The sequence below is a fragment of the Pseudomonas sp. NFACC41-3 genome (assembly GCF_900109505.1).
Taxonomy (GTDB): domain Bacteria; phylum Pseudomonadota; class Gammaproteobacteria; order Pseudomonadales; family Pseudomonadaceae; genus Aquipseudomonas; species Aquipseudomonas chlororaphis.
Map to the genome: position 1 here is coordinate 217632 of NZ_FOAE01000006.1, position 55851 is coordinate 273482.

General features: G+C 62.6%; 51 protein-coding genes (2 of these 51 running past the window's edge). 27 read left to right on the forward strand and 24 right to left on the reverse strand.

Annotation, left to right across the window (positions count from 1 at the left end; all coding sequences use genetic code 11):
• Positions 1-1926, reverse strand: partial view of a Tex family protein gene (locus BMY68_RS25550; protein ID WP_085533382.1) — the 5' portion only. The gene continues 399 nt to the left of window position 1, outside the view; 1926 of the gene's 2325 nt are visible here — the first part of the coding sequence; the start codon lies at positions 1924-1926; the stop codon falls past the left edge of the window.
• 360 nt (positions 1927-2286) lie between these two features.
• Between BMY68_RS25550 and ompR the strand changes: the two genes are divergently transcribed.
• Both ompR and BMY68_RS25560 read left to right on the forward strand, forming a co-directional pair.
• Positions 2287-3027: an osmolarity response regulator transcription factor OmpR gene (gene ompR / locus BMY68_RS25555; RefSeq protein ID WP_007925257.1), complete on the forward strand. Its 741-nt coding sequence runs from the start codon at positions 2287-2289 to the stop codon at positions 3025-3027.
• Between the two features lie 107 nt (positions 3028-3134).
• On the forward strand, positions 3135-4448 hold the full coding sequence (locus BMY68_RS25560) for an ATP-binding protein (RefSeq protein ID WP_009041700.1): 1314 nt from the start codon (positions 3135-3137) through the stop codon (positions 4446-4448).
• A 92-nt stretch (positions 4449-4540) separates the two neighbouring features.
• Here the strand turns inward: BMY68_RS25560 and rimK are convergent, their stop codons facing one another.
• On the reverse strand, positions 4541-5446 hold the full coding sequence (gene rimK, locus BMY68_RS25565) for a 30S ribosomal protein S6--L-glutamate ligase (RefSeq protein WP_007931744.1): 906 nt from the start codon (positions 5444-5446) through the stop codon (positions 4541-4543).
• Complete coding sequence (locus BMY68_RS25570; RefSeq protein WP_007931742.1) at positions 5443-5925, reverse strand: retropepsin-like aspartic endopeptidase RimB; 483 nt, start codon at positions 5923-5925, stop codon at positions 5443-5445. The genes rimK and BMY68_RS25570 overlap by 4 nt, the downstream gene beginning before the upstream one ends.
• Before the next feature lie 219 nt (positions 5926-6144).
• Between BMY68_RS25570 and BMY68_RS25575 the strand changes: the two genes are divergently transcribed.
• Positions 6145-6543 (forward strand): RNA-binding S4 domain-containing protein, encoded by a 399-nt coding sequence (locus BMY68_RS25575; protein WP_085533384.1) that lies wholly within the window; start codon positions 6145-6147, stop codon positions 6541-6543.
• Between the two features lie 139 nt (positions 6544-6682).
• Here the strand turns inward: BMY68_RS25575 and BMY68_RS25580 are convergent, their stop codons facing one another.
• Positions 6683-7483, reverse strand: a complete 801-nt coding sequence (locus BMY68_RS25580) for a phosphatase PAP2 family protein (RefSeq protein WP_085533386.1) — start codon at positions 7481-7483, stop codon at positions 6683-6685.
• Positions 7484-7584: 101 nt separating this feature from the next.
• Here BMY68_RS25580 and hslO point away from each other — a divergent pair, with 101 nt between their 5' ends.
• The 9 genes from hslO to BMY68_RS25625 all read left to right on the forward strand — a co-directional run bounded on the left by hslO (position 7585) and on the right by BMY68_RS25625 (position 18639).
• Positions 7585-8487, forward strand: a complete 903-nt coding sequence (gene hslO / locus BMY68_RS25585) for an Hsp33 family molecular chaperone HslO (protein WP_085533388.1) — start codon at positions 7585-7587, stop codon at positions 8485-8487.
• A 179-nt stretch (positions 8488-8666) separates the two neighbouring features.
• A complete protein-coding gene (locus tag BMY68_RS25590; protein WP_009041703.1) occupies positions 8667-10208 on the forward strand; it encodes a phosphoenolpyruvate carboxykinase in 1542 nt (513 codons plus the stop codon).
• A 302-nt stretch (positions 10209-10510) separates the two neighbouring features.
• A complete protein-coding gene (locus BMY68_RS25595; RefSeq protein ID WP_085533781.1) occupies positions 10511-11851 on the forward strand; it encodes an S-type pyocin domain-containing protein in 1341 nt (446 codons plus the stop codon).
• A 5-nt stretch (positions 11852-11856) separates the two neighbouring features.
• Entirely contained in the window at positions 11857-12117 is a 261-nt protein-coding gene (locus tag BMY68_RS25600) for a bacteriocin immunity protein (protein ID WP_085533390.1), read from the forward strand.
• A gap of 164 nt (positions 12118-12281) precedes the next feature.
• Positions 12282-13457, forward strand: a complete 1176-nt coding sequence (locus BMY68_RS25605; protein WP_085533392.1) for a tetratricopeptide repeat protein — start codon at positions 12282-12284, stop codon at positions 13455-13457.
• Positions 13458-13526: 69 nt separating this feature from the next.
• Positions 13527-14651, forward strand: a complete 1125-nt coding sequence (locus BMY68_RS25610; RefSeq protein ID WP_062823991.1) for a polysaccharide deacetylase family protein — start codon at positions 13527-13529, stop codon at positions 14649-14651.
• A 209-nt stretch (positions 14652-14860) separates the two neighbouring features.
• A complete protein-coding gene (locus BMY68_RS25615; RefSeq protein ID WP_085533394.1) occupies positions 14861-16795 on the forward strand; it encodes a RecQ family ATP-dependent DNA helicase in 1935 nt (644 codons plus the stop codon).
• A 112-nt stretch (positions 16796-16907) separates the two neighbouring features.
• On the forward strand, positions 16908-18140 hold the full coding sequence (locus BMY68_RS25620; protein WP_085533396.1) for a 3-hydroxyacyl-CoA dehydrogenase: 1233 nt from the start codon (positions 16908-16910) through the stop codon (positions 18138-18140).
• A 67-nt stretch (positions 18141-18207) separates the two neighbouring features.
• Positions 18208-18639, forward strand: coding sequence for an acyl-CoA thioesterase (locus BMY68_RS25625; protein WP_009041711.1), 432 nt, complete (start codon positions 18208-18210; stop codon positions 18637-18639).
• Positions 18640-18769: 130 nt separating this feature from the next.
• Here the strand turns inward: BMY68_RS25625 and BMY68_RS25630 are convergent, their stop codons facing one another.
• The 4 genes from BMY68_RS25630 to BMY68_RS25645 all read right to left on the reverse strand — a co-directional run bounded on the left by BMY68_RS25630 (position 18770) and on the right by BMY68_RS25645 (position 23765).
• Positions 18770-19252, reverse strand: coding sequence for a glycine zipper domain-containing protein (locus BMY68_RS25630; RefSeq protein ID WP_007931726.1), 483 nt, complete (start codon positions 19250-19252; stop codon positions 18770-18772).
• A 346-nt stretch (positions 19253-19598) separates the two neighbouring features.
• Positions 19599-21947, reverse strand: a complete 2349-nt coding sequence (locus tag BMY68_RS25635) for an FdhF/YdeP family oxidoreductase (protein WP_085533398.1) — start codon at positions 21945-21947, stop codon at positions 19599-19601.
• Complete coding sequence (gene fdhD, locus BMY68_RS25640; protein ID WP_085533400.1) at positions 21944-22783, reverse strand: formate dehydrogenase accessory sulfurtransferase FdhD; 840 nt, start codon at positions 22781-22783, stop codon at positions 21944-21946. The genes BMY68_RS25635 and fdhD overlap by 4 nt, the downstream gene beginning before the upstream one ends.
• 94 nt (positions 22784-22877) lie before the next feature.
• Complete coding sequence (locus BMY68_RS25645) at positions 22878-23765, reverse strand: LysR family transcriptional regulator (protein ID WP_062823986.1); 888 nt, start codon at positions 23763-23765, stop codon at positions 22878-22880.
• A 138-nt stretch (positions 23766-23903) separates the two neighbouring features.
• Between BMY68_RS25645 and lysM the strand changes: the two genes are divergently transcribed.
• Positions 23904-24344, forward strand: a complete 441-nt coding sequence (lysM, locus tag BMY68_RS25650) for a peptidoglycan-binding protein LysM (protein ID WP_009041716.1) — start codon at positions 23904-23906, stop codon at positions 24342-24344.
• Between the two features lie 119 nt (positions 24345-24463).
• Here lysM and yrfG read toward each other — a convergent pair whose 3' ends face one another.
• Positions 24464-25126 (reverse strand): GMP/IMP nucleotidase, encoded by a 663-nt coding sequence (gene yrfG / locus BMY68_RS25655; RefSeq protein WP_085533402.1) that lies wholly within the window; start codon positions 25124-25126, stop codon positions 24464-24466.
• 89 nt (positions 25127-25215) lie between these two features.
• On the opposite strand from yrfG, the gene nudE reads away from it, so the two are divergent.
• The gene (gene nudE / locus BMY68_RS25660; protein ID WP_007931715.1) at positions 25216-25782 is read left to right on the forward strand and encodes an ADP compounds hydrolase NudE; all 567 of its coding nucleotides are present in this window, start codon (positions 25216-25218) and stop codon (positions 25780-25782) included.
• Positions 25783-25793: 11 nt separating this feature from the next.
• Positions 25794-26621, forward strand: a complete 828-nt coding sequence (cysQ, locus tag BMY68_RS25665; protein WP_085533404.1) for a 3'(2'),5'-bisphosphate nucleotidase CysQ — start codon at positions 25794-25796, stop codon at positions 26619-26621.
• 132 nt (positions 26622-26753) lie between these two features.
• On the opposite strand, the gene BMY68_RS25670 is transcribed toward cysQ, so the two are convergent.
• Genes BMY68_RS25670 through rfbB form a run of 7 tightly spaced genes read right to left on the reverse strand, consistent with a single transcriptional unit; the run spans position 26754 to position 33876 of the window.
• The gene (locus tag BMY68_RS25670) at positions 26754-27209 is read right to left on the reverse strand and encodes a YiiD C-terminal domain-containing protein (protein WP_062823983.1); all 456 of its coding nucleotides are present in this window, start codon (positions 27207-27209) and stop codon (positions 26754-26756) included.
• A 50-nt stretch (positions 27210-27259) separates the two neighbouring features.
• Positions 27260-28660, reverse strand: a complete 1401-nt coding sequence (locus tag BMY68_RS25675) for a sigma-54-dependent transcriptional regulator (protein WP_085533406.1) — start codon at positions 28658-28660, stop codon at positions 27260-27262.
• The gene (locus tag BMY68_RS25680; RefSeq protein WP_009041721.1) at positions 28657-30465 is read right to left on the reverse strand and encodes a sensor histidine kinase; all 1809 of its coding nucleotides are present in this window, start codon (positions 30463-30465) and stop codon (positions 28657-28659) included. Before BMY68_RS25680 ends, BMY68_RS25675 begins: the two co-directional genes overlap by 4 nt.
• A 36-nt stretch (positions 30466-30501) precedes the next feature.
• The gene (gene rfbD / locus BMY68_RS25685) at positions 30502-31383 is read right to left on the reverse strand and encodes a dTDP-4-dehydrorhamnose reductase (RefSeq protein ID WP_085533408.1); all 882 of its coding nucleotides are present in this window, start codon (positions 31381-31383) and stop codon (positions 30502-30504) included.
• Entirely contained in the window at positions 31380-31925 is a 546-nt protein-coding gene (gene rfbC / locus BMY68_RS25690) for a dTDP-4-dehydrorhamnose 3,5-epimerase (protein ID WP_009041723.1), read from the reverse strand. Before rfbC ends, rfbD begins: the two co-directional genes overlap by 4 nt.
• Positions 31922-32797 carry a glucose-1-phosphate thymidylyltransferase RfbA gene (gene rfbA / locus BMY68_RS25695; protein WP_085533410.1) on the reverse strand — a complete coding sequence of 292 codons (876 nt, stop codon included), beginning with the start codon at positions 32795-32797 and terminating at the stop codon, positions 31922-31924. The genes rfbC and rfbA overlap by 4 nt, the downstream gene beginning before the upstream one ends.
• Positions 32794-33876 carry a dTDP-glucose 4,6-dehydratase gene (gene rfbB, locus BMY68_RS25700; protein ID WP_085533412.1) on the reverse strand — a complete coding sequence of 361 codons (1083 nt, stop codon included), beginning with the start codon at positions 33874-33876 and terminating at the stop codon, positions 32794-32796. The genes rfbA and rfbB overlap by 4 nt, the downstream gene beginning before the upstream one ends.
• Positions 33877-34099: 223 nt before the next feature.
• Here rfbB and BMY68_RS25705 point away from each other — a divergent pair, with 223 nt between their 5' ends.
• The 4 genes from BMY68_RS25705 (at position 34100) to BMY68_RS25720 (ending at position 39749) form a co-directional block, all read left to right on the forward strand.
• Entirely contained in the window at positions 34100-37012 is a 2913-nt protein-coding gene (locus BMY68_RS25705) for an aminotransferase (protein ID WP_085533414.1), read from the forward strand.
• A 308-nt stretch (positions 37013-37320) separates the two neighbouring features.
• Positions 37321-38199 carry an N-carbamoylputrescine amidase gene (aguB, locus tag BMY68_RS25710; RefSeq protein ID WP_062823977.1) on the forward strand — a complete coding sequence of 293 codons (879 nt, stop codon included), beginning with the start codon at positions 37321-37323 and terminating at the stop codon, positions 38197-38199.
• A 4-nt stretch (positions 38200-38203) separates the two neighbouring features.
• On the forward strand, positions 38204-39310 hold the full coding sequence (aguA, locus tag BMY68_RS25715; RefSeq protein WP_009041728.1) for an agmatine deiminase: 1107 nt from the start codon (positions 38204-38206) through the stop codon (positions 39308-39310).
• A 247-nt stretch (positions 39311-39557) separates the two neighbouring features.
• On the forward strand, positions 39558-39749 hold the full coding sequence (locus tag BMY68_RS25720) for a hypothetical protein (protein ID WP_009041729.1): 192 nt from the start codon (positions 39558-39560) through the stop codon (positions 39747-39749).
• 316 nt (positions 39750-40065) lie between these two features.
• Here BMY68_RS25720 and BMY68_RS25725 read toward each other — a convergent pair whose 3' ends face one another.
• The gene (locus BMY68_RS25725) at positions 40066-42159 is read right to left on the reverse strand and encodes a TonB-dependent receptor (protein ID WP_085533416.1); all 2094 of its coding nucleotides are present in this window, start codon (positions 42157-42159) and stop codon (positions 40066-40068) included.
• 255 nt (positions 42160-42414) lie between these two features.
• Between BMY68_RS25725 and BMY68_RS25730 the strand changes: the two genes are divergently transcribed.
• From BMY68_RS25730 to BMY68_RS25740, 3 genes are all read left to right on the forward strand, one after another.
• Positions 42415-43110 (forward strand): DsbA family protein, encoded by a 696-nt coding sequence (locus BMY68_RS25730; protein WP_085533418.1) that lies wholly within the window; start codon positions 42415-42417, stop codon positions 43108-43110.
• Positions 43111-43137: 27 nt separating this feature from the next.
• Positions 43138-43533 (forward strand): nuclear transport factor 2 family protein, encoded by a 396-nt coding sequence (locus tag BMY68_RS25735; protein WP_009041732.1) that lies wholly within the window; start codon positions 43138-43140, stop codon positions 43531-43533.
• 236 nt (positions 43534-43769) lie between these two features.
• Positions 43770-45074, forward strand: coding sequence for an OprD family porin (locus tag BMY68_RS25740; protein WP_085533420.1), 1305 nt, complete (start codon positions 43770-43772; stop codon positions 45072-45074).
• Positions 45075-45273: 199 nt separating this feature from the next.
• On the opposite strand, the gene BMY68_RS25745 is transcribed toward BMY68_RS25740, so the two are convergent.
• On the reverse strand, positions 45274-45537 hold the full coding sequence (locus BMY68_RS25745; protein ID WP_085533422.1) for a DUF3077 domain-containing protein: 264 nt from the start codon (positions 45535-45537) through the stop codon (positions 45274-45276).
• Positions 45538-45884: 347 nt separating this feature from the next.
• On the reverse strand, positions 45885-46274 hold the full coding sequence (locus tag BMY68_RS25750; RefSeq protein ID WP_085533424.1) for a c-type cytochrome: 390 nt from the start codon (positions 46272-46274) through the stop codon (positions 45885-45887).
• A gap of 308 nt (positions 46275-46582) precedes the next feature.
• Between BMY68_RS25750 and BMY68_RS25755 the strand changes: the two genes are divergently transcribed.
• From BMY68_RS25755 to BMY68_RS25775, 5 genes are read left to right on the forward strand one after another with little or no spacing between them, the layout of a single operon-like run.
• A complete protein-coding gene (locus tag BMY68_RS25755) occupies positions 46583-48049 on the forward strand; it encodes a cytochrome c oxidase subunit II (protein WP_085533426.1) in 1467 nt (488 codons plus the stop codon).
• 40 nt (positions 48050-48089) lie between these two features.
• The gene (gene ctaD / locus BMY68_RS25760) at positions 48090-49865 is read left to right on the forward strand and encodes a cytochrome c oxidase subunit I (RefSeq protein ID WP_062823970.1); all 1776 of its coding nucleotides are present in this window, start codon (positions 48090-48092) and stop codon (positions 49863-49865) included.
• On the forward strand, positions 49862-50554 hold the full coding sequence (locus BMY68_RS25765) for a cytochrome c oxidase subunit 3 (RefSeq protein ID WP_085533428.1): 693 nt from the start codon (positions 49862-49864) through the stop codon (positions 50552-50554). Before ctaD ends, BMY68_RS25765 begins: the two co-directional genes overlap by 4 nt.
• A 4-nt stretch (positions 50555-50558) precedes the next feature.
• Positions 50559-51269, forward strand: a complete 711-nt coding sequence (locus tag BMY68_RS25770; RefSeq protein ID WP_085533429.1) for a heme-copper oxidase subunit III family protein — start codon at positions 50559-50561, stop codon at positions 51267-51269.
• A 21-nt stretch (positions 51270-51290) separates the two neighbouring features.
• On the forward strand, positions 51291-51608 hold the full coding sequence (locus tag BMY68_RS25775; RefSeq protein ID WP_007922565.1) for a cytochrome C oxidase subunit IV family protein: 318 nt from the start codon (positions 51291-51293) through the stop codon (positions 51606-51608).
• Positions 51609-51645: 37 nt separating this feature from the next.
• On the opposite strand, the gene BMY68_RS25780 is transcribed toward BMY68_RS25775, so the two are convergent.
• From BMY68_RS25780 to BMY68_RS25800, 5 genes are all read right to left on the reverse strand, one after another.
• A complete protein-coding gene (locus tag BMY68_RS25780) occupies positions 51646-52200 on the reverse strand; it encodes a hypothetical protein (protein ID WP_062823967.1) in 555 nt (184 codons plus the stop codon).
• Between the two features lie 351 nt (positions 52201-52551).
• A complete protein-coding gene (locus BMY68_RS25785) occupies positions 52552-53553 on the reverse strand; it encodes a fimbrial protein (protein ID WP_009041738.1) in 1002 nt (333 codons plus the stop codon).
• Positions 53554-53572: 19 nt separating this feature from the next.
• Positions 53573-54301, reverse strand: coding sequence for a fimbrial biogenesis chaperone (locus tag BMY68_RS25790; protein WP_085533431.1), 729 nt, complete (start codon positions 54299-54301; stop codon positions 53573-53575).
• A gap of 658 nt (positions 54302-54959) precedes the next feature.
• Positions 54960-55559 carry an NAD(P)H:quinone oxidoreductase gene (gene wrbA / locus BMY68_RS25795; RefSeq protein WP_085533433.1) on the reverse strand — a complete coding sequence of 200 codons (600 nt, stop codon included), beginning with the start codon at positions 55557-55559 and terminating at the stop codon, positions 54960-54962.
• Between the two features lie 263 nt (positions 55560-55822).
• On the reverse strand, positions 55823-55851 hold the 3' portion of the coding sequence (locus BMY68_RS25800) for a hypothetical protein (RefSeq protein ID WP_085533435.1). It continues 766 nt past the right edge of the window; the window shows 29 of its 795 coding nt (coding positions 767-795); the start codon falls outside the window, past its right edge; the stop codon is at positions 55823-55825.

The following is a 55851-nucleotide window of genomic DNA, read 5'->3' on the forward strand; positions in this document are numbered from 1 at the left end:
GTCCTCGACGCCTTCCTGGAACTCGGCGGTCTTGAACTCGGGACGCGGGTCGCGGCCTGGTTTGTCCAGTTCCTGGAGGATGTCGGTGACGGTCGGCAGGCCGAAGGTCTCGTCGGTGAACTTCTTCGGATCCAGGCGCTTGAGGAAGCCGCTGTCGCCGATCAGCGAGCGGATGTCGCGGTCGGTCTCGGCGGCGATGCGCTGCACCAGCGGGTAGGCTTCCGGGTGCACCGCGGACGCGTCCAGCGGGTTGTCGCCGTTCATCACACGGAGGAAGCCGGCGGCCTGTTCGAAGGTCTTTTCACCCAGGCGGGCAACCTTCTTCAGCGCGGCGCGGGTCTTGAACGCACCGTTTTCATCGCGGTGGCTGACGATGTTCTGCGCCAGGGTGGTGTTGAGGCCGGAGATCCGCGCCAGCAGGGCCACGGACGCGGTGTTGACGTCCACGCCGACGGCGTTCACACAGTCCTCGACCACCGCATCCAGGCCACGGGCCAGCTTCAGCTGCGACACGTCGTGCTGGTACTGGCCGACGCCGATGGATTTCGGATCGATCTTCACCAGCTCGGCCAGCGGGTCCTGCAGGCGCCGGGCGATGGACACCGCGCCACGGATCGACACATCGAGGTCGGGGAATTCCTTGGCGGCCAGTTCCGACGCCGAATACACCGAAGCGCCGGCCTCGGAGACCATGACCTTGGTCATGCGCATGGCCGGGTATTTCTTGATCAGCTCGGCGGCCAGCTTGTCGGTTTCCCGGCTGGCGGTGCCGTTGCCGATGGCGATCAGGTCCACCGAGTGCTTGGCGCACAGCGCGGCCAGCACGGCGATGGTCTGGTCCCACTTGTTGTGCGGTACGTGGGGGTAAACGGTGGCGTGGTCCAGCAGCTTGCCGGTGGCATCCACCACCGCCACCTTGCAGCCGGTGCGCAGACCCGGGTCGAGGCCCAGGGTCGCGCGCGGGCCGGCCGGAGCGGCCAGCAGCAGGTCGTGCAGGTTGTGGGCGAAGACGTTGATCGCCTCGGTTTCGGCGTTGTCGCGCAGCTCGCCCAGCAGGTCGGTTTCCAGGTGGGTGTAGAGCTTGACCTTCCAGGTCCAGCGCACCACTTCGCCGAGCCATTTGTCGGCCGGGCGGTTCTGGTTCTGGATGCCGACGTGCTGGCCGATCATGCCTTCGCACGGGTGCATGGTGCCAGGCAGTTCGTCGCCGACTTTCAGCGCGGAGCTGAGGATGCCTTCGTTGCGGCCACGGAAAATCGCCAGGGCGCGGTGCGACGGCATGCTCTTGAGTGGTTCGTCGTGTTCGAAGTAATCGCGGAACTTGGCGCCTTCCTCTTCCTTGCCGGCGATCACGCGGGCACTGAGGGTGGCTTCCTGCTTGAGGTAGTTGCGCAGCTTGTCCAGCAGGCTGGCGTCTTCGGCGAAGCGCTCCATGAGGATGTACTTGGCGCCTTCGAGGGCGGCCTTCACATCGGCCACGCCTTTTTCCGCGTCGACGAAGCGCACGGCTTCGCTTTCCGGGGTCAGGCTCGGGTCGTTGAACAGGCCGTCGGCCAGTTCGCCGAGGCCGGCTTCCAGGGCAATCTGGCCCTTGGTGCGGCGCTTCTGCTTGTACGGCAGGTAGAGGTCTTCTAGGCGGGTCTTGGTATCGGCGAGCTTGATGTCGCGGGCCAGTTCCGGGGTCAGTTTGCCTTGCTCCTCAATGCTGGCGAGGATGCTGATGCGCCGTTCGTCGAGTTCTCGCAGGTAGCGCAGGCGCTCTTCCAGATGACGCAACTGGGTGTCATCGAGGCTGCCGGTCACTTCCTTACGGTAGCGGGCGATGAAGGGCACGGTGGAGCCTTCATCCAATAGAGCGACGGCCGCTTCGACCTGTTGTGGGCGTACGCCGAGTTCCTCGGCAATGCGGCTGTTGATGCTGTCCATAAAACCACCTGACAAATTGTGAAGCAGGCTCGCCGGCACGGAAAATTGGCCTCGGCGAGTCTGGTTGAGCGGCCTGGCGTGCGCCGCTGCCTGGATCAAAAGGCTGCCTGTTGACCCGTGAAATCGAACAATTACTGCCTGGCCGGGAAAAATAAAAAGTGGCCACGGGCGGTAACGATCAGACGTTGCCTGACACAAAAGGCGGCGCATTATAACCAGCGTTCCAGTCTTCGGGGGTATCGGCCCACTGGCGGCCGACGGCGGGTTTTCTGGCGGTAGAGGAAAAATCTGCTAACAATGCACACGGTGCGTATAACGGCAGCTACGCCATAATGCGCACCGAGATAAAAGGAGCATCTGATGAGCAGCACTGCACAAACTGCCGAAGGCGAAAAAATTCTTATCGTTGACGACGACCCCGGGCTGAGCAGCCTGCTGGAGCGCTTCTTCGTCAGCAAGGGCTATCGTGCCCGCGCGGTTCCCAACACCGAGCAGATGGACCGTCTGCTGGGTCGCGAGGTCTTCAACCTGGTCGTCCTCGACCTGATGCTGCCTGGCGAAGACGGCCTGACCGCGTGCCGCCGCCTGCGCAGTGCGAACAACCAGATCCCGATCATCATGCTCACCGCCAAGGGCGACGAACTGAGCCGCATCAAGGGCCTGGAACTGGGCGCCGACGATTACCTGGCCAAGCCGTTCAACCCCGACGAGCTGATGGCGCGGGTCAAGGCCGTGCTGCGTCGCCAGTCGGCCCCGGTGCCGGGCGCGCCGGGCAGCGAAGACGAAAACGTCACCTTCGGCGACTACGAACTGTCCCTGGCCACCCGCGAACTCAAGCGCGGCGCCGAAGTGCACATGCTCACCACCGGTGAGTTCGCGGTGCTCAAGGCCCTGGTGATGAACGCTCGCCAGCCGCTGACCCGCGACAAACTGATGAACCTGGCCCGTGGCCGCGAGTGGGATGCCCTGGAGCGTTCCATCGACGTGCAGATCTCCCGCCTGCGCCGGATGATCGAACCCGATCCGTCCAAGCCGCGTTATATCCAGACGGTCTGGGGCGTGGGTTATGTGTTCGTGCCGGATGGCACCACCACCAAGTGACCGATGATTTGTAGGAGCGAGCGCCCGGGCCGGCAAACGACCCGGGCGCTCGCATTCCGCAACTCTGCGAGCGCGACTCGCTCCTGCAAAGCGTGTAATGGCTGTTTATGAAAACCCCGCTGTGGTTCCCGCAAAGCTTCTTCTCCCGCACCCTCTGGCTGGTGCTGATCGTGGTGCTGTTCTCCAAGGCGCTGACCCTGGTTTATCTGCTGATGAACGAGGACGTGCTAGTAGACCGCCAGTACAGCCACGGCGTGGCCCTGACCCTGCGCGCCTATTGGGCCGCCGACGAATCCAACCGCGACCAGATCGCCGAGGCCGCCGGGCTGATCAAGGTGGTCGGCAGCGGTGTGCCGGCGGGCGAGCAGCATTGGCCCTACAGCGAGATCTATCAGCGGCAGATGCAGGCCGAGCTGGGCGCCGACACTGAAGTGCGCCTGCGCATGCATGCGCCGCCTGCGCTCTGGGTGCGCGCGCCGAGCCTGGGCGACGGCTGGCTGAAAGTGCCGCTGTATCCGCACCCGCTGCGGGGGCAGAAGATCTGGAGCGTGCTCGGCTGGTTCCTGGCCATCGGCCTGTTGTCCACGGCGTCGGCGTGGATCTTCGTCAGCCAGCTCAACCAGCCGCTCAAGCGCCTGGTCTATGCCGCCCGGCAACTGGGGCAGGGGCGCAGCGTGCGCCTGCCGATCAGCGATACGCCGAGCGAGATGACCGAGGTGTACCGCGCCTTCAACCAGATGGCCGAGGACGTGGAACAGGCCGGGCGCGAACGCGAGCTGATGCTGGCGGGGGTGTCCCACGACCTGCGCACGCCGCTGACCCGCCTGCGCCTGTCGCTGGAGTTGATGGGCAGCCACAACGACCTGACCGACGACATGGTCCGCGACATCGAGGACATGGACGCGATTCTCGACCAGTTCCTGGCCTTTATCCGCGACGGCCGCGACGAATCGGTGGAGGAGGTCGATCTCAGCGACCTGGTGCGCGAAGTGGCGGCGCCCTACAACCAGAACGATGAAAAGGTGCGTTTGCGCCTGGAGCCGATCCCGCCGTTCCCGCTGCGTCGGGTGTCGATGAAGCGCCTGCTGAACAACCTGATCGGCAACGCGTTGAACCACGCCGGCACCGAGGTCGAAGTGGCGGCCTATGTGTCGGGCGACACCAGCGCGCCTTATGTGGTGCTGAGTGTGATGGACCGTGGCGCGGGCATCGACCCGTCGGAGCTGGAGGCAATCTTCAACCCCTTCACCCGCGGTGACCGTGCCCGGGGTGGCAAGGGCACCGGCCTGGGCCTGGCCATCGTCAAGCGGATCGCCTCGATGCATGGCGGCAATGTCGAATTGCGCAACCGCGCCGATGGTGGCCTGGAAGCGCGGGTGCGCTTGCCGTTGGGATTGTTGCTGCCCAGGGATGCGGTCTGAAGGCAGCTACAAGCGGCAAGCTACAAGTTATAAGCGGCAAGTGAGGAGTCGCTTTTCTCTTGCAGCTTGCCGCTAAAAGCTTGCCGCTGCCTTTATCCCTTGCCCTTGGTCCGGGTCATGTTCGGGCCACCGTTTTTCTCGATGTGCTCGATGATGATCCCCGCCACGTTCTTGCCCGTGGTGGTCTCGATGCCTTCCAGGCCCGGCGAGGAATTCACTTCCATCACCAGCGGCCCGTGGTTCGAGCGCAGGATATCCACGCCCGCCACGCTCAGGCCCATGACCTTGGCCGCGCGCAGGGCGGTCATGCGTTCTTCCGGGGTGATCTTGATCAGGCTGGCGCTGCCGCCACGGTGCAGGTTGGAGCGGAACTCGCCGGGCTTGGCCTGGCGCTTCATCGCGGCAATCACCTTGTCGCCGACCACAAAGCAGCGGATGTCGGCGCCGCCGGCTTCCTTGATGTACTCCTGGACCATGATGTTCTGCTTCAGGCCCATGAAGGCCTCGATCACCGACTCGGCCGCGGTGGCGGTTTCGCACAGCACCACGCCTATGCCCTGGGTGCCTTCCAGCACCTTGATCACCAGGGGTGCGCCGTTGACCATCTCGATCAGGTCGGGAATATCGTCCGGCGAGTGGGCGAAGCCGGTCACCGGCAGGCCGATGCCGCGCCGGGACAGCAGTTGCAACGAACGCAGCTTGTCCCGCGAGCGGGCGATGGCCACCGACTCGTTGAGCGGGAACACACCCATCATTTCAAACTGGCGCAGCACCGCGCAGCCGTAGAAGGTCACCGAGGCGCCGATCCGTGGAATCACCGCATCGAAACCTTCCAGCGGCTTGCCGCGGTAATGGATCTGCGGTTTGTGACTGGCAATGTTCATATAGGCGCGCAGGGTGTCGACCACCACCATTTCATGGCCACGCTCGGTGCCGGCTTCGACCAGGCGACGAGTGGAATACAGACGCGGGTTACGCGACAGCACAGCGATCTTCATGCAACACCTGTGGCAGAGGTAGTGGACACCGGGAACACCGGTTTGTCTTGAACGTATTTGATCCCTGGATTGACCACCAACTGGCCATCGATCAGGGCTTTGGAACCGAGCAACAGGCGATAGCGCATGGCCTTGCGGCAGGCGAGGGTGAACTCCACCCGCCAGACCCGATCGCCGAGCGCCAGGGTGGTGCTGATCACGTAGCGCACCTGTGCCTGGCCGTTGGAGCTCTTGATGGTTTTCATCGCCACCAGTGGTGCTTCGCAACGCCGGTGACGCAACTGCACCACGCTGCCCAGGTGCGCGTTGAAGCGCACCCACTGCTCACCGTCGCGCTCGAACGGCTCGATCTCGGTGGCATGCAGGCTGGAGGTGCTGGCGCCGGTATCGATCTTGGCGCGCAGGCCGGCGACTCCCAAATCCGGAAGCGCCACCCACTCGCGCAGACCCACGACGGTCAAATGGTCAAATGTCTTCAAATGTGCTCAACCGCTGAGGAACCCGCTCGTACCGTCAAGCGGCCGAATTCGCGGTATTCACGCAGAATAATGGGTAAAAGGCGACAGATATCTAGGCCCGGATCCACAGCGCCCGGACGGGCCGCTGCAGAGCCTCGCATTCTAAACCGAGCCATCGCAATTCATGGCACGGGAGAAACGGTAGTACAGTTCGAAAATATTTCAGAATGAGGACATGCCATGGCACAAAAAGCCGAAGACGACGACAAGGTCCGTCTGGATAAATGGCTGTGGGCGGCGCGTTTCTACAAGACCCGTGCGCTGGCCAAGGCCGCCATCGAAAGCGGCAAGGTGCACCACCGTGGCGAGCGCTGCAAACCGGGCAAGGAGCCGAGGATCGGCGACGAGTATGAGATACGCACCGGCTTCGACGAGCGCACCGTGGTGGTCCAGGCCCTGTCGATCGTGCGCCGTGGGGCGCCGGAGGCGCAGGCTCTCTATACGGAAACCGCAGCCAGCATCGCCAAGCGGGAAAACGCCGCGGCCCTGCGCAAGGCCGGCGCCCTGGGTGTGAGCACCGATGGCAAGCCGACCAAGAAACAGCGGCGCGACCTGTTCAAATTCCGCACCAGCGAATAGACCCTTGGCCTTCTGAACCCTGCGGGTTCAATCGCCGGCAAGCTGGCTCCTACACAGCCGGCGCACCGTTCAATCCCCTGTAGGAGCGAGCTTGCTCGCGATCCGCGGCAAAGCCGCGACAAGCAGCAAATCCGAAGAGTCAGGCCGCCCGCATCACGCTCAGGCGCGACAGCAACGGCAGCTTGCCCAGCAGGTTGAACAGCGGATTGGTCGCCCGCAGCAGGAAGTCCGAGGCCTTGGCCGCGTACGGGGTGTAGTAGCCCCAGCCGAGTGCCCAGACCGCCAGCAGCACGCCACCGATATAGTCGTCCTGGCCCCAGTGCGCGCCGGCCACCAGGCGCGGCATCATGAACAGCAGGGTCAGGCCCCAGATCACCAGGAATTGGCCGACGCCACGGCTGAATACACTCATGAACAGCGCCCAGATCAGCAGCACCGAGGCGTGGTCACCGGGGAAGCTCTGGCTGGAACGGTCCTTTAGCTCCCAGGTTTTTTCCCAGTGCGGGAAATAGTCGCTCATGTGCACGGCATCCTGGAGCATCATCGACGGGCTGTCGTGCTGCCAGCCCATGGCGTCGGCGAGCCTGGAGAACAACAAGCGGATAATCAGCATCAAGACCAGGATCGACAGGAAGCCGAAAAAGGCCCGGCGCACGTCCACGGCCTTGAACACCCAGTCACCGCGGATCAAAAGGGTCAGCAGGATCAGCCCGACTATCGCGTCGAAAGGCCGCAGGCTGGCCACGGCCCAGATATGCAGCCAGGTGGAGTTGCTCGCAAGGGGAGCATTCAGCAGGCGGAACAGCCATTCGTCGAACATCACACAAAGCATGTGCCCGCTTGGCCATAACCAGAAACCCAGCAGTGCCAGAGGGAGCAAATTGCACAACACCAGCTTGCCGAGGTTCCACCTTGCTTGGAACAAACCCGGATTGTTCATAAAATGCCTCCAATGGCAGAAAATCGCGCACCGTAACAGTGCAAAAAACGCAATTTTCATATCTTGTAACCATTTTGTCATCACCTCAGATACCCAAACCTATGACTCATTTGCCGGATACCGACTTCACCCAACGCTTCATCTTCGATGACAGCGACGCCCGCGGCGAGCTGGTGGCGTTGGAGCGCAGCTATGCCGAAGTCCTCGCCAAACACGCTTACCCGGAGCCGGTCGCGCAACTGCTCGGCGAGCTGATGGCGGCGGCCGCGCTGCTGGTCGGCACGCTGAAGTTCGATGGCTTGCTGATCCTCCAGGCCCGTTCCGAAGGCCCGGTGCCATTGCTGATGATCGAGTGCTCCAGCGAGCGCGAGATCCGTGGTCTGGCCCGCTACGACGCGGAGCAGATCGCCCCGGATGCGACCCTGGCCGACTTGATGCCCAATGGCGTGCTGGCCCTGACCGTCGACCCGACCCACGGCCAGCGCTACCAGGGCATCGTCGACCTGGATGGCGCCACCCTGTCGGAATGCTTCACCAACTATTTCGTCATGTCCCAGCAGGTTGGCACCCGTTTCTGGCTGCACGCCGACGGTCGTCGCGCCCGTGGCCTGCTGCTGCAGCAACTGCCGGCCGACCGCCTCAAGGATGAAGAAGAGCGCGCCGCCAGCTGGCAGCACATCACCGCGCTGGGCGGCACCCTGACCGCCGACGAACTGCTGAGCCTGGACAACGAAACCGTGCTCCATCGCCTCTACCATGAAGAAGCCGTGCGCCTGTTCGATGTGCAGCCGTTGCGCTTCCGTTGCAGCTGCTCGCGGGAACGCTCGGGCAATGCGCTGGTCAGTCTGGGTCTGGAAGATGCGCAGAAGCTGGTGGTCGAACACGGCGGCAGCATCGAGATCGATTGCCAGTTCTGCAACGAGCGCTACCTGTTCGATGCGGCCGATATCAGCCAATTGTTCGCCGGAGCAGGTGTCGAGTCGCCGTCAGATACTCGTCACTAAAACGGTTCAGCGCAGGTAAATCACCTGGCAAGCGCCGGATTAACGCCGTTCTGACGGGAGGGCCCTACTCTTTTTGGGCTTTTCTGGCATAATCCGGCGCACTTTTTTCGCGGTAGTAGTGCACGACTTTCTACTACAAAACGTTTGGAGCACTCGGCCACTGGCCGACGGGGAACCTCATGACGCAAGCCAATAACGCCGTGTACACCGATCTGAGTGTTGATGATCTGGTCAAAGAAGCCCTGAAGCGCGGTGAAGGCGAGCTTGCCGATACCGGCGCGCTGGTTGTTCGTACCGGTCACCGTACCGGCCGTTCGCCAGTCGATCGTTTCATCGTTGAAGAGCCGAGCACCCAGGACGCTATCGCCTGGGGCCCGATCAACCGCAAGTTCCCGGCCGACAAGTTCGATGCCCTGTGGGCTCGCGTCGAGGCATTCAACAACGCGCAAGAGCATTTTGTTTCCCATGTACATGTAGGTGCTTCCGACGAGCACTACCTGGCCGTGAAGATGACCACCCAGACTGCCTGGCAGAACCTGTTCGGTCGTTGCCTGTTCATCAATCCGGCCCAGTACAACCCGGCTGGCCGTGACGAGTGGCAGGTGCTCAACGTTGCCAACTTCGAATGCGTTCCAGAGCGTGACGGCACCAACTCCGACGGTTGCGTGATCCTCAACTTCGCTCAGAAAAAAGTGCTGATCGCCGGCATGCGCTACGCCGGTGAAATGAAGAAAGCCATGTTCTCGGTACAGAACTTCCTGCTGCCGGCCGCCGACGTGCTGCCGATGCACTGCGCCGCCAACATCGGCGAAGAAGGCGATGTGACCCTGTTCTTCGGCTTGTCCGGTACCGGCAAGACCACCCTGTCCGCCGATGAAAGCCGTTACCTGATCGGTGACGACGAACACGGCTGGGGCGAGGGCGTGGTGTTCAACATCGAAGGCGGTTGCTATGCCAAGTGCATCGACCTGTCCGAGAAGAACGAGCCGGTCATCTGGAAAGCCATCAAGCATGGCGCCGTGCTGGAAAACGTTGTGCTGGACGACGCCAAGAAGGCTGACTACGCCGACGGCAGCCTGACCCAGAACAGCCGCGCCGCCTACCCGCTGGAGCACGTCGAGAAGCGTTCCGAGAAAAACCTCGGTGGCGAGCCGAACGCCGTGATCTTCCTGACCTGCGACCTGACCGGCGTACTGCCGCCAGTCTCGATCCTCAGCGAAGAACAAGCTGCCTACCACTTCCTGTCCGGCTACACCGCTCTGGTGGGCTCGACCGAAATGGGCTCGGGCGCTGGCATCAAGTCCACATTCTCCACCTGCTTCGGCGCACCGTTCTTCCCGCGTCCGGCAGGCGTTTACGCAGAGCTGCTGATCAAGCGCATCCGCGGCTTCGGCTCCAAGGTCTACCTGGTCAACACCGGCTGGACCGGCGGTGGCTACGGCGTTGGCAAGCGCTTCAACATCCCGACCACCCGTGGCGTGATCGCCGCCATCCAGAGCGGCGCTCTGGTCGGTGCCGAGACCGAGCACCTGGACACCATCAACCTGGACGTGCCGCTGGCCGTTCCAGGCGTCGAAACCGGCCTGCTCAACCCACGCAACACCTGGGCTGACAAAGCCGCCTACGACGAAGCCGCCAAGGCCCTGGCCGGCCTGTTCATCGAGAACTTCAAGAAGTTCGACGTGAGCGACGCCATCAAGGCTGCTGGTCCGAAGCTGTAAGCATCGGGCAAGTGGTTCAAGAAGCCGCCCTTCGGGGCGGCTTTTTTGTGAGCGTCATTCAGTCCTGTTCAAACACTAGGCGGCTTGTCCGCGCGACTCAATAAGCCGGATTCGACGTGACTTGTAAGGTAAATCCTTGTGTCCTGTCGTAGACCGTTTAGGGCCAATCGCAGGGCATGAACGAAAAAGAAAAGTCGCTCGACCAGCTCGGATTTGCCTGACAGCCAAGGTCCCCTCGCACTGGTTAACGTGAGATCCCCCGGTTGAAGGCCGGGGTTTCCCAGGCGACCGAGCAAAGGACTATGGCCCGCAACAAGGATGTGCCCCAGGTATGGCAGCACTACGACGCTGACGGCGGTGGTTATCGTCGCCTGCGCGATATGACTGCGAGCGAATTGGCCGAGCGTGATGAGGCGCAGCAGGGTTACGAGCAGATGCTCGCTCGTCAGCAGGCCTATGAAGAGCGGCTGCCGACCACACAGGTGGAATCGCAACCAACGCCCGTCGGTTGCGTATTTGCCAAGTCTTGCAAGCTGCCGAACGCAATCATCGACTACGTCACCCCGACGGGCTTCATACCCACTGATTCGGTGGCGAATTACGGCGCGTTGACGCTGCTGGGCGGTCGCGAGGTCGAGGCGGGTGGACGCGTGCCCCTCAAGCGCATCAGCGGCGTGCTGCCGGCCAATCTCGGTGCCTTGACCCTGGGTGGTGTCTGCGTGGGCTCTGGCACCACCGGCAGTGGCTTGGGGCTGATCTCCTCGGGCGTGGCGGCCGGTGCATTGCTGGGACTGGTGGCCTTGCTTGCTCCATCGAGTTTGGGTGACGGCGCGCTGTACAGCGAAGAGCAACTACGCAACCTCAAGCAAGCCCGCACCCGCTTGCGCCTGCGGGTTGAACAGCAGGCCGACGGCAGCCTCAAGGGCTACGGTTTCAACACCCAGGGGCGCCGCGAGTGGGAAATGATTCCGGTGGCTGAATTCGAGGCTCGTGATGAGCAGCAAGTGGCCGACCTGGGGGATGGCATCACTCTCACCTGGACCCCGTCTGTGGACCCCTCGAACACTACAGGGATACCACCGCTGGAAGCGGCGCCACAGACACCACCGATCTGGATTTTTCCGCCGACAGAAGCGGCGGAGCGGATCATCGTCAGCCCGATTTATCCGCCGAAGTATCGGGATTTTATTCTGGTGTTTCCGCCGGGGTCAGGTGTGCGGCCGCTGTATGTGGTGTTAAGTGTGCGGCGCGGGTCGGGTGTGGTAACTGGGCAGGGGGAGGATGTCCTGGGGGCATGGCTTGCCGGTGCTGCTAGGGATCAAGGTGCTCCTATACCCCAAAGTGTTGCTGACCAGCTCCGAGGCAAAAAATTCAGCAGCTTCGATGTTTTCAGAAAGGCATTTTGGACCGCAGTGGGAAATACCCCTGAGTTAAGCCGCCAATTTGGCAGGATCAATCAGGCCAACATGAAAAATGGTTATTCCCCCTATCCAACTCCTTCGGAGCAAGCCGGTGGCCGTAAAGTGTACGAGTTGCATCACGTTGAGCACTTGGCAAAGGGCGGTGAGCTTTACGATATAGATAACCTTCGAGTAACTACCCCAAAAAGACACATTCAAATTCATGCTGAAGATAGGAGATAGCAGCGATGAAGCTCAAAAGCCGGCTGGAAGACTATACCGAGGATGAGTTCATGACTTTGCTGAATACTCTGTTCAATGGGGAAAGTGACACGGAAGCTGACTACCAGAGCCTCGTCGATCACATCGATAAGATGATTCAGCACCCGCGTGGAAATGGGATTCTCTTCTACCCCGACGAGGGTGTGGACGATAGTCCTGAAGGTGTAATCGGTGTCGTTAAAGCGTGGCGAGCGGCTAATGGTTTGCCCGGTTTCAAATCTGTCTGAAAAGGTTTTGCCATCCCGGCCCCTCAGCAAACTTCAGGAGTTCCCGCAGCCCCCATCTTTCCCAATGGATTAGCAAGCACATCCCGAAAAAACTGTGTATCGTGCGCGCGAAATCTGCCAGGTACCTTTGGGTGCCGACTTCATACACTTAAAGGGAATTAGGTATGCGATTGTTTCGCGTGACTTCGATTTTTTCGTTGTGGGCATTGGCGTTTTCGGTGACGGCGCAGCAGCTGCCGGTCGAGGTGCTGAGTGCGGTGGTCAAGGACCAGAAGATCGCCGACGCCGAAGTGCTGGTGCAGCGCAATGGCGCACAGAGCGTGGTTGGTCGTACCAATGCTCAAGGCCAGGTGACCCTGACCACCGACTTTGCCGATGACCCCAGCAACCTGCTGATCATCAAGAAACCCGGCTATTCCAACCTGGTGGTCAAGTGCCCGTGCAGCGGCATGACCTATGCCATCAGCCCGGTGATGCAGAACCTCGACGGTCTGCGCGTGGTGCTGACCTGGGGCGCGAACCCCAGCGATCTCGATTCGCACATGATCTTCCCGGGCAACAACATCTACTTCCGCAACCAGCAAGGCGATGATGCCCACCTGGACGTCGACGATATCGACAGCTACGGCCCGGAAACCATCACCCTGGAAAAGAAACACTACGGCGAAAGCTATGTGTACGCGGTGCATGACTACAGCAACCAGGGCCGCCCGGCGTCCCGCCAGCTCTCTGCCAGCCAGGCTAAGGTGTTCGTGTACATGGGCCAGTCGCTGGTGCGCACCTACTACGTGCCGCAGGACCGCAGCGGTAACCTGTGGACCGTGTTCCGCATGACCGGCAATGGCGACTTCCAGGACATCAACACCCTCAGCGGCGTGACCGTCGATGCGCAGGATGTGCTGAACGAAGTATCGCCGCTGCTCGACGACAAAGTGGAAGTGGCCGCTGTCGCCGTCAGCAGCAGCGCGCAAGCCGATGCGAAAACCCTGAACCGCAAGGGCGAAGAGGCTTACCACGCCGGTAACCTGCAGCAAGCCATCGACTTCTACCGTCAGGCCATCGAGCTGAACAACGGCTACGGTCAGGCCTACAGCAACCTCGGCCTGGCCTATCAGAAAGCCGGCAACACTGCCGAGTCGATCTGGGCCAACCGCAAGGCCATCGCCCTGGCCAGCGGCAACTCGGCGGTCACCGTGCGCGCCAGTTCTTACTACAACATCGCGCGGATCTACGAAGCGGCCGGCCAGTTCGCCGATGCCCTGCGTCACTATCAGTTGGCCAAGCAGCAGAAGGCCAACCCGGTGTATGACAAAGCCATCGAGCGTGTGCAAAACCGTTGATTCACGGGTGTTGATCTGACCCCCATAACGCGCCGTCCCACGGCGCGTTATGCATTTATGGAGGTTGTTATGCGGGTTCTGGTTGTTGCATTGATGTTGTCCCTGTGGACGGCCGTTTCCCAGGCTGCCGGCCCGATGGTGTTCGCCACTATCGACCGCAGCACCTGGCCGGGTTCGCTGGCCACGCAAGCGGGTTTCGATACCGCCTCGCGCGCGGAAATCCTGATGTTCGGCAAGGTCCTGCTGGCCAGCGAGGCGCTGGACGATGCGAGCCTCAAGCAGCGCCTGGGCGTCAAGGCGCTGGACCATCATTCGGTCGAGCAAGTGCGCGATCGCTTCTGGATACGCCTGCTCAGCAGTTACCACAGCGCCAGCCAGGACTGTGAAGGTGCCGCCTTCTGCCCGCCGGTGCGTAACCTGGATGACTTGCGGCAACTGGCCCAGGGCTTCACCGGGACGGTCAGCCCGGCCTATGACGCCTGGGCCCAGGCGAGCCGCCAGTTTCATGAGCAGTATCTGAACGAACAGCTGCGCCTGGCGGCCTTGTTTCCGAAGATCAGCAGTGAGATCGAGCGTTTCGACAGCGCCGAGCTGATGGGCGACGAATTGGCGGACCGGCAGTTTCTACTGACCTTTGACGACGGCCCGACGGCCGCGGGTGGCCACACCGATACGCTGGCCAACGTGCTGCGGGCCAATGACCTGCACGGATTGTTCTTCGTCCTGGGCGAGCCGTTCCAGGCACGTCTGCGCAAGTCTTCGCCGGCGCAAATGCGCGAGTTGTACAGCGGTCAGTGCGTTGCCCTGCATGGCTGGGCGCACAAGTCCCACAGCGCCTGGAGCGAATGGCAGCAGTCCATCACCCGTTCCGCGACCCTGGTGCGTGGCACCTTGCCGGATGACTACCAGCCGCTGTTCCGTCCGCCTTATGGCCAGCGTTCGAGCGACAGCCCGGCGTTCTTCAAGGCCCAGGGCATCAAGGTAATGCTCTGGGGCGTCGACTCCCAGGACTGGAGCAAGAGCATCAGCGCCAGCGCGGCGAGCCAGCGGGTGCAGACGCTGATGCTGCTGTGGCGCCGGGGGATCATTCTGTTCCACGACATTCACAACAAGGCGCCTGCCGCAGTGCCGGCGCTGATCGCCGCGAACAAGAGCAATGGCGTGAAGTGGGTGGATTGCCGCGCGACGCGCTAAGAGCACGATTTCTATTGCGAGCCATCGCGCATCGACCGGTGCCCGATGGCTTGCGATACACCCTGAAAAACTTCGCGTCATCCCCAGCCGAACGCCGTTCTCCGTCCCCCTGTATCATCCCGTATCCTTTTCCTCCCGACCTTTTCTCGACCCGCTGACTGGCCGCGCTAGGCTTCAAGGCACGTCAGCGGTCAAAGGAGTGACAGCTCATGCACAACACCCTCGAACAGGTCTTCGGTTATCCACAGTTCCGTCCCGGCCAGGAGGCGGCGGTCAGCGCCGTGCTGGCCGGGCGCTCGGCGGCGGCGATCTTTCCCACAGGCTCCGGCAAGTCGCTGTGCTACCAGCTGCCGGCCTTGCTGCTGCCGCACCTGACCCTGGTGGTCTCGCCGTTGCTGGCGCTGATGCAGGACCAGTTGGCGTTCCTGCAGCGCCACGGCATCGCCGCGGCGAGCATCGATTCGGCGCAGAGCCGCGACGACGCCAACGAGGTCATGGCGCGGGCGCGCTCCGGTGAGCTGAAGATCCTGATGATCTCGGTGGAGCGCCTGAAGAACGAGCGCTTTCGCAACTTCCTGCAGCAGGTGCGGATCTCCCTGCTGGTGGTGGACGAGGCGCACTGCATCTCCGAATGGGGCCATAACTTTCGCCCCGACTACCTCAAGCTGCCGGACTACCAGCGCCAGTTCAATATTCCCCAGGCACTGCTGCTGACCGCTACCGCCACGCCCAAGGTGATCGCTGACATGCAGGCGAAATTCGCCATCGCCGGGCAGGATGTGGTGACTACCGGTTTCTACCGGCCCAACCTCAACCTGCTGGTGGAACCGGTGCGCGGCCAGGACAAGCGCCGGCGCCTGGTGCAGTGGATGAGCGAGCGTCCCGGGCAGCCGAGCATCGTCTATGTCACCTTGCAGAAAACCGCCGAGCACATCGCCGAGCATCTGAGTCGCAACGGCATTCAGGCCCAGGCTTATCACGCCGGTCTGCCCCATGAGCAGCGCGAAGCCATCCAGCGTCAGTTCATGGCGGGCCAGTCCAATTGCATCGTCGCCACCATCGCTTTCGGCATGGGCATCGACAAGAGCGACATCCGCAATGTGGTGCATTTCGACCTGCCCAAATCCATCGAGAACTACAGCCAGGAAATTGGCCGCGCCGGGCGTGATGGCCAACCTTCGGACTGCCTGGTGCTGGCCAACCGCGACAGCCTCAACGTGCTGGAAAACTTCGTCTACGGCGACACGCCGGAGCTGGAAGGCATTCGTTGTGTGCTGGACGAGTTGCAGGGCGCCGCGCCTGACGGGCAATGGGAATTCCTGCTGGGGCCGCTGGCGGACCAGAGCAACATTCGCCAGCTGCCGCTCAAGACCTTGCTGGTGCAGCTGGAACTGCGCGGCCTGATCGCGCCGCGTTACGCCTACTTCGCCGAATACCGCTTCAAGTTCCTTGAGGAACCGCAGGCGCTGCTGGCGCGTTTCGAAGGTGAACGCCGCGACTTCGTGGCGGCGATCATCGAGACCTCCAGCCGTGCCCGAACCTGGGCCACGGTGAATTTCGACGCGCTGTATCAGCAGCATCAGGCCGAGCGTAACCGGGTGGTGAAGGCCCTGGACTACTTCCAGGAAAAGGGCTGGGTCGAGCTGGAAAGCAAGCAGATGACCGAGGTCTACAACCTGCTGGAGACGGGCTTCGATGCCGCGACCCTGAGCCAGCAACTGCATGCCTACTTCAAACAGCACGAAAGCAGCGAGATCGCGCGGATCCACGCGATGCTCGCACTGTTCGCCACCGAGCAGTGCCTGGGGTATCGCCTGGCGCAGTATTTCGGCGACGACCAGGCACCGCGGCGGTGCGGGCATTGCTCGGTATGCCATGGCCAGGTGGCCCGCCTGCCGGAGCCGCCAGCCTTGCCCGCGCTTGTGGATAAAAACTTCGAAGCGCTGTGTGGCGAATTTATCCACAGGCACCACCAATACAGCGGCACGGTTCCAGGGGCGGAACGGCTGACGCGCTTTCTCTGTGGAATCAGCGTGCCGCTGTTCACCAAACTCAAGGCGCGGTCGATCCCGGGTTTCGCGGTGCTCGAGGATTATCCCTACGCCGAAGTGCGCGATTGGGCCGAACATCACCTTCAGGATTGATACCTGCCCGATCCATCTGCTGAATGCCGCCCATCACAGGAATAAATTTCAAAAATGCCCTGGGCCTGATTATGGTGGTTTGCGTCTTTGAGCCACCTACAGGGGAGCCACTATGAGCCAGATCGATATTCAGCGCGCCGCGGTGATCGGTGCCGGGACCATGGGCCGCGGGATCGTGATGTGCCTGGCCAATGCCGGGGTCGCGGTGCAGTGGGTGGACAACAATCCGCAGATGCTCGAACAGGCGCTGACAGCGGTGACCGAGACTTATGCACACAACGTGCGTCAGGGGCGGATCGATCAGGCAGAGGCCGGTGCGCGCCGGGCCCGGATAAGCGCGGCGGCGGACTATCCGGCGATCCGCGATGTGGATCTGGTGATCGAGGCGATCTACGAGAACCTCGAGCTGAAGCAGCAAATCTTCCGCGAACTCGATGGCCTGCTCCAGCCGCGGGCGATCCTCGCCAGTAATACCTCGGCGCTGGATATCGACGCCATCGCCGCGGTCACCCGGCGCCCAAGACAGGTGCTGGGCCTGCACTTCTTCAGCCCGGCCCACATCATGAAGCTGCTGGAAATCGTGCGGGGCGCCGCGACTGCGCCGCAGGTGCTCGAGGCCGCGCTGGCGCTGGGCGAGCGTATGGGCAAGGTCAGTGTGGTGTCCGGCAACTGCCCTGGATTCATCGGCAACCGCATGTTGCGCACCTATGTGCTGGAGGCGCGCAAGATGTTGCTGGAAGGGGCTTTCCCTTATCAGGTGGATGCCGCATTGCAGGGTTTCGGTTTTGCCATGGGCCCGTTCCGCATGTACGACGTGGTCGGCATCGACCTGGAATGGCGCGCCCGGCAGCTGGCCGGCAAAGGCCAGGAGGCGCACGAAGTGCAGGTGGATAATCGCCTGTGCGAGGCGGGTCGTTTTGGCCAGAAGAGTGGCAAGGGTTATTACCACTACGAGCCCGGCAGTCGTCAGGCCGAGCACGATGTGCAGGTCGATGCCCTGGTTCAGGAAGTCAGCGAAGGCCTGGGCTACCGTCGTCGCGACATCGGTCCCGAGGAAATCCTCGAGCGCTGCCTGCTGGCGCTGGTCAACGAAGGCGCGAAGATTCTCGAGGAAGGCATTGCCGGCTCGGCCCACGACATCGACCTGGTGTACCTCAACGGTTATGGCTTTCCGGCGGACAAGGGCGGGCCGATGAGCTGGGCGGATCGGCAGGGGTTGGTATCCATCCAGCAGGGGCTGCTGCGGCTGCAAGCCGAGTCGGGCGCGCACTGGAAGCCGGCGCGGTTGATTGACGAGCTGGTGCAGGCTGGCAAAGGGTTTGCCGATCACCGGGCCATCGGTTGAAATAGGCGTCGCCTGATCGACCCCATCATGGTCGCCTTCCAGATACCTCGCCTTCGAGAACCCGCCAATGACCGACCGTATGCCGCAACGCACCGACTACCGCCACTTCCAGCCCATCATCACGCGCTGGCACGACAACGATGTGTACGGTCATGTGAATAACGTCACCTACTACAGCTTCTTCGACACGGCGGTGAACACCTACCTGATCGAGGAGGGCGGCCTGGATATCCATGACGGCGAGGTGGTGGGCTTCGTGGTGAGTTCGGCCTGCGATTACTTTGCCTCGATCGCTTTCCCCGAGCGCATCGAGATCGGCCTGCGCGTCGGCAAGCTGGGCAACAGTTCGGTGCAGTACGAGCTGGCGGTGTTCAAGGCGGGGGAAACCGATGCCTGCGCGGCGGGGCGCTTCGTGCATGTGTTCGTCGATCGGGCATCGAATCAGCCGGTAGGGATTCCCGCCGGGCTGCGTGCAGCGCTGGAACGCTTGCTGGTGTAAGGTACAAAAAAGACCGCAGCCTGCTTCGGGCGGCTCCTTGGGGTTCATCCCGGGGGTGATGAACCCTGTCTGGCAGGAGCTGCCGTCAGGCTGCGGTCTTTGTGTCAGCGGGGTGCGACCGTTTCAGGTCTTAGTCGCGCCAGTGACGTTTGTGCTTGCGATGCCCGTAGGCATGGCCACGACCCGGATGGCCGTCGCGGTAGTAGCGACGGTCGTCGTAGTCGCGATCGCGGTAGCGGCGATCGTCACGATCGCTGGAGTTGCCCATGTGGTTACCCAGTGCGCCGCCGACGCCACCGCCCGCGGCTGCGCCGATCAGGCTGCCAGTGGTGCCCCCCACGCTGCGACCGACCACGTTACCGCCGGCTGCGCCCAGCGCGCCACCGATAGCGGCTTCGCCACGGCTGCGTCTGTCGGCACCCACGGCACTGCCGCCCGCGCCGCCCAATGCGGCACCGATGGTGGAACCGGTGTTGCCACCAATCGACTGACCGACGACTGAGCCTAGAACCCCGCCCAATGCGCCGCCCACACCTGCTTCTGTGGTGCCGCCGGCAGAGGCGACGCCGCTGACCAGGCCAAGGGACAACAAGAGAATCGAGGAGAACTTCATAGAGGAGCCTCAAAGGGATGACGGCGCGATCCTGAGGCTGTGTTGAGGCGCTTACAATCGAAATCCGACGAATAGCACGAGTTGTACACAATCTCGTAACTTATTGTTTTTAGTAGGGAACTTATCCCGTTTTCGCGAGTCTGTAGCTACTTGGAAAAGGCCGCTTCTGGATGGAAGCGGCCTTTTTTGTGCCTGCGATTTCGCCGCCGCTGGAACCTCCTGACTGTAGCCGCTGCCGCAGGCTGCGATCGGCTCCGTAGGAGACGTTGCTCTTGAGGGCCCTGGAAGGCGCTGCGCGCCTTATCGCAGCCTGCGGCAGCGGCTACAGGGCCAGCGATTTCGTCGATCAGGCCGACCGGGCCATGATCAAGCCGCTGTCGCTGGCCGCTTCCAGGCGGATCGCGACGAACTTCGAGGTCGGGGTGTAGCTGCCGTCCCCGATGCTTTCCAGCGGCACCAGCGGGTTCACCTCTGGGTAATAGGCCGCGGCCTGCCCAGCCGGAATATCGAAGGCCAGCAGGGTGAAACCCTTGACCCGACGCTCGCGGCCGTCATCCCACAACGAGACGATGTCGGCTTTCTGCCCTGGCTTGAAGCCCAGGCGGATGATGTCGGCTTCGTTGACGAACAGCACGTCGCGCTGGCCCTTCACGCCACGGTAGCGGTCGTCCAGGCCGTAGATGGTGGTGTTGTACTGATCGTGGGAGCGCATCGACTGCATGATCAGGTCCGGCAACTGCCCGGTGGCGCGGGTGCGTTCGTGCACCAGATCCCTGGGCAGCAGGTTCGGGCGGAAATTGGCGCGGCCCGACGGGGTGTTCCAGCGCCGCGCGCCGGCCGAGTTGCCGAGGTAGAAACCACCAGGGTTCTTCACTCGCTGGTTGAAGTCCTTGAAGCCGGGAATGGTATCGGCGATCAGGTCGCGGATACGGCTGTAGTCGGCCACCAGCCAGTTCCAGTCCACCGGATGGCTGCCCAGGGTAGCGGCGGCGATGCCGGCGAGGATCGACGGCTCCGAACGCATCTGTGGCGATAGCGGCTGCAACTGGCCGTTGGAGGCGTGGACCATGCTGAAGGAGTCTTCCACGGTCACCGCTTGCGCGCCTTCGCTCTGCAGGTCGATGTCGGTGCGGCCCAGGCACGGCAGGATCAGTGCTTCCTTGCCATGGGCCAGGTGGCTGCGATTGAGCTTGGTGCTGATCTGCACGGTCAGGTCGCAGTTGCGCAGGGCCTGGAAGGTTCGCGGGCTGTCCGGGGTAGCCTGAGCGAAGTTGCCGCCCAGGCCGATGAAGACTGTCGAACGGCCTTCGAGCATGGCGTGGATCGCCTCGACCACGTTATGGCCGTTCTCGCGCGGCACCTTGAACTGGAAGCGCCGCTCCAGGGCGTCGAGGAAGGCCACTGGCGGCTGTTCGTTGATGCCCATGGTGCGGTCGCCCTGCACGTTGCTGTGGCCGCGCACCGGGCACAGGCCGGCGCCCGGACGGCCGATATTGCCGCGCAGCAGCATCAGGTTGGCGATTTCCTGGATGGTCGGCACCGAGTGGCGATGCTGGGTGATACCCATGGCCCAGCACATGATCACGTTCTTGCCCTTGGCGTACATGCGCGCCGCGCGCTCGATCTCCACCAGGGTCAGGCCGGACTGCTCGACGATGTCGTCCCATGGGGTGTCGTCGATGACGCTCAGGTAATCCAGCACGGCGGCGGTGTGTTCGTTGAGGAAGTCGTGATCGAACACCGCCGGCGCGCCAGTCTTCTGGGCGTCGCGTTCCCATTGCAGGAGGAACTTGGCCATGCCGCGCACCACCGCCATGTCGCCGCCCAGGGCCGGGCGGAAGTAGGCGGTGTTGGTCGGCTTGTTGCCGTTGGTGAGCATTTCGATCGGGTGCTGCGGATGCTGGAAGCGTTCCAGGCCGCGTTCTTTCAGCGGGTTGATGCACACCACCTGGGCCCCGCGTTTCACCGCTTCGCGCAGCGGTTCGAGCATCCGAGGGTGGTTGGTGCCGGGGTTCTGGCCCCAGACGAAAATCGCATCGGCATGCTCGAAGTCGTCGAAGGTCACGGTGCCTTTGCCGACGCCGACGCTTTGCGCCAGGGCCACGCCGCTGGCTTCGTGGCACATGTTCGAGCAGTCGGGGAAGTTGTTGGTGCCATAGGCGCGCACGAACAACTGGTACAGATACGCCGCTTCATTGCTGGCGCGACCCGAGGTGTAGAACTCGGCCATGTTTGGGTTGGGCAGTGCCCGCAGGTGCTTGCCGATCAGGGCGAAGGCGGCTTCCCAACTGATGGGCTTGTAGCGGTCGGTTTCGGCGTCGTAGCTCAGGGGCTCGGTCAGGCGGCCCTGGTATTCGAGCCAGTAGTCGCTCTGCTCCAGCAGCGAGCTGACGCTGTGTTTGGCGAAGAACTTGCCATCCACGCGGCGTTTGGTGGCCTCCCAGTTCACCGCCTTGGCGCCGTTCTCGCAGAACTTGACCATGCCGCTTTCCGGCGAGTCGCCCCAGGCACAGCCCGGGCAGTCGAAACCGCCGTTCTGGTTGGTCTTGAGCATCATGCGCAGGTTTTTCAGGGCGTTGTCACTCGTCAGCCAGGCCTGGGCGACGCTGATGAGCGCGCCCCAGCCGCCGGCCGGGCCCTTGTAGGGCTTGTAGCGCGGGGTAGGTGTCTGGTCGGCTTGGTGATGAGTGGTCACGCTGGTTTCTCCATCGCAGGGCTATAGACCCGTGGCGCACTTTTTTGCGGCAGGTGAATGAGGTTGAGGTTGTGCCGGCGTGCCCATTGCAGGGCCAGGCCGGTGGGCGCCGACAGACTGACCAGGGTCTGGATGCCGGCACGCAGGACTTTCTGGATCAGTTCCAGGCTGCACCGGCTGGTGACGATGGCCACGCCGCCGGCAGTGGCTATGTTCTGGCGGATCAATGCGCCAATCAGCTTGTCCAGGGCGTTGTGCCGGCCGATATCTTCGCGCCCCAGCAGCAGCTCGCCCTGGGCGTTCATGAACACCGCCGCATGCACCGCGCCGGAGTGCTGACCCAGGGGCTGGAAGGCGCTGATGCGCTGGCGCAGGCCATCGAGCCATTGGGCGGGCGGCAATGGCGCGCCGGGCAGCACCTTGAGGTCCGGCAGGGCCTGCTCCACGGCTTCCACGCCGCACAGGCCGCACCCGCTGGTACCCGCCAGTTGCCGGCGTTGCTGCTTGAGGTTCCAGAAGGCGCGGCTGGAGATCTGCACCTGGGCGTACTGGGCCGAACCGCTGCCGCTCAGTTGCAGGTCGTAGATGTCCGAGGCGTCGCCGATGATGCCGCTGCCGAGGCTGAAGCCGACGATGAAGTCTTCCAGGTCGCTGGGGGTGACCAGCATCACGGCCTGGCTGATGCCGTTATAGGCGATCGCCAGCGCGACTTCCTCGGCGAGCGCGGTGCTGGCCGATTCCGTGTGGTCGAGGTTGCTGTAGCGGTAGTTCTGACTGGCGGCGGGCGCGGGCGTTTTCGCAGAAGGCGTCGCGCAAGCCGGGCGCTGGGGTTTCATGGGGCATCACCGGCGGAATATCCAGCCCTAAGACTAAGCGCGTCAAAGTGTCGCGTCTAATTGCTAGTACTGATGTGCCGATAGATGGCGTCGATCAAGACTCGCTCGGTGATTTCTGCTGCAGGGCGAAGCATGCCTCGGCCAGGGCCGAGCGCGGTGCGCTGCGGCGCATAATCAGGCCCAGGTGCGCCAGGGTGTTGGCGTCTGCGATGGGCTGCAGGCGCAGGTGCTCGGTGAGGGCTTCCAGGCCGCCGTCCAGCGGCATGATCGCGCAGCACAGGCCGCCATGTACGGCTTGTAGCAATTGATGCACGGCATCGGTCTGCAGTAGCGGTTGTGGGGTGAGGCCGCGGCTGTGGAAGTTATGGTCGATGGACTGGCGAAAATGCATGCCGCTGGTCAGCATGCCCAGCGGCAGTTCGATCACGGCCTCCCAACTCAGGGGCTGCTCGCCGAAGCTGAAGAAGCGTTGGTCGTAGAGCAGGCCCATGCGGGTTTCGCCCAGGGCCAGGGCTTCGAAGCGTTCGCTGTCCAGGCGCTCCAGATAGGAAACGCCGATATCCAGGCGATTGCTCGCCAGCTGTTCGAGGATCTGCTCGGAACTTAGCGCCGACAACTCGAAGCGCACATTCGGGTGCGCCTGGTGCAGGCGCTGCATCAGTGGCAGCGGGTCGAAGCTCGACAGCGGCACCACCCCCAGGCGCAGGGTACCGACCAGATTGCCGCGACAAGCGGCCGCCTCGGCCTGCAGCCCGTCGTAGGCGGCCAGCACGCTGCGGGCCCAGGCCAGCACCCGTTCCCCCGGAGCGGTGAACCCCTCGAAACGCTGGCCGCGGTTGACCAGCGACAGCTCGAGTTCTTCCTCGAGGTTGCGCAGGCGCATGGACAGGGTCGGCTGGGTGATGTGGCAGCGCGCGGCGGCCTGGCCAAAGTGGCGGGTTTCGTCGAGAGCGATGAGGAATTTCAGTTGCTTGATGTCCATCTTCGCTTCCTGGGCGCGGGGGGAGGCGATTCTAGCGTGCTTGCCGTGCACAGCGTCATTGGTCGATTTTGAACCTCGTCTCTCAAGGCTGGTCTAGTCTTTCGCGTCTGGACCTATTAAACCCAAGGAGTGTGCACCATGAGTATTTTTAGCTTTGTGAAAGAAGCGGGCGAAAAGCTTATTGATTTGTTGACGCCGGGTAACGCCAATGCGGGCGAACAGCTGAAGGAGCACATCGCCAAGGTCGGCCTGGGTAACCCCAACGTCCAGGCTACCGTGGAAGGCGACAAGGTCATCGTGACCGGTGAAGTGGCCAGCCAGGAAGAGAAGGAAAAGATTCTGCTGGCCGTGGGCAACATCGAAGGTGTCGGCAGCGTCGACGATCAGATCACCGTCACCGGTCCTGTGGCTGCTGCCGCGCGTTTCGTCACCGTGAAAAAAGGCGACACCCTCAGCGCCATTTCCAAGGCCGTGTACGGCGACGCCAACAAGTACAACAAGATTTTCGAGGCCAACAAGCCGCTGCTGTCGCACCCGGACAAGATCTATCCGGGCCAGGTACTGCGCATTCCCGAGTAATGCTCGGTCTGTAGCCGCTGCCGAAGGCTGCGATAAGGTCCGAAGGACCTTTGGCGATCAACATCGCTACGACCTTTTCACGGTCGATCGCAGCCTGGGGCAGCAGCTACAGGATTGCTCTACAACCCTTCGATCAATGCTCGATAATCCCCCAGCGCGGCAAACTCCGCCGTGTCCTTCGGCCCCTTGCGGCTGTCCGGTTCACTCACCGCCAATAGATGAGCCACGCCGAAATCCCGCGCGCTGCGCAGGATCGGCAGGGTATCGTCGATAAACAGGCTGCGTGCCGGGTCGAAGCCGATATCCGCTTGCAACGCATCCCAGAACTGCGGGTTCTCCTTGGCGAAGCCGTAATCGTGGGAACTGATCAAACGTTCGAAATAGGGCGCCAGCTCGACTTTTTCCAATTTCAATGACAACGAATCGCGGTGCGCATTGGTGATCAGCACCACGCGTTTGCCAGCCTGCTTGATCGCCGCGAGAAAGGTGTCGGCGTCCGGGCGCAGGGCGATCAGGTGGGCGGTCTCCAGCTTCAGTTCGCGCACCGGCAATTTCAGTTCGGCGCTCCAGAAGTCCAGGCAATACCACTGCAACTGTCCGGCGTTATGCTCGAACAGCGGCTGCAATTCCATTTCCGCCATGGCGCGGCTGACGCCATGCAGCTCGGCATAGCGCTGGGGCAGGTGCTCCATCCAGAAGTGGTTGTCGTAGTGCAGGTCCAGCAAGGTACCGTCCATATCCAGCAGAACGGTATCGATGTCGCGCCAAGGCAGTGAAGGCATGGAAAACGTCTCGAACGGGAGAAAGATATCCGACACAAACAATCGGGAAAGCCGCGTTATAGTAGCGCGTTCACGCCAAGGAGCCTTTTATGCGCCAGAAACCCACCGTACTCGCCCGCGAGATCGTCGCCACCAGCCGTCTGTTTTGCGTCGAAGCGGTGCAGTTGCGCTTTTCCAACGGTGTGGAGCGCACCTACGAGCGCCTGGTGGGCAAGGGCGCGGGCTATGGCGCGGTGATGATCGTGGCGATGCTCGATGCCGATCATGCGGTGTTGGTCGAAGAATATTGCGGCGGCACCGACGCCTACGAGCTGTCGCTGCCCAAGGGCCTGATCGAGCCTGGCGAGGATGTGCTGGCCGCCGCCGAACGTGAGCTCAAGGAGGAAGCCGGTTTTGGCGCGCGGCAGTTGGAACACCTGACCGAGCTGTCGTTGTCCCCCGGCTACATGAGCCAGAAGATCCAGGTGGTGCTGGCCACCGACCTCTACGAGGAGCGGCTGGAGGGCGACGAGCCCGAGCCGATGCGCGTGGACAAGATCAACCTGCGCGAGCTGTCGAGCCTGGCGCAGAATCCGCAATTCACCGAGGGCCGCGCCCTGGCCGCGCTGTATCTGGCCCGCGACCTGCTGACCCAGCGCGGCGCCTTCCAAGCATGAGTGAACCATCGATGAATTTTCCCCATCCGTTGCTGGCGCCAGTGATCGACCTGGCCTTGCAGGCGGGCGAAGCGATCCTGCCGTTCTGGCGCGCCAACGTCGCCGTCACCAGCAAGGCCGACGAGTCGCCGGTGACCGCCGCCGACCTGGCGGCCCATCACCTGATCGTGCAAGGCCTGACCGCGCTGGACCCGAGCATCCCGGTGCTCTCCGAAGAAGACGCCGACATTCCCCGGGACGTGCGTGCCGGCTGGCAGCGCTGGTGGCTGGTGGACCCGCTGGACGGCACCAAGGAGTTCATCTCCGGCAGCGAAGAGTTCACCGTCAATATCGCCCTGATCGAAGACGGCCGGGTGGTGTTCGGCGTGGTATCGATGCCGACCAGCGGTCGCTGCTATTTCGGCGGCGCCGGCCTTGGGGCCTGGCGCGCGGACAAGGGCCAGGCGCCGGTGGCGATCCACGTGCGTGACAGCCTGACGGCGGGCGAAGCCTTCACCGTGGTCGCCAGCCGTCGGCATACCAGCCCCGAGCAGGAGCGTCTGCTGGCCGGGTTGAGCGCGACCCTGGGCGAGTTGCAGCTGGCGAACATCGGCAGCTCGTTGAAGTTCTGCCTGTTGGCCGAAGGCGCGGCGGATTGTTATCCGCGACTGGCGCCGACCTCGCAGTGGGACACCGCGGCGGCCCAAGGCGTGCTGGAGGGCGCTGGAGGCGAGGTGCTGGATTTGAGTGGCGCGCCGTTCTGCTACCCGGCGCGGGAGTCGCTGCTCAATGGCTTCTTCCTGGCGCTGCCGGCCAAGGCCGCATGGCGTGGGCGCTTGCTGGAACTGGCGCGCGGCTGATCCTTGTAGCCGCTGGCGCAGCCTGCGCGCGAAGCGGCTGTGGATCGACTGGCGATATTCCGTCTGACACACCGCGCTGGCCGTTTACGACTGCTGCGCAGCCGATCACAGGCTGCGCCAGCGGCTACAGGCTCAGCGGTGCAACACGTACTGCCCGGTGAAACGCACCGCATCTTCATCGCTGCCGGCATTCACCACCCGGGTGTGCAGAATCAGCCGCGCGCGGCCGTAGCGCTCATACATGGTCAGGAACCTGTGCCACACCTCTTCGCTCGGCGCGGCGCAGATGGCCGTGGCGTCGCTGGTCACCGGTAGCGGGTAATTGATCTGCCCTTCCTGAATCACGATGTGCCCGTCGTCGATCCCCGCTTCTTTCAGCCGCAGATGCAGCCAGCCCCAGCCGGCCAGCACCGCGCCGCAATACAGGCTGCCGCCGAACATGGTGCTCTTGTGATTGACGTTGGCTTCCAGCGGCAGTTGCAGGCGCAGCTCATGCGCGTGCCAGTCGAGCACTTTCAGGCCCATGTCCCGCGTCAGGGGAATGTCGTGGTGGAGGATGGATTCCAGGTGACGACTGTCGCGGTTCATGCAGGGCCTCGGTGGTGAAATGGTGCATTAACAAGATTAGTCGGCATCGCTCACTCGCTATCGTCGCCGCCCGAACTGGCGCCGCTGTCGCCGAAGCTCAGGCCGTGTTTGCGCAGTTTGTCATGCAGGGTCTTGCGTGGAATACCCAGGGCTTCGGCGAGGCTGCGCAGCGAGTTGTGGGAGCGGGCCAGCTCGGCGGCGATCAGGCTCTTTTCGAAGTTCTCCACCTGCTCGCTCAGGCCGCCCTCGACCACCGTCGGCGCCGGTTGTGGGCTGCCGTCCGGCGTGCTGTTGTCCAGGGCCAGTTCCAGGCCGAGGGCGAAGCGTTCGGCGGCGTTCTGCAGTTCGCGCACGTTGCCCGGCCAGCTGTGGCGCAGCAGCAGGGCGCGCTGTCCCGGTTGCAGTTCGTGGGGCGGCAGGCCGTGGCGGGCGCTGGCCTCGTCGGCGAAATGCTGGAACAGCAACAGGGCGTCTTCGCCACGCTCGCGCAACGGAGGAATACGCAGCGGCGCGACATTCAGGCGGTAATACAGGTCGGCGCGAAAGCGCCCCTGGTCGGCCGCCTGGCGCAGGTCTTCCTTGGTCGCGGCGATGATGCGGATGTCCAGCGGGATCAGTTGATTGCCGCCCAGGCGCTCCACCACCCGCTCCTGCAGCATGCGCAGCAGCTTGACCTGCACGTCCAGGCTCATGCTTTCGATTTCATCGAGGAACAGCGTGCCGCCGTTGGCGAATTCGAACTTGCCGATGCGGCGTTTCTGCGCGCCGGTAAAGGCCCCCGGCTCGTGGCCGAACAGTTCGCTTTCGACCACCGATTCGGCCAGGGCGCCGGCGTTGATCGCCACGAACGGGCCGTTGCGCCGGCTCGACAGATCATGCAGCGCCCGCGCCACCACTTCCTTGCCGGCGCCGGTCTCGCCGAGGATCAGCACGTCGGCCTTGGTCGCCGCCAGGGCGCCGATCTGTTCACGTAAACGCAGGATCGGCGCCGACAGCCCGACCAGCCGCGCGCTGAGCTCCTGGCGATCGCTCAGGGCCAGGCGCAGGCTGCGGTTGTCCAGCACCAGGCGGCGCAGCGCCAGGGCGCGGCGCACGCTGTCGAGCAGGGCATCGCTGGCGAAGGGTTTCTCCAGGAAGTCGTAGGCCCCGGCGCGCATCGCCTGCACCGCCAGCGGCACATCGCCGTGGCCGGTGATCAGCAGCACCGGCAGCTCAGGGTCCTGGCCGTGCAGTTCGCCGAGCAGTTCGAGGCCGTCCATGCCGGGCATGCGGATGTCGCTGACCACTACCCCCGGCCAGTCGCGCTCCAGGCGCGCGGCCAGGCCCTGGGCTTCACCCAGCGGCAGGATCTTCAGCCCGGCCAGGTCCAGGGTCTGGCTCAGCGCCTGGCGCAGGTGCGGATCGTCGTCGATCAACACCACCTGCACGTCACTGGTGATCGGTGTACTCATACGCTGCGGTCCTCGGACGGTTGCAGGCTCACTCCCGGCGCGCCGGCGCGCAGCCGCAGGGTAATCAGGGCGCCGCCTTCGCGGTGGTTGGAGAACGACAGTTCACCGCCAAAGGCGCGCATCAGGGTGTCGCAGATCGCCAGGCCCAGGCCAAGGCCCTGGGTGCGGGTCTTGGTGGTGTAGAAAGGCTCGCCGGCGCGGCCCAGGGCCTCCATGCAGAAGCCCGGGCCGTTGTCGCGAATGTACAGATTGACGCCCGTGGCGGTGGATTCGGCACTCAGCCAGAGTTTGCGCGGCGGGCCTTTTTCGGTCAGCGCGTCCAGGGCGTTGGCCAGCAGGTTGCCGAGCACCTGGCGCAGCCGCGTTTCCCCGGCCTCGACCCACAGGGTGGCCGCCGGCAGGTCGCGGATCAGCTCCACTTCCATCGCCCGTCGGCGCTTGGCCAGCAGCGCCAGGGCGTCGTCCAGCGCCGGTTGCAGGGCGACGCTTTCCGGCGCGTGGCGGTCGCGGCGGGCAAAGGCGCGCAGGTGGGCGATGATCGAGGCCATGCGCCCGGTCAGCTCGCTGATCAGCTTGAGGTTGCCGCGGGCGTCCTCGGTGCGCTGGTGGTCCAGCAGCACCTCGGCGTTTTCCGCGTAGCTGCGGATCGCCGCCAGCGGCTGGTTGAGCTCATGGCTGATGCTCGCCGACATGGTGCCCAGGGCCGAGAGCTTGCCGGCCTGCACCAGGTCGTCCTGGGCGCGCACCAGTTCCTGCTGGGCGTGTTCGCGTTCCAGCACTTCCTGCCTGAGGCGGCGGTTCAGGCCTTCCAGGTCGCTGGTGCGTTCGGCCACGCGCATTTCCAATTCGCGCCGGGCCTTGGCTTCGAAGGCTATGCGCTCCAGGTAGTGGCGACGACGCTGCATCATCAAGCCGAGCAGCAGCATCAAGACCAGCAGTGTGGCGCCGCCCACCGCCACCACGGTGCGTACCGGGCGGTCGATCAGGGTGCGCGGGGCGAGGATGCTCACGCTCCAGCCGGTTTCGTCGATCTGCCGGGTCTGGGTCAGCCAGGCGTTGGAGTCGAGGTTCAACGGCCGTGGATCACGGGTCGGGTAGGGCTGGATGGCGACGATGGCCTGGCTTTCGTCTTCAGTCAGTGGGCGGGTCGAGCGGAAACGCCATTCCGCGCGCGAAGTGAGGATCACTACGCCATTGTGGTCGGTGACCACCAGTTGCTCGGGGGTCTTGCCCCAGAGACTTTCGGTATGGTCCAGGTCGACCTTGACCACCAGCACGCCGATGATTTTCTCGCCGTTGCGCACGGCGGCGGCGAAGAAATAACCGCGCTTGGCCGAGGTGGTGCCCAGGCCGAAGAAACGCCCCAGGCGCCCGGCCATGGCTTCGCTGAAATAGGGGCGGAAGGAGAAATTGCGGCCGACGAAACTGTCGTGCTTGTCCCAGTTGGATGCCGCCAGGGTGTTGCCGGAGGTGTCCATCAGGTACATCACTTCGGCCCCGGTCTGGGCGCTGATGTTTTTCAGCAGGCGGTTGGCGTTGCCCTGGGTCACACCGTCATCCGGCGCACCGAGGACCGCACGCAACGCCGGCAGCTCGCCGAGAATCTGCGGCAGCACCTCATAGCGGTGCAGGGTGCCCAGCAGGTTGGCGACGTAGAGGTCGAGGGTCTGGCGGTTCTGGCCCGCCAGTTCGCTGCGGTAATAACGCTCGGCCAGGTGCTCCAGCGGCCACAGCAGCGGCGCCAGGCACAGGGCCAGCAAAGCCAGGCTACGCCAGCGGGGGCGTCGGGGGAGAGGTGGAGTCATGGGGACGATGCGCCTGTGGGTACAGGCGCATTATGCCTACCCCTGCCCGGCAAGACACTCGTGCAATGCGCTGCGCCACTCAGGCTGGCGCACGCCCCACTCGCGCTCCAGGCGGCGGCAATCGAGGCGCGAGTTCAGCGGCCGTGGCGCGGGTGTCGGATAGGCGCTGGAGGGGATCGCCTCCAGGGCCGCGCAGGTTTTGCCTTGGGCCAGCAGGTGCTCGCCAATGGCTTGGGCGAAGCCGAACCAGGAGGTCTCGCCAGCAGCGGTCAGGTGGTAGGTCCCCCAGGCTCCTGGCTGGCCGGCCTGCCAGCGCTCGATCAGGGCGGCGGTGCTGGCGGCGATGGTGCCGGCCCAGGTAGGCGCGCCGATCTGGTCGGCGACCACGCGCAAGTGCGGTTTTTCCTGCAGCAGGCGTTGCATGGTCAGCAGGAAGTTCTTGCCGATGTTCGAATACACCCAACTGGTACGCAGGATCAGGTGTTCACCACCTGCCGCGCCGATGGCCCGTTCGCCGGCGAGTTTGCTCTGGCCGTAGACGCTCAGCGGGTTGGGTTCATCGTCTTCGGTGTAGGGGGCCTGCTTGCTGCCGTCGAAGACATAATCGGTGGAGTAGTGAATCAGTGGGATACCCAGTTCCCGTGCTTCCTCGGCGAACACGCCGGGGGCGCTGGCATTGATCGCGAAGGCCAGCTCCGGCTCGCTCTGGGCCTGATCGACGGCGGTGTAGGCGGCCGCGTTGATGATCAACTGCGGGCGCAGGCTGCGCACTTGCTGGCGAATGGCGTCCGGGTTTGTCAGGTCGAGCAGGCCGCGCCCCGGCACGATCAACTCGTGCTGGTTTCCCAGGCGCTGTTGCAGGGCCTGGGAGACCTGGCCGTGCTGGCCGCTGATCAGGATCTTCAACCGGCCACTCATGGGAACAGCTCGGCTTCACTGAGCAATTTGCCGGCCTGATCCTTGGCCGAGAGCTGCGCCGGGCCTGTGAGTTGCCAGTCGATAGCCAGGGTCGGATCGTCCCAGCGAATGCAGCGTTCGGACGCCGGGGTGTAGTAGTCGGTGGTCTTGTAGAGGAACTCGGCGTACTCGCTCAGCACCACGAAACCATGGGCGAAGCCTTCCGGTACCCACAGCTGGCGATGGTTGTCCGCGGACAACCGCACCCCGACCCACTTACCGAAGTGCGGCGAGCTGCGGCGGATATCCACCGTCACGTCGAGCACTTCGCCGGCGACTACCCGCACCAGTTTTCCCTGGGTGTTTTCGATCTGGTAGTGCAGGCCACGCAGCACGCCCTTTTGCGAGCGCGAATGGTTGTCCTGGACGAACTGGGTGCGCACGCCGGTTGCTTCTTCGAACGCCTTGGCATTGAAGCTCTCGTAGAAAAAACCGCGTTCGTCGCCAAAGACCTTGGGTTCGATGATCAGCACGCCGGGCAGTTCGGTGGCCAGGACCTTCATTGGGTTTCTCCCGCCAGGCTGTAGAGGTATTGGCCGTAGCCGGTCTTGCCGAAATACTTGGCGTGTTCGAGCAGATGCTCGCGGTCGATCCAGCCCTGGTTGTAGGCGATTTCCTCGAGGCAGGCGACTTTCAGGCCCTGGCGGTGCTCGATGGTCTGCACGTACTGCGAGGCTTCCAGCAGGCTGTCGTGGGTGCCGGTGTCGAGCCAGGCGAAGCCGCGGCCGAAACGTTCGACACTGAGGTCGCCGCGTTGCAGGTAGGCATTGTTGACGTCGGTGATTTCCAGTTCACCGCGCGCCGAAGGCTTGACCGCCTTGGCGATCTCGACCACTGAGTTGTCGTAGAAGTACAGCCCGGTCACGGCGTAGCTGGACTTGGGGTGCTGGGGCTTTTCCTCGATCGAAAGGGCGTTGCCCTGTGCGTCGAAGTCGATCACGCCAAAGCGCTGCGGGTCCTTGACCCAGTAGCCGAAGACCGTCGCTCCGGACGGTTTCGCCGCGGCGTTCTGCAGCTTCTCGGTGAAGTGTTGGCCGTGGAAGATGTTGTCGCCGAGGATCAGGCACACAGGGTCGTCGCCAATGAATTCCTCGCCGATCAGGAACGCCTGCGCCAGGCCGTCCGGCGACGGTTGTTCGGCGTAGCTGAAGCGCACCCCGAACTGGCTGCCGTCGCCCAGCAGGTTGCGGTACTGCGGCAGGTCCTGGGGGGTGGAGATCAGCAGGATGTCCTTGATGCCGGCCAGCATCAGCACCGAGATCGGGTAATAGATCATCGGTTTGTCGTAGACCGGCAGCAGTTGCTTGGACACACCCAGGGTGATCGGGTGCAGGCGGGTGCCCGAGCCACCCGCCAGAACGATACCTTTCATCATGCGATCAGATCCTTGAAGTCAGTGAAGCCGAGGCGTTGCCCTTGGTAGCTGCCGTCCTGCACGTGCTGGCACCATTCCTGGTTGTCCAGGTACCACTGCACGGTCTTGCGCAGGCCGCTGGCGAAGGTTTCTTGCGGTACCCAGCCCAGTTCGCGCTCGATCTTGCCGGCGTCGATGGCGTAGCGCAGGTCGTGGCCGGGGCGGTCCTGGACGAAAGTGATCAGGTCGGCGTAGTGCTGCACGCCTTCGGGCTTGCGTGGCGCCAGTTCTTCCAGCAGTTGGCAGATGCCGCGCACCACGTCGATGTTTGTCTGTTCGTTGTGGCCGCCGATGTTGTAGGTCTCGCCGACCACGCCTTCGGTCACCACCTTGAGCAGGGCGCGGGCGTGGTCTTCGACGAACAGCCAGTCGCGCACTTGCAGGCCGTTGCCGTATACCGGCAGCGGTTTTCCGGCCAGGGCGTTGAGGATCACCAGCGGGATGAGCTTTTCCGGGAAGTGGAACGGCCCGTAGTTGTTCGAGCAGTTGGTGACCAGTACCGGCAGGCCGTAGGTGCGCTGCCAGGCGCGGACCAGGTGGTCGGACGCGGCCTTGCTGGCGGAGTAGGGCGAGCTGGGGGCGTAGGGCGTGGTTTCGGTGAACAGGTCGTCGACGCCGTGCAGGTCGCCGTACACCTCGTCGGTGGAAATGTGGTGGAAACGCAAGGCGCTTTTTTCCGTCGGCGGCAGGGCCTGCCAGTAGGCGCGGGCGGCTTCCAGCAGGCTGTAGGTGCCGACGATGTTGGTCTGGATGAAGTCCGACGGACCGTCGATGGAGCGGTCGACGTGGGACTCGGCGGCCAGGTGCATGATCGCCTGGGGCTGGAAACGCTCGAGCACGGCGCTGACGCTGGCCTGGTCGACGATATCGGCCTGGACGAACTCGTAGCGGGTGTCGGCGGCGATACTCGAAAGCGACTCCAGGTTGCCTGCGTAGGTCAGCTTGTCGAGGTTGAGCACCTCGTGTTCGGTGTTGCGGATCAGGTGGCGAATCAGCGCCGATCCAATAAAGCCGGCACCGCCGGTAACGAGAATGCGCATATGGGTAGGCCTTCTTCCCTAAGACATGGAGTCGCGAATGGAGCATAGCTTGTCGGCAGCCAGCGGCCGCTGCAAGGGCCGCCGATGTCTGGCCCGGGTATTGGCATCCTGTTTAGCTTCCCGGCGGCGGTGCAGCCCTTGTCGCCTGCCCGGGCCAGGGGGTTGCGTAACGCCTGGCGCAGTGGCGATATACGCATCTGACAATAATTCCAGGGGTCGTTCCATGTTGCTCGCCACGTTGATTCACCGCGCCAGTCTGCCCGGTCCGCAAGTCACCCCGCAGCAGGCGCTGGACCTGCTCGAAGTGCACTACGGCCTTGGCGGCACGCTGCAATCGTTGGGCAGCCAGCAGGATCTCAACTACCGGCTCGACAGTCCCCGGGGGCGTTTTGTCCTGAAGATCTGCCGTGGCGACTACGCCGCCCTGGAACTGCAGGCGCAACATGCGGCGCTCAAGCACCTGGGCAGCCACCCCGAACTGCACGTACCCCGGGTGATCCCGGCGAAGAACGGCGCCGACCTGCTGTCCCTGGAGGTCGCTGGCCAGGCGCTGCATGTGCGCCTGCTCGACTACATCGAAGGCCAGCCGCTGACCCACCTCAAGCACCTGGGCCCCGAGCTGGCGGCCGGCTTCGGCCGGTTGTGCGGGCAGATGGACCTGGCCCTGGCGGACTTCCAGCACCCGGGCCTGGAACGCACCCTGCAATGGGACGCGCGCCACGCCCATAGCCTGATCAATCACCTGTTACCGGTGATCGCCGACGAACAGCAACGCCGCCTGATCGCCGAAGTGGCCGAGCAGGCCGAGCGCCGTGTGCAGCGCCTGGCCGAGCAGTTGCCGGTGCAGGCGATTCACCTGGACATCACCGACGACAACGTGGTCTGGCAGCGTGACGCCCAGCGCCACTGGCAGGTACAGGGGGTGATCGATTTCGGCGACCTGATCCGCTCCTGGCGTATCACTGACCTGTCGGTGACCTGCGCGGCGCTGCTGCACCATGCCGAGGGCGATCCGTTCTGCATCCTGCCGGCGGTCCGTGCCTATCACGCGGTCAATCCACTGCAGCAGGCCGAGTTGCTGGCGCTGTGGCCGCTGATCGTGGCCCGCGCCGCGGTGCTGGTACTCAGTGGCGAACAGCAGGTGAGCATCGACCCGGGCAACCAGTACAGCCGTGACAACCTGAGCCACGAATGGGAGATCTTCCGCGTCGCCACCTCGGTGCCGTTCGAGTTGATGGAAGCGGCGATCCTCGCGGCGGTCGGCCAGTCTCTGCCGGCCATCGCCAGCGAAGGTTTCGCCCCCTTGCTGCCGGGCCTGGTGGGGCGCGAGTTTGCCCTGATCGACCTGGGCGTGCTCAGCCCGCATTTCGAGGCCGGCAACTGGGAGCAGCCGGAGATCGATACCAAGCTGTTGCAGCAGGCCGCGGCGACCCATGGATTGGCGGCCAGTCGTTATGGGCAGTACCGCCTGTCCCGGACCTGCCCGGACAGTGCGGTCGAGCCGGACACCTTCCCGTTGCATGTGCAGTTGCAGGTGCCGTCGGGCACGGCGGTCGAAGCGCCTTTTGCCGGGGTGCTGCACTGCGCCGCCGACGGTGTGTTGCGCCTCGATGGCCCGCAATTGAGTGTGCGGCTGTGGGGCGTCACGCCCTCGGTGCATGCCGGCGCGGCGCTGGTCAAAGGCCAGGTCCTGGGGGCGGTGGATGGCGGGCTCAAGGTCCAGCTGTGCCGTGGCGCGCAGCTCGATCCGCCGCTGTTCTGTACACCCTCGCGGGCCGCGGCATGGCAGGCGCTGTGCCCGTCGCCGGCGGCGCTGCTGGGCCTGGCCTGCGACGCCGAGCCGGAGCTCGACCCGCAAGCCTTGCTGGCACGCCGCGATGCCAGTTTCGCGCGTTCGCAGAAGCACTATTACGTCGACCCGCCACGCATCGAGCGCGGCTGGCGCAACCACCTGATCGACATGCAGGGCCGTTCCTACCTGGACATGCTCAACAATGTCGCGGTGCTCGGCCACGGCCATCCACGGATGGCCGCCGAGGCCGCGCGCCAATGGTCGCTGCTCAACACCAACTCGCGTTTCCACTACGCGGCGATTGCCGAGTTCTCCGAGCGCTTGCTGGAGCTGGCGCCGGACTCCATGGACCGGGTGTTCCTGGTCAACAGCGGCAGCGAGGCCAACGACCTGGCGATCCGCCTGGCCTGGGCCTACAGCGGCGGGCGCGACCTGCTCAGCGTGCTGGAGGCCTATCACGGCTGGACGGTGGGCGCGGATGCGGTGTCCACCTCGATCGCCGACAACCCCCAGGCCCTGAGCAGCCGCCCGGACTGGGTGCATCCGGTGACCGCGCCCAATACCTATCGTGGCGAGTTCCGCGGCCAGGACAGCACCGCGGACTACGTGCGCAGCGTCGAACACAACCTGGCCAAGCTGGCGGAGCAGAATCGCCAATTGGCCGGTTTCATCTGCGAGCCGGTGTATGGCAACGCTGGCGGCATCGCCCTGCCGCCGGGTTACCTGAAGCAGGTCTATGCGCTGGTCCGTGCCCAGGGCGGCGTGTGCATCGCCGATGAGGTGCAGGTCGGTTACGGGCGCATGGGCAAGTTTTTCTGGGGCTTCGAAGAGCAGGGCGTGGTGCCGGACATCATCACCATGGCCAAAGGCATGGGCAACGGCCAGCCGCTGGGGGCGGTGATCACCCGCCGGGAGATCGCCGAAGCGCTGGAGGCCGAAGGTTATTTCTTCTCCTCGGCCGGCGGCAGCCCGGTGAGTTGCCGGATCGGCATGGCGGTGCTGGACGTGATGCAGGAAGAAAAACTCTGGGAAAACGCCCAGGTGGTCGGTGGCCACTTCAAGCAGCGCCTCGAAGCCCTGATCGAGCGTTATCCGCTGGTGGGCGCGGTGCATGGCTCGGGGTTCTACCTGGGCCTGGAGCTGATCCGCGATCGCCAGACCCTGGAGCCGGCCACGCAGGAGACCGCGCTGCTGTGCGATCGCCTGCGCGAGCTGGGGATCTTCATGCAACCCACCGGCGATGACCTGAACATCCTCAAGATCAAGCCGCCGATGGTCACCACGCGCCAGAGCGTCGACTTCTTTGTCGACATGTTGGCCAAGGTGCTGGAGGAGGGGCTGTAGCCCCCCGAATGCTGCGCATTCGGATCGCGAGCAAGCTCGCTCCTACAGAGAAAGGCATGCCCCTGTAGGAGCGAGCTTGCTCGCGATAGCGTCCGCACTGACACCCCTAAACCCCTATAAATATCGATAATAATCGATGTTTATAGGGGTTTATTTTTGGTTAATTTATTTTTACGCTTTTAAAGTCGATTTTTATCTGATATAAACCGCCTCGGCCCAGGCCATGATCAAACCGCCTCGGCCTTGCCCTTTTTCTGTCATCGACCGATGCCACCCTCGGTCCTTTGCTGCTGCCCAGGAGATGATCCATGAGCCGTATCGTTACCGTCGCCGCAACCCAGATGGCCTGTTCCTGGGACCTCGAGGCCAATATCGAGACCGCGGAAAAGCTGGTCCGCGAGGCCGCCGCCAAAGGCGCGCAGATCATCCTGATCCAGGAACTGTTCGAGGCCCCGTACTTCTGCCAGAAGCCGAACCCGGACTACCTGCAGCTGGCGACTCCGGTGGAAAGCAATGCGGCCATCGCGCACTTCCAGAAAGTCGCCAAGGAGCTGCAGGTGGTGCTGCCGATCAGCTTCTATGAACTGGCCGGGCGGGCGCGTTTCAACAGCATCGCGATCATCGACGCCGACGGCAGCAACCTCGGGATTTATCGTAAAAGCCACATCCCGGACGGCCCCGGTTATCACGAGAAGTACTACTTCAATCCGGGCGACACCGGCTTCAAGGTGTGGAACACCCGCTACGCGAAAATCGGCGTGGGCATCTGCTGGGACCAGTGGTTCCCCGAGTGCGCCCGCAGCATGGCGCTGCAAGGCGCGGAGATTCTGTTTTACCCGACCGCCATCGGCAGCGAGCCGCACGACAAGAACATTTCGTCCCGCGACCACTGGCAGCGCGTGCAACAAGGCCACGCCGGCGCCAACCTGATGCCGCTGATCGCCAGCAACCGCATCGGCAACGAAGAGCAGGACGGCTACGACATCACCTTCTATGGCTCGTCGTTCATCGCCAACCAGTTCGGCGAGAAGGTTGAAGAACTGAACGAGACTGAAGAAGGTATTCTTGTCCACAGTTTCGACCTCGACGAGCTGGAACACATTCGCAGCGCCTGGGGTTCGTTCCGCGACCGTCGGCCGAACCTGTACAGCGCGATCAAAACCCTCGACGGTTCCCTGGAGTCCTGAACCCATGACCACTTTGCACAGCACCCCTCGCGCCGACGGCTTCTACATGCCAGCCGAGTGGGCGACGCAGACCCAGACCTGGATGATCTGGCCCGAGCGCCCGGACAACTGGCGCCTGGGCGGCAAGCCGGCGCAGGCCGCGCACGTAGCGGTGGCCAAGGCCATCGCCCGCTTCGAACCGGTGACCGTGGCGGTCTCCGCGGGCCAGTATGAAAACGCCCGGGCCCGCCTGGACGTGCCGAATATCCGCCTGGTGGAGATGTCCAGCGACGACGCCTGGGTCCGCGATACCGGCCCGACCTTCGTCATCAACGACCAGGGCGAAGTCCGTGGCGTGAACTGGGATTTCAACGCCTGGGGCGGTTTCGACGGCGGCCTGTATGCGCCGTGGAACCGTGACTCGCAGGTCGGCGGCAAGATCCTCGAGATCGAGCGCAGCCCGCGTTACCGCACCGAGGGCTTCGTGCTCGAAGGCGGCTCGATTCACGTCGACGGCGAAGGCACGGTGATCACCACCGAGGAATGCCTGCTCAACCGCAATCGCAACCCGCACATGAACCGTGCCGAGATCGAAGCGGTGCTCAGCGCCAACCTGGCTGTGGATAAAGTCATCTGGCTGCCGGATGGCCTGTACAACGACGAAACCGACGGCCATGTGGATAACTTCTGCTGTTACGTGCGCCCGGGCGAAGTATTGCTGGCCTGGACCGACGACCCGCAGGACCCGAACTACCCGCGCTGCCAGGCGGCGCTGAAAGTGCTGCAAGACAGCACCGACGCCAAGGGGCGCCCGTTCACGGTGCACAAGATGCCGATTCCCGGACCGCTGTACGCCACCGAAGAAGAGTGCGCGGGCGTCGACCCGGTGGATGGCACCCAGGAGCGTAATCCGTCGGTGCGCCTGGCCGGTTCCTATGTGAACTTCCTGATCGTCAACGGCGGCATCATCGCCCCGAGTTTCGACGACCCCCTGGATGCCCAGGCCAAGGAAATCCTGCAGAACCTGTTCCCGCAACACGAGGTGGTGATGGTGCCGGGTCGCGAGTTGTTACTGGGGGGCGGAAATATCCATTGCCTTACCCAACAGCAACCGGCGCCGCACAAGGTTTGAGTGTTGTTGTAACAGCCCGTGACGCCTGAATGACGGGCGGTTAGATGGATCCAATCCGGCGTCGCCCGGCAAGCCCGCAGCCCTCGTGGACTGCGGGTTTTTTTTGGATCCGGAAGCTGGCCATTGCGAGACCTTGGCATAGCTCTTGTATCTCTCGCGAGGTCAATCCGAGGCCGGTGGAACTGCGATGTTCTGTCATAAACCTTGGATAAGTTAGCCGCTCACAAACCGGGAGAGAGCGCTGGAAATGAATAGGGTCAGCGAGCGGACTTCCGCAATAAATAGCGAGTCGCTTCAGGTTCTGGCGCAATGGTTGAAGTGCAATGGAACGCGACAGGTCCGGGAAACCGACCCGCGCCGGATGATCCTCGATCGTTACCCTGCTGGTTTGTTCAGCGAGGCGGAACTCGAAGCGTTGTGGGATGTGCTGGAAGGATAGGCAAACAACGGATTGGTAAAAGCGCTGCCCGGATGGCAGCGCTTTTTTTTTGCGCGAATGTAGCCGCTGCCGAAGGCTGCGATCGGCCGCGCAGCGGACGCGAATCTGCCACCGCGGTCCGTCAGCTGGAAGGGTGTACCCGGGGTTTGCGCCGGCTGTGCCGTCGATCGCAGGCTGCGCCAGCGGCTACAGGGAGTGAGCAGGGCACAAGGTCGAGGGTTTTTGTAGCCGCTGCCGAAGGCTGCGATCGGCCGCGCAGCGGACGCAAGGCCGGCCACCGCGCTCAGGCGATGGCGGCCGTATCCATGGCTGATTTTTAGAAGCTGTAGGTACCGGTTACCACCAGGCTGCGTGGATCGCCGAACTGGATCTGCCCGGCGCTGGTGGCCGAGGAGTAATACGTGCGGTCGCTGATGTTGTTCAGCGCGGCCCGCAGGTCCCAGTCCTTCTGCCGGAAGCCGGCCAGGGCGTCCCAGCGGCCGTAGCCCGGAAGCATCACGGTGTTGGCGTTGTCGGCATAACGATCGCCCACCAGGGTCAGGCCGGTCTCGGCGTACCAGCCCATTTCCGGCTTCCAGGTCACGAACAGGCTGCCATTGCGCTTGGCCACGTTGTTCACCCGGTTGCCCTCGTCACCGTTATTGCTCTTGACCACCGTCGCGTCCTGCAACCCGATGCCGCCACGCACGGACCAGTTGCCGACGATCTTGCCGGCCGCGGTCAGTTCCACGCCGCGGGAGCGCTGCAGGCCGGTCAGCAGGATTACGTTCGGGTCTTCCACGCTGCGGCTGCGACGGTTGTAGAGCTCCAGCTCATAGACCGCGAGCGTGGTGCTGAAGCGGTCGTCGAGCCAGTCGCTCTTGACCCCGATTTCCTTCTGCCGGGTGCGTTCGGGGCTCAGGTCGTTGCTGTTGCCGTTGGCGTTCGGGGTGATGCCGATCAGGCCACCGCCGACGGGGGAGAAACTCTTGCTCCAGGAGGCGTAGAAGGAGTGGTTCTCCAGCGGGGTCCAGACCACGCCCAGGCGCGGGCTGGTGCTGTGGCTGTCGCGGTCGTCCTTGATATCCAGCAGTTTGTTGTGGGTCTCGACGTTGAAGTTGTCGTAGCGCAGGCCCGCGAGCACTTGCCACTGATCGTTCAGGCGCAGCTGATCCTGGACATACACGGCGCGGCTTTCCACCTCGCTGTGGTTGTAGCTGGACGCCACCATTTTCCCGGTATGCCGCATGTTTTTATCCGGGTTGAACGGGTCCAGGGACGGCACGGCCTGGCCACCGGCGCTGAGCGTCGCTGCGGTATAGAGCTTCGGATCGCGTCGCTGGCTGCCCAGCTCGACACCCGTCAGCACCCGGTGCTCGAGGCCAAAGGTATCGAAGGTGCCTTCGACTTCGAGGTTGTTGTAAAGGTTGCGGGTGTTCAGGTCCTGCTGCCAGCGCTGGCGGTTCACCCGCTTGGTGCGGCTGTCGTAGCCGGTCTGGTAGGTGTTGTCGAAATCGCTATTGAGCTTGAACAGGCTCAGGGTATGGCGCAGTTGCCAGTTGTCGTTCAGCTCGTAGCTGAGCTTGGAGCGCAGCGACTGGGACTTGTCGTCGATGTAGTCGCGCTGGTCGCCGTAGGTGGTGTCGCGACTCACGTCCGCCGGGCGCCCGTCGATCCCCGGGATGCCGCGGTCCGGCGTGCGGTTGTAGCGGCTGTATTCGTACTGCACCAGCCAGTTCAGGTCCGGCGTCAGCTGCCAGCTCATGGACGGCGCGAACAGCTGGCGACTGCCACTGACGCCGTCGCGGAAGCTGTTGTTGTCCTGGTTGCCCATGTTCAGGCGCAGGCTGATGTTCTCGCTGGGGTCGGCGCTGAGGTCGGCATACAGGCTGCGCAGGTCTTCGCTGCCGCCTTTGACTTCGACGCTGGAGTGGCGGCCGAACTGCGGCAGCTTGCTCACCCGGTTGACGATCCCGCCCTGGCTGCCACGGCCGTAAAGCACCGCCGCTGGGCCCTTGAGCACCTCGATGCGCTCGATGTTGTGCAGGTCGCGCACGTACTGGCTGTCATCACGGACGCCGTCGAGGTAGAAGTCGTTGCTGGCGTCGAAACCGCGAATACGCAGGCTGTCGAAGCGGGTGTCGGCGCCGCTGCTGACGTTGGGAATGCCGCTCAAGGCGGTGCCCAGGTCGTTGATGCCGTAGTCCAGCACATTGCTGGTCTTCACCGAGTCGATGGCTTGCGGCACGTAGCGCACTGGCGTGGCGGTGCGGGTCGCGGTGCTGACTTCCTTGACCCGTGGGTCGTCGGCATCGACTTGCGCGCTGATGGCGGTGGCCGGCAGGGTGGTCGGGGCGGCGCAGGTGAAACCGGCCGTCAGCGAGGCGCAAAAGCCAAGGGTCAGGGGAGTCAGGCGGAAGGGGGCAGGCATGGAAAAACGCATCCAGAAGGGGAAAGGAAACAGTCGGCGCGAATGGTAATGCTTGCTATTTACTTTCGTTAATTATTCTTGAAAAGTTCCCCGGGCGGATTGTTTCAATTTGTGTCTTGATTGAAGTGCAGTGGATACACGGCCGATTCGACCGATTCCCGAAACAGACTAAAAGCCATTCCAGCGTTTTTCGCCGTGGGCCACAGGCATAGTCTGCCGCCATCGAATTTATCGGCCTTTGTCCCGGAGCCTTGCATGTCGGCAGCGACCCTTCATTACATCTACGATCCTTTGTGCGGCTGGTGCTACGGCGCCAAGCCGCTGGTGCGGGCGGCCCAGGCCGTGCTGCCGGTGGTGGCCCATGGCGGCGGCATGATGACCGGGCGCAACTGCCAGCAGGTTTCGCCGCAACTGCGCGACTACGTCATGCCCCATGACCGGCGGATTGCCGAATACACCGGGCAGCCGTTCGGCGAGGCTTACTTCGAAGGTTTGCTGCGCGACTATTCGGCGCTGTTCGATTCGGCCCCGCCGATTGCCGCGGTACTGGCGGCGCAGGCGCTCGCCGGGCGCGGCCTGGAGTTGCTCGGGCGCTTGCAGACGGCTCACTACGTCGAAGGGCGCCGCATCGCCGATGTCGATGTTCTGTTGGAACTCGCCGAAGGCCTGGGCTTTGAGCGCGGCGAGTTCGAGGAAGCCTTCGAGTACGCCGCGGCGAACAGCCTGAACGAGCACATCAAGGCCAGCCGTGCCTTGCTGGCCCGGGTCGGCGGCCAGGGTTTTCCGACCTTGGTGCTGGAGCAGGACGGTCAGTTCAGGCTGCTCGATATCAGCCCCTGGCTGGGCAAGCCGCAGGCGTTCGCCGCCTGGCTGAGCGAAGCCTTCGGTTCGCCAGAGGTCGAGCTTTCACCTAGCCTGCAGGCCTGTGGTCTGAACGGTTGCGCCCTTTGAACCCCCACTTAATTTGCGGAGTCGCCCATGGATAACCTGGCACTGATCAAAAGCACCTACGAAGGCGCCAACTCCCAGGAGAACGCGAAAAACACCGCCGCCGCCCTGGCTGCGGATGCGCGCTGGACCGAAGCGGCAGGTTTTCCCTATGCCGGCACCTACGTCGGTTTCGATGCCGTGGTGGAAAATGTCTTCAAGCGCCTGGCCACCGAGTGGGAAGGGTTTGCCTTCACCGTCGAGAACTATGTGGCCCAGGGCGACAAGGTGTTCGCCTACGGCAACTACAGCGGCGTCTATAAAGCCACGGGCAAGCCGCTGAATGCCCGTGTGGCCCATTTGTGGACGTTGAAGGATGGCAAGGTCACGCACTTCGAACAGTTCGTCGACAGCCATATCGTGCAACTGGCCATCAAGGATCGTTAAGTTCTTAGACGATTTTTGCCTATTTTCAGACGATTCTTGAAATTGACACACTGTTCGGGGCGCGGATAGGATTCGCGCCAACGCCTGTGGCCAACGGCCATGACCTTCCAATAATAAAAGGCCCACCGCGATTTTTCGTGGGTGGGTCTTTTTGTTCTGGCCTGAAAAAAGAGCGCTTAAGCGCCGTTTCCAAGGAGCACCACAGCGCGTCATCAACCCGTAATAAGGAAAATAAAATGTTGAACAAGCGGATCGGTCTGATCGCACTGGGGATTCTGAGCAGTACTCAAGTTATGGCTAACGACCAGGCTGAGTCCAAGGGGTTTGTCGAAGACAGCAGCCTGAAAATCCTGCTGCGCAACGCCTACATCAATCGTGACAAGAAAAACGGTAACGACGACCAGCGCGAGTGGGGTCAAGCGGCCATCGGTACCTTCTCGTCGGGCTTCACTCAAGGCACCGTGGGCGTGGGCGTCGATGCCTTCGGCCTGTACGGCCTGCGCCTGGATAAAGGCAGCCACAGCGGCGGCCAGGGCATCGACTTCTTCAAGCCAAGCGAAGGCGGCAACAAGAGCCCGGCAGGCGATCTGGCCAAGGCCGGCGCCGCGGTCAAGTTCCGCCTGTCCAACACCGTCCTGACCTACGGTGACCAGATGCCGGCCCTGCCGGTGCTGAGCTACGACAATGGGCGTCTGCTGCCGGAAAGCTACACCGGTACCCTGATCACCTCCAAAGAGATCAAGGGCCTGGAGCTGAACGCCGGTCGTTTCACCGCCGAATCGCGTAAAAGCGCCGAAGGCCGTGACAGCGGTGGCCTGAAGTCGATCAACGTATTGGGCGGCAGCTACCAGTTCACCGAACAGTTCAAGGGCTCGCTGTACGCTTCCGACGTCGAAGACGTGCTGAAGAAGCAGTACGTGAACCTGAACTACGTGTTCCCGCTGGCCACAGATCAGTCCCTGACCTTCGACTTCAACGGTTATCGCACCAAGCTGGACAAGTCCTACGCCGAGTTCAAAGAAGCAGGTGGCCAGGACAACAAGATCTGGAGCCTGGCAGCCACCTACGCCACCGGCCCGCACTCCTTCACCCTGGCGCACCAGCGCAGCACCGGCGACAGCAACCTGGGCTACGCCTATGGCGGTTACCAGCGTGGTCAGAACCGCGTGGGCGATGGCGGCAACACCATCTACCTGGCCAACTCCTACTGGTCCGACTTCAACGCTGAAGACGAACGCAGCTGGCAGCTGGGCTACGGCCTGGACTTCGGCGCCTTCGGCGTACCGGGCCTGACCTACAACCTGGCCTATGTACGTGGTGACAACATCACCTCCACCAACAGTGATGGCCAGACCACCACTGGCGGCACCGAGCGCGAAATCTTCAACCAGTTCAAGTACGTGGTCCAGAGCGGTCCGGCCAAGGACCTGAGCGTCAAGGTACGTAGCTCGATCCTGCGTGTATCGCAGAAATCCGCCGGCTACAACGACAGCGGCAACGAACTGCGTGTGTTCGTCGACTACCCGATCAACGTGTTCTGATAAACGCCTGATCGCGGCCTGATACTGGGCCGGCAATAGAAGAAGCCCTGACTGGTTCGGGGCTTTTTTGTGGGTGTTGCCCCGTCCAGCACCGCGGCTCCCTGTAGCCGCTGCCGCCAGGCTGCGATCGGGCGCGAAGCGCCCGTGCTCCAAAGGGCTGCGTACCCCCCCCCGCAGCCCTTATCGCCACACGCCGCCGTTACTCCAGCGCTTTCACCACATCATCGATCAGCGCCTTGCTCATCGCCTGCAAGTAATGCGAGGCCCAGGCATGGCGGTCGGTGCTGCGCTCCATGGCCGCGTCTTCGGCCAGCCGCTTGGCGATATGCAGCAGGTCCGAGGCGTGGGACAGGGCCTCGCGGATCGGAATGCCGCTGCTGACGTGGAACAGGGGTTCGCCTGAGTGGTGGGGGCAGGGGGTGAGGCCGGGGGTTTTCAGGTCCTGTGGATTGCTTGCGTACATGGTCTGGCTCCTTGACTTGGGAAGCTGCCACGAACCTTCTCACGGGTTGGGGTGGCAGCCGTACGCAGGGTGAGAAACCGGCAATCAAGGCAACCGGTAGACCCGAAGGTCTCCTACGCACGGCCGCCATAAAGCACTATCGCGGGCACAAAAAAGCGCCTGCAACAGTATGGGGGCGCCTTGCGCCTTGATTGGTTCGGGTTCTCACGCCCGGTCGTTGAATTGGCAACGACGGTGGGGAGGTTAGCGTGGGGGCCTTGTGTGCTGCAACAGCAGGCAAAGCAAAGTGACAATTCACCGATCTAGAGCCGTTGTTGCTCAGTCCGGGTCGATCGCCAATCGACGAGTTATTGCGCCTGAAAGCTCTGCAGGTAAGCCAGCAGATTATCGATCTTCTCCTGATCGCTCAGCCCCCAGAAGATCATCCGTGTACCGGGCACCACGGCCTTTGGATCTTTCAGATAAGCCACCAGCTTGTCGCGGGTCCAGACGATACCGGAGGACTTCATCGCGTCGGAGTAGTGATAGTCCGCCACGCTCCCCGCGGTGCGCCCGAAAATGCCATTGAGCTGCGGCCCGAAAGAGCTGCGCACCGAAGGCCCGATATTGTGGCAGCCGCCGCAAATGCGCTTGAACAGCTTGCCACCGGCCTCGGCATCGCCCACGGCTTCCGCCTGGGCGTGGAGCGACGGCAGGCTGAGCATCAGGGCCAAGGTCAGGGCAAAGGTGTTTTTCATGTTCGGCTCCGGATCGGGTGTGGCGGGTGGCAAAAGCGGGGGGCTATTTGAGCATGCTTGGCGAGTGTTGGGGATGGCCATCAGGGGAAAGGAACGTGGTGAGACCATAGCCCCCTGGCCCGGTGTCGTGCCGGGGCCCAGCGGCGCATGTCCGCCGGGGCGCACTATACTTTTCAGAAGATTTGCCCCGGGGATAGAGGCAATGTTCCAGCAGGCTTGGGAGGAGGGTTAGGCATCGGTGTGGCGCTGCGGTTGGGCGACGTTGCGTTTGCATGGCCACAGAACAACCGGCACAGGAAGACGAGAAAATGGCGATAGCAATCATCCTGGTTCTAGTCGTTGTCGCTTCGGTGCTGTTTCACCTGCTTGCTCCCTGGCACATGACGCCGGCTGCCTCCAACTGGGGGTCGATAGACACCACGCTGCTGATCACCCTGGTCATCACCGGAATCTTTTTTATCGCCATCACGCTGTTCATGGCCATCGCCGTGATTCGCTTCCGTCATCGCGAAGGTGCCCGGGCGCACTACCAGCCGGAAAGCCGGAAGCTGGAAGGGTGGCTGGTCATCCTCACCTCATTGGGCATCATCGGCATGCTCGCGCCTGGCCTGGTGGTCTACAACGATTTCGTCCAGGTGCCGCAAGAGGCTACTCAGCTCGAAGTGATTGCCCAGCAGTGGCAGTGGGCGTTTCGCTTTCCCGGACAGGACGGAAAACTCGGCAAGGCGGATGTCAAATGGATCGATCCCGGCAACCCCTTCGGTCTTGATCGCAATGACCCTGCCGGGCAGGACGATGTGCTGATCATGAACAATGAAGTGCGCCTGCCCATCGATCGGCCGGTAAAAGTCCTGCTGCGGGCAAAGGATGTACTGCACGATTTCTACATTCCGCAGATGCGCGCGAAGATGGATATGGTGCCGGGCATGGTGTCCCACTTCTGGTTCACCCCGACCCGGCTCGGCAAGTTTGAAGTGCTGTGCGCCGAGTACTGTGGCCTGGGCCACTACAACATGCGCGGCCATCTGGTCGTCGAGGAGCAGGGCGCTTTCGACCAATGGTTCGCCAGCCAGCCGACCTTTGCCCAGACCCTGACCAACGTCGCCACGCCAAGCCGGGACAGCCTGCTGGAAAAAGGCCGCCAACTGGTGGAAAGCCATGGCTGCCACGCCTGCCATAGCCAGGACGGCAGCACCAGCCTGGGCCCGGGCTGGAAGGACCTGTACGGCCGCTCGGAGCAGCTGGCCGATGGCACCCGCGTCCAGGTCGACGAAGCCTACCTCAAGGAGTCGATTCTCGAGCCGCAGGCCAGGCTGGTCCAGGGCTATCCGCCGGTCATGGTGGCCTATACTTTCAGTCAGGATGAACTGGCCGCCGTGGTGGCTTTCATCAAGTCGCTGAGTGCCGTGGGGCAGAAAGAACAAGGCCCTGCAGACGCACAGAATGAGCTGGCGGCGCAGGGACAGCGGCTGGCCGAATCGCTGGGTTGCCTGGCCTGCCACAGTGTCGATGGCAGCCAGGGTATCGGCCCGAGCTGGCAGGGTTTGTACGGCAAGACGCAAACCCTGGCCGATGGTTCTCAGATCAAGGTCGATGAGGGCTACCTGAAGGATTCCGTGCGCCACCCTGGCGCCGCGATCGTCAAGGGTTACGCCGCGGTGATGCCGACCTTTACCCCCAATGACAAGGAACTGGACGCCCTGATCGCCTTCATCAAGTCGAAAGCTGCTGTCGACGCGGATGCCGGCAAGGTGGAATCGGGCAAGTCGCCGTAACTCGCCGGAAATGCTCCGAAACTTACCGGAGGATGACCTGATGGCTTATGTCGAGCATGCAGAAACAGAAGTCCTGCACGAACCGAAGAGCTTCTTCACGCGCTATATCTGGAGCCAGGACCACAAGGTCATCGCCATCCAGTATTCCTTGACGGCGATCTCCGTGGGGCTCGTCGCCCTGGTGCTGTCCGGCCTGATGCGCATACAGCTCGGCTTTCCCGGCAGCCTCGAGTTCATGGACGCCAGCACCTATTACCAGGCGATGACCCTGCACGGCATGATCATGGTCATCTACCTGCTGACGGCCCTGTTCCTGGGCGGCTTCGGCAACTATCTGATTCCGCTGATGATTGGCGCCCGGGACATGGTCTTCCCCTACGTCAACATGCTGAGCTTCTGGTTCTACCTGCTCTCGGTCCTGGTGCTGCTTTCCAGCTTCTTCGTCCCGGGCGGGCCCACCGGGGCGGGCTGGACACTCTATCCTCCGCAATCCATCACCCAGGGCACCCCGGGGACCGAATGGGGCATCGTGTTGATGCTGGTGTCGCTGGCGATCTTCATCGTCGCCGCCACCATGGGCGGGCTGAACTACGTGACCACGGTGCTGCAGGCCCGTACGCGCGGCATGACGCTGTTTCGCATGCCGCTGTCCGTCTGGGGCATCTTCATGGCCTCGATCCTGGCCCTGCTGGCCTTTCCGGCCTTGTTCGTCAGCGCGGTGATGATGCTGTTCGACAGGCTGCTGGGCACGAGCTTCTTCATGCCGGCGGTGATCTCCATGGGGCAGCAGCTCGCGCATCAGGGTGGCAGCCCGATCCTGTTCCAGCATCTGTTCTGGTTCTTCGGCCATCCGGAGGTCTACATCGTCGCCCTGCCGGCGTTCGGCCTGGTCTCCGACCTGATCAGCACCCACGCGCGCAAGAACATCTTCGGTTACCGCATGATGGTGTGGGCGATCATTGCCATCGGCGTGTTGAGCTTCGTGGTCTGGGCGCACCACATGTACGTCAGCGGGATGAACCCGTACTTCGGCTTCTTTTTCGCCGCCACCACCTTGATTATCGCCGTGCCGACCGCGCTGAAAGTCTACAACTGGGTGCTGACCCTGTGGCATGGCGACATCCACCTGACGGTACCGATGCTGTTCGCCCTGGCCTTTATCGTCACCTTCCTGGTCGGTGGCCTCACCGGGTTGTTTCTCGGCAACGTGATTGTGGATATCCCGCTGTCGGACACCTACTTCGTGGTGGCCCACTTCCATATGGTCATGGGGGTCGCGCCGATCCTGGTGATATTTGGCGCCATCTACCATTGGTTTCCGAAGATCACCGGGCGCCTGATGAACGACACCCTGGGCAAGCTGCATTTCTGGATAACCTTCCTGGGTACTTACTGCATCTACTTCCCCATGCACTACCTGGGGCTGTTGGGCATGCCACGGCGCTATTACGCCTGGCAGAACTACGACTTCATCCCGCAATCGGCGCAGCAGCTGAATGCGTTCATCACCGTTGTCGCGCTGACGGTCGGGGTATGCCAGCTGCTGTTCCTCTTCAACCTGGCCTGGAGCGCCTTCAGAGGCAAGCCGGCGGGCCCGAACCCATGGGGGGCGGCCAGCCTGGAATGGCAGACGCCGGACACCCCGCCCGTCCATGGCAACTGGGGGCCGGAGCTGCCGGTGGTGCACCGTTGGGCCTATGACTACAGCGTGCCCGGGATAGAGCAGGACTTCGTGCCACAGACGGTTTCTGCCCAGGAGCTGGAGCAGATGAGGCAGCGCAGCGCGGAAGCCAGGATCGCAGGCGAAAGACCATGAACGGGCCGCTATTGAAAAACACCGAAAGCGCCGGCGCCGGCGGCCGTTGGAACCAGCCCCCCGACCACTCTCGGGGACCGGCAGGCCTGGACAGGGCGAAGGCCGCAAAAGTGGGCCTGCACATGTTCCTGGTGGCGGTGACCTCGCTGTTCCTGCTGTTCCTGCTGGCCTTTATCGCGCGTTCGCAAATGGCGGACTGGCAGCCGCTGACCGAGCCGTTGGCGCCGCTGGCCAGTGCCCGGCAACTCTGGCTGAACACGCTCCTGCTGGTGCTGGGCAGTATCAGCCTGCAGTGGGCGCGAATGGCCGCCCGGCGGGATGCGTTGAACGGGGCCGCCCTCGGCTTCGCCCTGGGCGGTGTCTTCGCGATCGCCTTTCTCGGGGGGCAACTCTGGGTCTGGAAGCAGTTCGTCGATTGGGGTTATTTCATCTCCGCCAATCCGGCCAACAGCTTTTTCTATCTGCTGACCGGCGTACACGGGCTGCATCTGCTGGGAGGCCTGGTGGCCTGGGGCAGAGTCGGCGCCAGGTTCCTGCGCCGCGTTCCGCTGTCGCGACTGGCGCCCAGCGTGGAGCTCTGCGCCATCTACTGGCACTACCTGCTGGGGCTGTGGATCGTCCTCTTCGCCCTGCTGACCAGCACGCCGGAAACCTATCAAGCCATCGCCGCATTCTGCGGCCTGAGGTGAAGCCATGGCATTGCCCTCAGCAACCCCTCCGGAAAATCCCGTCCCGCCCCCACCCGATACGCTGGTAGCGGGGTGGAAGAGCATCGCCAGCGACTGGGCCTCGGATCAGGATGTGTTCAAGCGGGTGCCCTGGGGCAAGGCGATGATGTGGATCTTCCTGCTCAGCGACACCTTCATCTTCACCTGCTTCCTGACCGGCTACATGTCGGTGCGCATCAGCGCCACCGTCCCCTGGCCGAACCCCAGCGAAGTGTTCGCCTTGACCATCGGCGGCGTTGAAATCCCTCTGATCCTGATCGCCATCATGACCTTCGTGCTGATCAGCAGCAGCGGCACCATGGCCATGGCCGTGAACCTCGCCTATCGCCGTGTCCGCGGCAAATGCGCGGCCCTGATGCTGGCGACCGCGGCCTTCGGTGCGACCTTCGTCAGCATGCAGGCGTTCGAGTGGAGCAAGCTCATCGCCGAAGGCGTACGCCCCTGGTCGAACCCCATGGGCGCGGCGCAGTTCGGCGCCAGTTTTTTCATGATTACCGGTTTCCACGGGCTGCATGTATCGGTCGGCGTCATCTACCTGTGCATCGTCGCCTTCAAGGTGTTGCGCGGGGACTACGAGCGCTCCGGCAACTATCAGATCGTCGAGATCGCCGGGTTGTACTGGCACTTCGTGGATCTGGTGTGGGTATTTATCTTCGCTTTCTTCTACTTATGGTGAGCCCGCAGAGGAGTACCGGCGATGGCACATGCACAAGGTCAACAGCATCCACTGAGCCTGTACCTGAAGATCTGGGGGCTGTTGTTCGTACTCAGTACCCTGTCCTACCTGGTCGACTACTTTCACTTCCAGGGCTACTTCAGGTGGTCGCTGATCCTGGTCCTCATGTTGTTGAAGGCCGGCCTGATCGTTTCCATCTTCATGCACATGGCCTGGGAGCGCCTGGCGATGGTCTACGCCATCCTCGTCCCGCCCTTGTGCCTGCTGGTGCTGGTTGGCCTGATGGCCGCCGAGGCGGACTACGTGTTTTCCACCCGGGGGATTTTCCTCGGGCAATGACCGGCTTCCGCCTCCGGCGTTCAAGCGCCGCAGCGTCCTATATCGTGCGCTTGAACTGATGCCATTTCTGTAGCCAGGCCACTATCCAGTGAGGCGCTGCTGCGCCGGTCCCGGCGACCTGCAGTTGTGGGTGATGGCTGATGACCTGATCCAGGATCGGTTCCTGAGCGGGTTCGACGTCCACGAAGAAAATATGCTCGCCGTCTTTTATCGTCTTTTTCAAATTGCTGAAGTGGCTATTGGGCACCTGGATACCGAAGAAGCCGCCTTCCCAGATGCTGAAGCCCAGTATCACGATCGCCAGAAAGATGAACGGCACCCAGCCTGCCGCGGACTCGGTCCAACCTGCCAGATAGGCACCGAGCAGTACCAATGCCGCGAGCGGTAGGCCAATGACCGCGCCAATCTCGCCAGAGTGAACGACATCCTGCTTCATGAGTGAATTCACATCATGCAGGTGATGCTGTTCCACATCCGCATCCCGGTCGCTGAGCACATGAATCTGCTCGGTACTGATACCGCTGGCTTCCAGTTCGTTTTCAACGGTTTCCAGATCGTCGAGGTTATTGCTGATGTAAAAATGCCGGTTCATGAGTCACCTCCTACTTCATCGTCGCAGAGGCCCCCATTTTTTCTGCAGTCGCTATCTGAAATTCCAGACCGTTTTTCCTGCCGCTCTGGATAACACCGCACGCTGATTACTAGCTAAAAAAGTATAGCACCGCCCCTGTCAACGCCTCGCTGGAGGCCGCGGACTGCGGGCGTATGCAGTAATCGGAGGGGTCTGGATCCGTCTGTCCGGACTCTGTATCTGTGTGGGTAATCGGGCGAGTGACGGCCGTTGGATCTACCACGCCCTGCAAAGACAAGGACGCCAATTGGCGCCCTTGTTTCAAGTTCTTCAAACGGTCGAATGACAGGCGAATGTCAGAGAGTGGAGGGGCTATTTATAAAAAATATCGATCGTCGCGCTGGCGTTGAATTTCCCGAGAATCGCCTTGCTGGTTCGCCATTTCAGCTGAGCCAGGAAGTTATTCACCACCATCTGGTCACGGCTGTTCTCCACCAGGGTGAACTCCTTGTTGAAGGGTATGGCACTGCGGCTCGGTTGCTTGAGCAGGCTGATGCCCACCGATGAGTTGTTGTTTGGCACCAGTGTGTAGCCATCCGCCGCGGTAGCGGCGACCGGCGTGAGCCGTGCGTTCAGCCCGTAAGCACTATTGCAGGTCTTGAGGGTGGTGATGCTGAACGGGACTTCCTTGATCACCTTGTCGGCTTGCGCCAAGGCGGCAGCGATACTGCCAAAGTCGACGGTCTTGGGGGAGACAAACAGGGTCGATGAGCAGGCGATATAGCGCATATTGTTCAAGCCGAGCAGTGACATGACAAAGTTGCTATCAGGGTTGATGTTCATACCGCCCCCTCCATCCAACTGGAACGCTGGATAAATCACGGCTCCTGTCAGGCTTCCCTCCTTGCCTGAGCTGGGCGGGCTTTTTTTGGAGATAAAGAAGTTGAAGTTCAATGGGAAGGTTTGAGCTTTATCCTTGCAACCGGCCCAAACGTAACAGCCCTCGAAAACGATGGGGAGTTGCACCCGACATCTCTCCAGTTGAGTACAGCGCAGGTCGATTCCGTTCAGTTGGATACCCACCTCCAAGTCTGGTCCCAATATAGTGAGGCCTTGGTCGCGAGGGCTTAGATAAAAGTAAACGTATTCTCTGCCATACCCGTAGTTGTCCTGCCAGCAGGTCATGCTGATGCTGTAATTATCGGAGCGCCAGAGCACAGTATCCTTCGGCAGGGTGTTCGGCACAGCGATGCTGGTGTTGATCATTATTGCATCGGCGGCTTGGGTGCCATCTTTCTTGCAGGCCAGGGCATAGCTCTTCTGAGTCAGCGCCAGTAGCAGGGCCAGGCAAACCAACTGGTAAATTTTCTTCATCATGTCTCCTCCATTGACCTCAAAATTGAGCCGAGCCGTGGCTTTTTTTGTCGGTGGACAGTGTTGCCCCGTAGGGGCGCAGGTTGCCTGCGTCGCTGACGATCTGATAACGCAGGCTGGCAGGTTGGCAGGCCGGTATGTCGACGGGCTGTGTCGAGAGCGGCGGGAGCATCAGGTGCTCGATCGGCTGGCCGCAGGGTTGGCCATTCGGTCCGATGGCTTCGATATCGCTGAGGGTCAGGTAGTAGGGGGATGGGTTGTCGGCGATGAGCCTGCCTGCGGTTTCTCTCTGCGTTTCCCAGGACAATCCGACCATGGCGTCGTCCAAGGTGTTCTTCAGCGGTGGGCGGTAGAGCAGCTTGAAGCGGTGCCGCAAGGCGACTGTCATGGTGTGAGGCGTCTTGGCGGCCGGAGGCACGTCCAGGACGCTCAACAGAAGATAAGATTCGCGGTCAGTAGGCAGGCCTGTTCCCTGGTAGAAAATTTCCACGGTGGCTTTCTGTCCGCTGGAGATTTGCAGCAACGGTTTGGAGACCGCCAGGGGCAGTGTCTGGCTGCGCCCAGACTCTTTCTCTCCCCAGTCCAGCGAAACTTGCGCCAGGGCGGCCTTCTTGCCGTCGTTGACCAGGGTTACGGACATTCGCTGGCCCGTCATGATGAAGCGGTTCTTCCCATCGAAGGAGAGGTCCGCCAGGGCGGTACCGGGTTGGTAGGCAAGGAGCAGTCCAATGGCAAGAGAAGGCACCATGCACCTGTGTCGAGAGAGCGTTTCTCGTGCAGAAGGATGCAGGGTGATGTTAGGTCTGGGATGCATTCCATTTCCCCATAGGTGTGAAAGCCTGCAGATATACCGGTGGCTTTATTAGTGAGCCCGGATATCGACTGAAGCCGGCATTCTGGTTTGGATGCAATTGCCCAAGAAATGAGACCTTTCTGAATCGGGCTCCCTATGGTGTATGCCTCAGGAAAATAAGACGGTCTGATCCTTCTTTTCCTCCATTTCCCCTCTTCAAATACGCATATTCCAGATGAGCACTGTTTCCAACTCCTGAAGGCGGCAAGAGAACCGTCGTCACCGCTGGGCATGTTTTGACACTTACCAAGGGCTGATGCCTTTAAGGGGATGGTTCTGAAAACGTACGGCCGGGCGGATTTTTGTTTTCAGTGGCGATCAATTGAGGGGGAATGGCCGCAGTCAGTGCTGACGATGGGGCTGGGCTCGACCGGAGGTTGCGATTTGCGCGCATTGATGGTCATCACCAAGAGACGGCGGCTTGTTACGTCGCTTGTTACGTAGACAGAAACAACAAGCCCTCGCATTGCTGCGAGGGCTTGGTTTTGTCTCCGGACCTGCTGATTACAGAGCGCGCTAGGCAGTGTCTGTCTCAGCTCGGCCTGGCCAGCGCCTACTTGCTCAGTTTGACCGCCAGCTGGGCCACGTACTGGCCTTGATGACGGGCGATCTCCAGTTCCCGGGCATCAGGCTGGCGCGAGCCGTCACCACCGGCAATGGTGGATGCGCCATAAGGCGTGCCACCGCCGACACTGGACGTATCGAACAAGGCTGGCGAGCTGTAACCGATGGGCACAATGATCATGCCGTGGTGAGCCAGGGTGGTCCACGTGGAGGTAATGGTCATCTCCTGGCCGCCGCCGGTACCTGTCGAGGTGAATACACTGGCGAGCTTGCCAACCAGGCCGCCCTTGGCCCACAACCCGCCAGTCTGGTCGAGGAAGTTGCGCATCTGGCCCGACATGTTGCCGAAGCGGGTCGGAGTACCCAGGATGATTGCGTCGTAGTCGCCCAGCTCACCTGGCGTGGCAACCGCAGCGCTCTGATCCACTTTGCCATGGGCAGCCTTGAAGGCTTCCGGGTCCATGGTCTCGGGTACGCGTTTGAGGGTGACTTCAACCCCGGGAACGCTCCGGGCACCTTCCGACACGCTCTGGGCCATTGTTTCGATATGACCGTACATCGAATGATAAAGAACCAATACCTTAGCCATGCGTACTTCCTCTTGAGGTGTGTCTTGAGCTGACTGACGGCCTGTTAAATAGGCGATCAGGTTAGTTATCCATCCCACTGTTTCACCCGCATCTGCGTGAGTCGTGGCGCATGATCGATCTAATTGGCTTCTGTGAATATGAGAAAATATCGAACGGGATGTTCGAAAAACCTGATCTTGGAAAGCAACAAAGGCCAACCCGAAGGTTGGCCTTTGACATACTGCGGATGGGTAGCAGAGAAAAACGTAATGACATGAAAGCCTCAGAATCGCCCACTGATCCCCAACAGTG

Excerpts from the sequence above, each read along its gene's own strand:
- ompR (WP_007925257.1), top strand. The coding sequence starts at position 2,287 with ATGAGCAGCACTGCACAAACTGCCGAAGGCGAAAAAATTCTTATCGTT.
- BMY68_RS25560 (WP_009041700.1), top strand. The coding sequence starts at position 3,135 with ATGAAAACCCCGCTGTGGTTCCCGCAAAGCTTCTTCTCCCGCACCCTC.
- rimK (WP_007931744.1), bottom strand. The coding sequence starts at position 5,446 with ATGAAGATCGCTGTGCTGTCGCGTAACCCGCGTCTGTATTCCACTCGT.
- BMY68_RS25575 (WP_085533384.1), top strand. The coding sequence starts at position 6,145 with ATGGCACAAAAAGCCGAAGACGACGACAAGGTCCGTCTGGATAAATGG.
- BMY68_RS25580 (WP_085533386.1), bottom strand. The coding sequence starts at position 7,483 with ATGAACAATCCGGGTTTGTTCCAAGCAAGGTGGAACCTCGGCAAGCTG.
- hslO (WP_085533388.1), top strand. The coding sequence starts at position 7,585 with ATGACTCATTTGCCGGATACCGACTTCACCCAACGCTTCATCTTCGAT.
- BMY68_RS25590 (WP_009041703.1), top strand. The coding sequence starts at position 8,667 with ATGACGCAAGCCAATAACGCCGTGTACACCGATCTGAGTGTTGATGAT.
- BMY68_RS25595 (WP_085533781.1), top strand. The coding sequence starts at position 10,511 with ATGGCCCGCAACAAGGATGTGCCCCAGGTATGGCAGCACTACGACGCT.
- BMY68_RS25600 (WP_085533390.1), top strand. The coding sequence starts at position 11,857 with ATGAAGCTCAAAAGCCGGCTGGAAGACTATACCGAGGATGAGTTCATG.
- BMY68_RS25605 (WP_085533392.1), top strand. The coding sequence starts at position 12,282 with ATGCGATTGTTTCGCGTGACTTCGATTTTTTCGTTGTGGGCATTGGCG.
- BMY68_RS25610 (WP_062823991.1), top strand. The coding sequence starts at position 13,527 with ATGCGGGTTCTGGTTGTTGCATTGATGTTGTCCCTGTGGACGGCCGTT.
- BMY68_RS25615 (WP_085533394.1), top strand. The coding sequence starts at position 14,861 with ATGCACAACACCCTCGAACAGGTCTTCGGTTATCCACAGTTCCGTCCC.
- BMY68_RS25620 (WP_085533396.1), top strand. The coding sequence starts at position 16,908 with ATGAGCCAGATCGATATTCAGCGCGCCGCGGTGATCGGTGCCGGGACC.
- BMY68_RS25625 (WP_009041711.1), top strand. The coding sequence starts at position 18,208 with ATGACCGACCGTATGCCGCAACGCACCGACTACCGCCACTTCCAGCCC.
- BMY68_RS25630 (WP_007931726.1), bottom strand. The coding sequence starts at position 19,252 with ATGAAGTTCTCCTCGATTCTCTTGTTGTCCCTTGGCCTGGTCAGCGGC.
- fdhD (WP_085533400.1), bottom strand. The coding sequence starts at position 22,783 with ATGAAACCCCAGCGCCCGGCTTGCGCGACGCCTTCTGCGAAAACGCCC.
- BMY68_RS25645 (WP_062823986.1), bottom strand. The coding sequence starts at position 23,765 with ATGGACATCAAGCAACTGAAATTCCTCATCGCTCTCGACGAAACCCGC.
- lysM (WP_009041716.1), top strand. The coding sequence starts at position 23,904 with ATGAGTATTTTTAGCTTTGTGAAAGAAGCGGGCGAAAAGCTTATTGAT.
- yrfG (WP_085533402.1), bottom strand. The coding sequence starts at position 25,126 with ATGCCTTCACTGCCTTGGCGCGACATCGATACCGTTCTGCTGGATATG.
- nudE (WP_007931715.1), top strand. The coding sequence starts at position 25,216 with ATGCGCCAGAAACCCACCGTACTCGCCCGCGAGATCGTCGCCACCAGC.
- cysQ (WP_085533404.1), top strand. The coding sequence starts at position 25,794 with ATGAATTTTCCCCATCCGTTGCTGGCGCCAGTGATCGACCTGGCCTTG.
- BMY68_RS25670 (WP_062823983.1), bottom strand. The coding sequence starts at position 27,209 with ATGAACCGCGACAGTCGTCACCTGGAATCCATCCTCCACCACGACATT.
- BMY68_RS25675 (WP_085533406.1), bottom strand. The coding sequence starts at position 28,660 with ATGAGTACACCGATCACCAGTGACGTGCAGGTGGTGTTGATCGACGAC.
- BMY68_RS25680 (WP_009041721.1), bottom strand. The coding sequence starts at position 30,465 with ATGACTCCACCTCTCCCCCGACGCCCCCGCTGGCGTAGCCTGGCTTTG.
- rfbD (WP_085533408.1), bottom strand. The coding sequence starts at position 31,383 with ATGAGTGGCCGGTTGAAGATCCTGATCAGCGGCCAGCACGGCCAGGTC.
- rfbC (WP_009041723.1), bottom strand. The coding sequence starts at position 31,925 with ATGAAGGTCCTGGCCACCGAACTGCCCGGCGTGCTGATCATCGAACCC.
- rfbA (WP_085533410.1), bottom strand. The coding sequence starts at position 32,797 with ATGATGAAAGGTATCGTTCTGGCGGGTGGCTCGGGCACCCGCCTGCAC.
- rfbB (WP_085533412.1), bottom strand. The coding sequence starts at position 33,876 with ATGCGCATTCTCGTTACCGGCGGTGCCGGCTTTATTGGATCGGCGCTG.
- BMY68_RS25705 (WP_085533414.1), top strand. The coding sequence starts at position 34,100 with ATGTTGCTCGCCACGTTGATTCACCGCGCCAGTCTGCCCGGTCCGCAA.
- aguB (WP_062823977.1), top strand. The coding sequence starts at position 37,321 with ATGAGCCGTATCGTTACCGTCGCCGCAACCCAGATGGCCTGTTCCTGG.
- aguA (WP_009041728.1), top strand. The coding sequence starts at position 38,204 with ATGACCACTTTGCACAGCACCCCTCGCGCCGACGGCTTCTACATGCCA.
- BMY68_RS25720 (WP_009041729.1), top strand. The coding sequence starts at position 39,558 with ATGAATAGGGTCAGCGAGCGGACTTCCGCAATAAATAGCGAGTCGCTT.
- BMY68_RS25725 (WP_085533416.1), bottom strand. The coding sequence starts at position 42,159 with ATGCCTGCCCCCTTCCGCCTGACTCCCCTGACCCTTGGCTTTTGCGCC.
- BMY68_RS25730 (WP_085533418.1), top strand. The coding sequence starts at position 42,415 with ATGTCGGCAGCGACCCTTCATTACATCTACGATCCTTTGTGCGGCTGG.
- BMY68_RS25735 (WP_009041732.1), top strand. The coding sequence starts at position 43,138 with ATGGATAACCTGGCACTGATCAAAAGCACCTACGAAGGCGCCAACTCC.
- BMY68_RS25740 (WP_085533420.1), top strand. The coding sequence starts at position 43,770 with ATGTTGAACAAGCGGATCGGTCTGATCGCACTGGGGATTCTGAGCAGT.
- BMY68_RS25745 (WP_085533422.1), bottom strand. The coding sequence starts at position 45,537 with ATGTACGCAAGCAATCCACAGGACCTGAAAACCCCCGGCCTCACCCCC.
- BMY68_RS25750 (WP_085533424.1), bottom strand. The coding sequence starts at position 46,274 with ATGAAAAACACCTTTGCCCTGACCTTGGCCCTGATGCTCAGCCTGCCG.
- BMY68_RS25755 (WP_085533426.1), top strand. The coding sequence starts at position 46,583 with ATGGCGATAGCAATCATCCTGGTTCTAGTCGTTGTCGCTTCGGTGCTG.
- ctaD (WP_062823970.1), top strand. The coding sequence starts at position 48,090 with ATGGCTTATGTCGAGCATGCAGAAACAGAAGTCCTGCACGAACCGAAG.
- BMY68_RS25765 (WP_085533428.1), top strand. The coding sequence starts at position 49,862 with ATGAACGGGCCGCTATTGAAAAACACCGAAAGCGCCGGCGCCGGCGGC.
- BMY68_RS25770 (WP_085533429.1), top strand. The coding sequence starts at position 50,559 with ATGGCATTGCCCTCAGCAACCCCTCCGGAAAATCCCGTCCCGCCCCCA.
- BMY68_RS25775 (WP_007922565.1), top strand. The coding sequence starts at position 51,291 with ATGGCACATGCACAAGGTCAACAGCATCCACTGAGCCTGTACCTGAAG.
- BMY68_RS25780 (WP_062823967.1), bottom strand. The coding sequence starts at position 52,200 with ATGAACCGGCATTTTTACATCAGCAATAACCTCGACGATCTGGAAACC.
- BMY68_RS25785 (WP_009041738.1), bottom strand. The coding sequence starts at position 53,553 with ATGAAGAAAATTTACCAGTTGGTTTGCCTGGCCCTGCTACTGGCGCTG.
- BMY68_RS25790 (WP_085533431.1), bottom strand. The coding sequence starts at position 54,301 with ATGGTGCCTTCTCTTGCCATTGGACTGCTCCTTGCCTACCAACCCGGT.
- wrbA (WP_085533433.1), bottom strand. The coding sequence starts at position 55,559 with ATGGCTAAGGTATTGGTTCTTTATCATTCGATGTACGGTCATATCGAA.